This is a genomic window from Vibrio sinaloensis, assembly GCF_000808535.1.
Classification (GTDB): domain Bacteria; phylum Pseudomonadota; class Gammaproteobacteria; order Enterobacterales; family Vibrionaceae; genus Vibrio; species Vibrio sinaloensis_D.
The window spans coordinates 1-57,671 of record NZ_JWLV01000014.1 but is presented as its reverse complement, the minus strand read 5'-3'; the positions used below and the strand labels follow the sequence as shown (position 1 = coordinate 57,671).

The window sequence follows — 57,671 nt, the reverse complement described above, 5'->3', positions numbered from 1 at the left end:
ACACGTCAAGGGCAAGATCAAGTGACATATTTCTTTGCTTTATACGTAGGTAAATTCAAGACGGTAGCAGAACGCAGGTGCATTTTGCTTTTCATCACAATTTGCAATTAAACACATATTTTTTAAGCAAAATTCTAAAAAGCAACTAGGCTTAAATTAGAAAGGATTTTGCTTTTCTATGCGGGTTTATTGTCAATTTGACAGGTTCAAAGGGGAATTCATTATGAGTATTTTCGACCATTTCCAAGCACGCTATGAAGCTTCCAAGGATGAACAATTGTCCCTACAAGATTTTCTTAGCCTATGTAAAGATGACAAAAGCGCTTACGCTAACGCAGCAGAGCGACTGTTGATGGCGATTGGCGAACCAGAGATCATCGATACCGCCCAAGATCCTCAACTTAGTCGTATTTTCTCCAACCGCGTCATCTCACGCTACGACACATTCAAAGATTTCTATGGTATGGAAGAAGCGATCGAACAAATCGTCTCCTACCTAAAACATGCGGCGCAAGGCCTAGAAGAACGCAAACAAATTCTCTACCTATTGGGACCTGTGGGCGGTGGTAAATCGTCACTTGCCGAAAAACTCAAAGCCTTAATGCAACAAGTTCCTATTTATGTGCTTTCTGCAAATGGTGAACGCAGCCCCGTCAATGACCATCCATTCTGTCTGTTTGACGTAAACGAAGACGGCGAACTGTTGAAACAAGAGTACGGCATCGAAAAACGTTACCTACGCTCAATTATGTCACCTTGGGCAGCGAAACGTCTTCATGAATTCGGTGGTGACATCTCGAAATTCAAGGTGGTGAAAGTACGTCCTTCGATCCTTGACCAACTTGCAATAGCCAAGACAGAGCCCGGCGATGAAAACAACCAAGACATCTCTTCATTGGTAGGTAAAGTGGACATTCGCCAACTGGAACATTTCTCGCAAGATGACCCAGATGCCTACAGCTACTCAGGTGCGCTGTGTCGAGCTAACCAAGGTTTAATGGAGTTTGTCGAGATGTTTAAAGCGCCTATCAAGGTGCTACACCCTCTACTTACGGCGACGCAAGAAGGCAACTACAACGGTACAGAAGGTCTCTCTGCCCTACCGTTTGATGGCATGATTTTAGCGCACTCTAACGAATCCGAGTGGCAAACTTTCCGCAACAATAAGAATAACGAAGCCTTCCTAGACCGCGTTTACATCGTAAAAGTGCCTTACTGTCTGCGCGTTTCTGAAGAAGTAAAAATTTACCAGAAATTGCTCGATCACTCAGAACTGTCCAAAGCGCCGTGCTCCCCAAGCACGCTCGAGCTTCTGTCTCAATTCAGTATCTTGTCGCGCCTAAAAGAGCCTGAAAACTCATCCATCTTCTCGAAGATGCGTGTTTACGATGGCGAAACACTCAAAGACACCGACCCTAAAGCGAAAAGCTACCAAGAGTACCGAGACTTCGCTGGCGTTGATGAGGGTATGTCTGGTCTCTCTACCCGTTTCGCGTTTAAGATTCTTTCTCGCGTATTCAACTTCGACCAAACCGAAGTCGCTGCTAACCCTGTTCATCTTTTCTACGTCATCGAACAGCAAATTGAGCGTGAACAGTTCCCTCAAGAAACGGCTGAGAAATACCTAGAATTCTTGAAAGGTTACTTAGTGCCTCGCTATGTCGAATTCATCGGTAAAGAGATTCAAACGGCCTACTTAGAGTCATACTCTGAGTACGGACAAAACATCTTTGATCGTTACGTCACCTATGCAGATTTCTGGATTCAAGACCAAGAATACCGTGATCCAGAAACAGGCCAGCTATTTGATCGCTCTGCGTTGAACAATGAGTTAGAGAAAATCGAAAAAACCGCGGGAATCAGTAATCCTAAGGATTTCCGAAATGAAATCGTCAACTTTGTGCTCCGTGCTCGCGCTAACAACAACGGTCAAAACCCTGTTTGGACTAGCTACGAGAAACTGCGCACGGTTATCGAGAAGAAGATGTTCTCTAATACTGAAGAGCTATTGCCAGTGATTTCCTTTAACGCCAAAACTTCGTCTGAAGATCAAAAGAAACACGACGACTTTGTCGCTCGTATGATGGAGAAAGGGTATACCGAGAAACAAGTGCGTCTGTTGTCTGAGTGGTACTTGCGCGTACGTAAGTCTTCTTAAAACAACGATGCAGCCAAATCCTTCATCAATTGAAGGATGCCAATGACTTACCTGCCAGAGAACATCTGGCAGGCATTTGGATGCAAGATAGATTCGTTGAAGCTTATTGTTTCACGGTGCAGATAAGGGGTGACTCATGGCGCAATTTATTGACCGAAGACTGAACGGCAAGAATAAAAGTGCTGTAAACCGCCAGCGCTTTTTACGCCGACATAAAGAGCAGATTAAAGAATCTGTTGCAGACGCGGTGAATCGCCGCTCCATTACCAATACAGAGACCGGCGAAGACGTCTCTATTCCTCACAAAGACATCAAAGAACCCGTGTTTCATCAAGGTAAAGGCGGGTTAAAAGAACGCGTTCATCCCGGCAATGACCAATTCATTACCGGTGATAAAATAGAACGTCCAAAAGGAGGCGGTCAAGGAGGAGGTTCGGGCGAAGGTGAGGCCAGCCCCGATGGCGAGGGGCAAGATGAATTTGTATTTCAAATATCTAAGGATGAGTACCTAGATATTCTCTTTGAAGACCTCGAATTACCTAACCTAGAAAAAAATCAAATCGCGAAAATTACCGAATGGAAAACGCACCGTGCGGGCTACCAAACCGCAGGTGTTCCAGCCAATATTGCGATCGTAAAATCCCTTCAGCAATCCCTAGCGCGTCGAACCGCAATGACAGCTGGTAAGCGAAGAATGCTGAGAGAGTTAGAAGAAGAACTCGATAAAGTCAAAATGAGCGAACCCGCTCAACTTCTAGAAGAGCAACGTTTACAAGACGAAATCAAAGCGCTGCGACACAAAATCGATACGGTGCCCTTTATTGATACCTTCGATCTGCGCTTTAAGAATTATGAGCGAAGACCGATTCCATCTAGCCAAGCGGTCATGTTCTGCTTAATGGACGTATCGGGTTCAATGGACCAAGCAACAAAAGACATCGCAAAACGGTTTTACGTACTGCTTTATCTGTTCCTCACCCGAACCTACGAAAACGTCGAAGTGGTTTTCATTCGCCACCATACACAAGCGAAAGAAGTCGATGAACATGAGTTCTTTTATTCACAAGAGACAGGGGGAACCATTGTCTCCAGTGCACTTAAGTTGATGAACGAGATCGTCGCTGAACGCTTCCCTGTCGGCGAATGGAACATTTATGCTGCGCAAGCATCAGATGGTGATAACTGGGCGGACGATTCGCCTCGCTGTCGTGAACTGCTGACAAAAAAACTACTACCTAACTGTCAATACTACTCGTACATCGAAATTACTCGACGCTCGCATCAAACCTTGTGGCATGAGTATGAAAAACTCGCAGGAGACTTTCCGAATTTCGCGATGAAAAACATTCGTGCGGTTGAGGACATTTTCCCTGTATTCCGCGAGCTGTTCCAAAAAGAGACCGCTTAGGGGGCAATATGACTACCAAGACAAAAAAGCCAACAAAAAGCAAAGCGCTGCCTGACGGCCCAGATTGGACGTTTGAATTACTTGACCGCTACCACAAAGAGATAAAACGCGTTGCGGATCATTACAGGCTTGACGCATACCCTAACCAAATTGAAGTCATCACGTCTGAACAAATGATGGATGCGTACTCAAGTATTGGTATGCCAATCAACTACAACCATTGGTCATTTGGTAAGAAGTTCATTCAAACGGAGCAAGGCTACAAACATGGTCAGATGGGTCTTGCGTATGAGATCGTCATTAATTCCAATCCTTGTATTGCCTACCTGATGGAAGAAAACACCGTGACCATGCAAGCGCTTGTCATGGCGCACGCTTGCTACGGCCACAATTCATTCTTCAAAGGCAATTACCTTTTCCAAACTTGGACTGATGCCAGCTCAATTATTGATTACCTTCTGTTCGCCAAAAAATATATTGCTGAGTGTGAGCAAAAATATGGTGAGAAAGAGGTCGAAGAGTTACTCGATTCTTGCCATGCGCTGATGAATTTTGGTGTCGATCGGTACAAGCGACCTGAAAAGATCTCAATCGCAGAGGAGAAATCTCGACAAGAAGAACGCGAGGCGTATTTGCAATCTCAAGTGAATGATCTTTGGCGCACGGTACCAAAGTCGACGGTCGAGCAAGAAGATCAAAAGGTTCATTTCCCAAGTGAGCCTCAAGAGAACATTCTCTACTTTATCGAAAAACATGCGCCACTGCTTGAATCTTGGCAGCGCGAGATTGTGCGTATTGTGCGCAAGATAAGCCAATACTTCTATCCACAGAAACAAACTCAGGTGATGAACGAAGGTTGGGCGACGTTTTGGCACTACACCATCCTCAATCATCTCTATGACGAAGGATTAGTGACAGATAGGTTTATCTTAGAGTTTCTTCACAGCCATACCGGTGTGGTTGCTCAGCCTCCATACAATAGCCCGTACTTCAGTGGTATTAACCCTTATGCTTTGGGCTTCGCCATGTTTAGGGATATTCGACGAATTTGTGAAGAGCCAACCGATGAAGACAGAGAGTGGTTCCCTGAATTGGCTGGGACAGACTGGTTAGATGCTGTTCACTTTGCAATGCAAAACTTCAAAGATGAGAGCTTCATTAGTCAATATCTGTCTCCGAAGTTGATGCGAGATTTTAAGCTGTTTGCCATCGTCGATGATGATCGCAAGAACTATATCGAGGTCGCTGCGATTCATAACGACTCGGGCTACCGCGCGATCCGCGAGAAACTCGCCGCTCAGTACAACCTGAGCAATCTAGAGCCAAATATCCAAGTGTTTAACGTTGATGTGCGAGGCGACCGCTCCTTAACACTCCAATATGTACCACACGATCGCATTCCTCTAGATGAGAGCTACGATGAAGTGCTCAAACACCTGTATCGACTATGGGGCTTTGACATTATTTTGGAAGAGGTAAAAGAGACCGGGAGACGAGAAATTCTCAGCACTTGTCCTAAACGTAATGATTATGACGCGAAGATTTAATCAATCTCCATGACTAAAGGCCGGCGACGGCCTTTTTTATTGGCTGGAAAGTACACCTTCGATAAAGGCCGATTTTTTCTCTCGATAAGCGTTTGCTTCCAAGCCTTCACACTCGCGTTTTAAAGAATTGTATTCAGCTACCAACGAAGAATTTTCTCTCAATTTGTCTCGAAAGGTTAGAAAGCATTCAAACTCAGATCCTAACTCGACCACTTGTAAGGCAACGTCTTGCTCGTTTGTTGATTCCAACATGCAAAGTTGATGAGTACGGAGTGTGTCTCGTTTCTCCTCAAACCCAAGCTGTTTCAGAGCACTAACTGAACGCTCCAGTTGCTGTTTGTCCACACCAACAAAAATGTCCAGATCTCCTTTAGAGACCGCCTGTGGAATCGATGATGCTCCAACGTGCTCTACTCGCGCATCAGGTAGCAGAGTTTTGATTTTGGACCTGTAAGCTTGGTACATTGCTTCACAGTCACTTTGATACGCTTCAGGAGGTAAGAGCTTCATCATTTTATCTACCCTTGATAAGCAAAAAGCGCCTGATGAATATCAACAGACGCTTTCTTAATTCTGACTATTATCGACGAGCGATGAGTTCTCTCACCACTTGCAAGTCTTCTGGAGTGTCAACGCCAGCAGCCGGTGATTCCTTCGCAACTTCGACATGGATTTTTTCACCATACCAAAGAACACGCAGTTGCTCTAAGCACTCAATTTTTTCAAGCGCTGTCGGTTGCCAATTGATGTAGGTATTAATAAAACCGGCTCGGTATGCGTAGATTCCAATGTGACGCATGAGCGGCTGCTTAATCTCTTTATTTTCACCCGCAAAGCTATCTCGATCCCAAGGAATCGTGGCCCGACTAAAATACATGGCATAGCCATCTTTATCCGTCAGTACCTTTACTGCATTGGGGTTAAAGACTTCTGCCTCATCTTCAATTTCAACCGCCAGTGTTGCCATAGGCGCGCTACAGTTGGCCAAATTATCAGCCACCTGGCGAATAATGCTCGGCGGAATTAGAGGCTCATCACCTTGTACATTCACAACGATGTGATCATCAGGAATCGCCATCAGCTCAACAACTTCCGCTAAGCGTTCAGTGCCGGATTCGTGATTCGGCGATGTCATGCAAACTTGGCCGCCAAACCCTTGAACTGCACTCTCGACGCGCTTATCGTCCGTCGCAATAATAACGTTCTCAGCACCCGCTTGAATAGCCTGCTCATACACCCACTGGATCATTGGTTTCCCGCCGATATCTGCCAGTGGTTTACCTGGTAAGCGCGTCGATTGATAACGCGCAGGAATGACGACAGTAAACGACATTAACGCCCCTCATCCATACTCATTTGACGAGCCTCTGGCTCAAGTAACACAGGAATCCCTTCTTTAATAGGGTAAGCTAAGCGGTCCAGCTTACAGATCAACTCTTGCTTGTCCTTATCAAAAGTTAACTTACCTTTACATACTGGACATGCCACGATTTCAAGCAGACGGTGATCCATACGTTTCCTTAACCTCTTTTATTTTATTCAAAATGCGACTCTTGTCTGCGGAAGAGAAACAGGCGGTTACGGGTAAGTACCACCAATTATCTTTCGCATAGTGGGCGCATTTTACTGCATCTTTTTCTGTCATTATAAGATGTTCGCCTCGGTTGGCGAGAGCATCTAACTCTGACTGTTCAAAATCTTTATGATCCGCAAATCCTTGCGTGTAGACAAGTTTTGCATCAAGTTGCTTTAGCGTAGTAAAAAACCTAGGAGGGTGACCAATTCCCGCCATTGCAACCAGCTTGTCTAGCGCTGCGACTTGCTCACTTTGGCCGCTATTTAGGTTGACGGCATTCGCTGGTTCAAGCGTCATCGATATCTCACCATACTTGGCTTCACCGCCATTCGTGATGATAAAATCGACTTGCTTGAGGCGTTCGGTGCCTTCTCTTAGCGGCCCCAAGGGAATCAAAGATTCATTACCAAAACGGCGCTTCCCATCCACAACCACAATCTCTATATCGCGTTGCAGTGCATAATGTTGAAGCCCATCATCCGTGATAATGATATCGACCCCTAACGGCAACAGCGCTTTGACAGCATCACTTCGCACAGGTGAAACAGCAACCGGCGCTCCTGTCCGTTTGTGGATAAGCTTCGGCTCATCCCCACAGTGTCGTGTAGAAGTGGCATCATCAACAACCAAAGGATAATGGGGAGCTTTCGCCCCATATCCGCGTGAAACAACACCAGGCTGGAATCCCATAGCTTGCAGTTGCTCAACCAACCAAATAACCACCGGTGTTTTACCATTACCACCAGCGGTTATGTTGCCCACTACAACGACAGGAACAGGTGCACGATAACTTGGCTTTTGACCTGATTCAAACTTGGACCTTCTCGCACCGCTAATTGCAGAAAACAGCAAGCTCAATGGCCATAACAATGGCCAGAGTAAATACTTGATCGGGTGATTCTCAAACCAGATTTTTTCAATCACTGGTTAACCACCAAACTGAATTCTATGCAGTTGAGCGTACGCCCCATCCTTTTCGATAAGCGTCTGATGATCGCCACGCTCTACGATTTCGCCTTCATCAACCACTAGGATTTCATCCGCTTTCTCGATAGTTGACAATCGATGGGCAATAACAAGCACCGTCTTGTTCTTTTGCAACTCATCCAATGCTGATTGAATCGCTTTTTCAGACTCGGTATCCAAGGCCGAGGTTGCTTCGTCAAGAATCAGAACCGGAGCATCTCGCAGCAAGGCACGTGCAATTGCAATACGTTGACGTTGACCACCAGAAAGGCTTGCACCATTCTCGCCGACCATAGTATCCAAACCTTCATCGAGCTTCTCAATGAAGTCCATCGCATGCGCTAGTTTTGCTGCGTGCTCAATTTGCTCGCGGCTATACTCACCGTTTGTCGCATACGCGATGTTGTTGGCGATCGTATCGTTGAATAGGTGGACGTTTTGTGACACGAGTGCGAAATGGGAACGTAAGTTACTGAGTTTATAGTCACGAATGTCATGACCATCAAGCAAAATACTGCCAGAGTCATAGTCATAGAATCGAGTAAACAAGTTGGCGATGGTACTCTTACCCGAACCCGATCGCCCAACAAGTGCTACGGTCTTGCCCTGTGGAATCTTAAAGCTGACATGATTTAACGCGGGCTTCTCTTTACCGAGATATGTAAAGGTCACATCTTTAACTTCAACGTCGCCGCGAACTTTAGTGGCTTCGTACTGACCCTTGTCAACCTCGGTGTCCATATCCATCAAAGCAAACAGCGTCTGGCTCGCTGCCATACCGCGCTGAAACTGTGAAACCACATTGGTGATTGCTTTCAGAGGGCGCATCAAGCCGAACATCGCAGAGAAAATTACCGTGAATGTACCTGGTGTGAGCTGGTTACGGATCTCATCGAAACTTGCAAGGAAAAGTACAGCTACCAAGGCGAGAGATGCGATCATTTGCGTCACTGGGTTCGCGATCGCATGCGCAGTCACAAACTTCATTGACTGTTGTCGCATTTGGTTACTCACCTTATTGAAGCGCTCACGCTCAATTTCATGACCACCATAGCTCAACACAACCTTGTGACCTTTCAGCATCTGTTCTGCAGACGCTGCGACCTTACCCATCGCCGTTTGCATGTTCTTACTGATTCGACGATAACGCTTCGAAACAATACCAATCACCCAAGCCACGACCGGTGCAACAACGAGCAAAACTAGAGACAACTGCCAACTGTTCCAGAACATTAAAACCAATAGGCCGATGAGACTCGCTCCTTCACGGACAATACTCACTAACGCTTTACTGGTTGCTGCTGATACTTGCTCAGAATCATAGGTAATGCGTGATAACAAAGCCCCGGGGGTTTCTTTATCAAAGTAACTCACCGGCATGTGCATGAAATGATTGAATATCATTCGCCGCATCTGCATAACAACGTTGCCAGATACCCAGCTCAAACAGTAGGTTGAAACAAAACTAGTAACACCTCGTGCAAACATCACACCGAGAATGATAAGTGGCAGGATTTTAAGGAAATTAGACTCTGCGTTACCAAAACCTTCATCTAATAAAGGCTTTAGCAAAGAAACCATATAAGTATCAGCAACAGCATTCAACACTAATGCTATAACAGCAACAACGAGGCCCTTTTTGTATAAGCGAATATAAGTCCATAGGCGCTTAAAGGTATTCCACGTAGTTTCATCTTTATCGATTGACATAAAACGGCTTATTTTTCTTACAATAATCTTCCTATTCTACTCCCTTGCGTAGCATCTGCCTATACCAAGCTTGGCCTTTACTCTCCCTCAACTGGACGACATTACGTCCACTTGGATAAAAATCAATCACCACTTGACCAGAGTTTCCGGTATCTATCCAATCCGCACCTTGTTTTCGGTAGCGTTCCACCACTTCTTGATTGGGTAAATTCCAGCGTCCACGATACGAGGTGGAGGCGATTGCTAAATCAGGATTCGCAGCTTGAATAAATGAATCCGTTGACGATGTTTTACTGCCGTGATGAGGAACAATCACGATATTGGACGCGAGCGCGTCAGGTATTCTAATCAACATCCACTCAGCAATTCGCTCAATATCACCAGTAAGCAACACACTTTGTTTGGTCACTTTATGAGTCAGTTTGATAACACAAGAGTGCGGATTGTAGGCGCGTTCGACAATTTTGGGAGGCCAGAGCGCTTGTATCTCTACCTCGCCCCATTGCCACGTTTCTCCCACTATGCAGTCGAGACTATTACTCAATGGCTGACTTGCAATAACCCGTTCTGGATGCCAACGTTGGAGAATCTCCCCTATCCCACCGGCGTGGTCATTGTCAAAATGACTGAGCACAACAATGTCCAGCACCTCAACCCCTTTGGCTTCCATCAGTGGCGTAATCAACTGCTCAGCATAGTTTGACTGTTGCCATGCGGCGCCGGTGTCATAAAGTAGTGCTCGCTCTCCCTGCACGGCCAAAATCGCCAGCCCATGACCCACATCGAGAATGTTCAACTGCCAATCAGGCTTCGGACGCCAGGACACGGTGACTAAAACGAAAGTGAGCGCAACAAGTACGATCCCAAAACGAGTCAACCAAGGGAGCATAAAAATAAAACACGCCAACACTATTAGGATAGTGACCTCTTGGCTGGACAGGGAAAACCAGGTATCTCCCGCCCATGCGCTTGACGCCACGACGGCAGATAACGCCCAATCAACCATTCCCCAAATCGTAGCGTCAACGTAACCAAACAATGAGACCACTGCGGCGATGAACGTGGCAGGCATGACGACAAACGAAAACCATGGGACAAAGACCAAATTGTACCCAATTGCACTGATGCTTATCCCTCCAAATACCACCGCAACAGGAAGGCTCATGCATATCACAATGAAGGTCTGCATCAATACATTGTTCACAACACCGTAACGATAGGTCGAACGAATAGAGAGAAACAGTAGTATTGCAGCCACAGCATACATTGATAACCAAAGGCTTGGGTCCAGTGCCGACTGAGGCCACAGCGTTAATAAAAACGCCAAGACGATTAACCATCGGCTGAGTTTAGAAAGGTGTGTTCGAATTAAAACCTGACTGCACATCAACAAACACATGATCAAAGCTCTCACCGTTGGAATAGAGAATCCAGCAAGGTAGGCATAACCAAACGCAATCACCGCCCCTATAAAAATAGGCGCGTTGGTCATTTTCGGCGAAGCAACTAATAGTAGTCGACCAACGCCCCAACCAAATGAAAACATGATCCCTATATGTAGACCGGATATCGCAACCAGATGACTTAACCCACTGTGCTGCAGTTGTTGATTAACACTGTCAGGGATTTTATCGCGGGTGCCAAAGAGAAGAGCAAGGATTAGACCTTGATTGCTGGTAGAGAGTGTGTGAGTCGAGATCGTCTGAAACAGCCTTTCCCTCAATGAGCCTTTATCGATAACCCAAAAGCTAGAGCTGTTTTTTATCTTAGCGTGACCAAGGATGCCTTGAGCGTACGCGTAGCGCTCTTTATCAAAACCCGTTTCATTTAATTGCCCGGATATGGGCTGTATGGACACTTTACCACCAATAAACTGACCTAAACTTAATGCAATTGGCGACGTAACCCAAACCGTTGGCTGCTCATAGGCGAACAACTTTTCGCCATTAATTGATCTAACCACTGCTGTTCCGTGAAAGCCGTGACTTATTTGTTTAAAAAAGCTGTCAACCTGTGCATTTATGGTAATATCCGAACCTGCTTTAAAAAGCTCATCGGTATTATGGCGGACAAGATTTCCGTGTATCAGCACCACCAAGCAGGCAAGAGATAATCCGAATAAAAAGGAATATTTTCGATTGCACAGCGATAAGGCAATCAAGCCAATACACGGCAATACCCAATACCAGCTTGGCATCCTCGTCCAATACATGGCGGAGACGATAACCAAAGAGTACGAAGCAAGCGTCCAGTAATTTAAGTAGAGAGTCATAGTCCCCAATGCCAAGAAAGTTCATCAAACGCTTTATGCCAGACCACGAAGTCATTAAGCGTCAAAAAGCACTCAAAATCTTTGGCAACGTGCTGTACAACCCCAATCTTTGGTGCCTCAACCGTCGTTCAGCGGCAGGCGCGTTCGCAGTTGGACTATTTATGGCGTTTGTTCCGCTTCCTAGCCAAATGATCATGTCGGCTGGTCTCGCCATTGCGTGTGGTGTCAATCTGCCTTTGTCTGTCGCACTGGTTTGGGTCAGTAACCCAATTACCATGCCGGTTCTTTTTTACTTTGCTTACAAAGTCGGCGCTTGGGTGATGCATGTTCCACCTCAACCGTTCCATTTTGAATTGTCTTGGGAGTTTATTCTCCACCAAATGAACACCATTGGTCCCCCTTTTCTACTTGGGTGCCTAATTTGCGGTGTGGTCTCGGCGATAGTTGGATTTTTCGGTATTAAAGCACTTTGGCGATATTCCGTAGTACGAAGCTGGCAGAAGCGAAAAATAAGATTAGGTGGGCTGTTGAAGAAGTAAAGTGGCGAGCCAACACTTTACAGCGTCCCACAAAGCCAGATGTAACTGATAAAAATGATATGTATGAAAAAGGACCTTTACGGTCCTTTTTCATTAGAGAACAATTATTTCGAGCTTAGCACCGCAGCGGGGTTTAACTTGCTCGCTCGAGAGGCAGGATACCAAGTGGCTAGTAGGCTAAGAACGATAGCCGTCAGCGACACCAAGATCACATCGGCAAGATTGACCTGAGAAGGTAAAAAATCGACAAAGTAAATGTCTCCCGATAAGAACTGATGACCAATCAAGCCCTCTAATCCTTTTATCAACTCAGTCAAATTGAACGCGATCAATACGCCAATAACACTGCCGACAATACTGCCCAACACGCCGGAAAATACCCCCTGCCAGACAAAGATACGTTTCACTAAACCGTCTGTTGCACCCATAGTACGTAAAATCGCGATCTCTGAGGCACGATCTTTCACTGCCATCATTAATGTCGACACGATATTAAAACTTGCCACACCAATAACCAGCACCATCACTAGATACATAATGGTTCTGACCAGTTGAATATCTCGGTAAAGAAATCCATATTTTTGCTGCCAACTACGAAGGTAAACGTACTCATCTAGCGTGTTTCCTACTTCGCGTATAATTTGGGTTGCATCTAACACATCGGTCACTTTCAGCGCTACTCCCGACACCGCCGAACCCAATTTGGCATATAGCTGCGCATCTTCGAGGGGCACCAACGCCAAGCTATGGTCAATCTGGCCATTGAGCGTTAACAATCCAGCGACTTGAACTCGGACGCGCTTTGGGGCTTGCACTTTGGTCGTCGCACCGCTAGTTGGGATCATCAGAGTCAGAAAATCCCCGACATTCACGTTCAACAGGTCTGCGATACCCTTACCCAAAATGACTTGTTTCTTTCCGGGGGTAAACTGCTGCCATACGTCTGAATCAATGTAATGACTAAGATTAGACACCTTCGATTCCAGTGTAGGATCAACCCCGCGAACCTCTATCGCTTTAAGCTGTTGCCCTTTTTCCGCCAATGCGGTTAGCTTCACAAACGGCGCCGCCGCTTCCACTTTAGGGTGCAATTGGGACTGTTGAATCACCGATTTCCACTCTTGAATCGGCCCGCGAACCCCTTCAAATTCTCCGTGAGAAATCACCGATAAGACGCGATCTTTTAGCTCTCGCTCAAAGCCGTTCATCGCAGAGAGACCAATAATGATCACAGCGACCCCGACGGTGATACCGATGGTGGACGACAAGGAAATGAACGACACCATTTTGTTGCGCTGCTTGGCGCGGCTAAATCGGCCACCAATAAAAAGTGATAAAGAAGAGAACAAACTAAGCCTCCTCGACATTGAGCAATAGCCCATCTTGCATATGCAGTTGACGATCCATTTTGCTCGCCAGTTCCCCATCATGCGTCACGACTAAAAAGGCCGTCCCAGACTCTCGATTTAACTCTCGCATCAAATCATAGATAGACAGAGCGGTTTTATGATCCAAATTACCCGTCGGTTCATCGGCAAGAACAAGATCCGGACTGTTCACCAAGGCTCTCGCAATCGCAACACGCTGACGCTCACCGCCAGAAAGCTCGGCAGGTCGATGGTCAACTCGATGACTTAACCCCACTTTTTCCAGCAGTGCTTGCGCTTTAGCTTTTGCATCAGCGACTTTTTCGCCGCCAATCAGCAAAGGCATCGCCACATTTTCAAGGGCACTGAAATCGGCAAGCAGGTGGTGAAACTGATAGACAAAACCTAAGTGGCGGTTACGCAATTTTGCCTGTTTATTTGAACTCAAGTTCGCCAGATCTTGACCAAGAAAACTCACGCTGCCTTCTGTCGCATCATCAAGCGCGCCCAATATATGGAGTAACGTACTCTTACCCGATCCCGAAGAACCAATGATTGAAGCCAACTCACCTTTTTTAAGCTCGAAGCTCACGCCTTTTAATACCTGAGTATCCAACGCGCCTTCTCGGTACGTTTTACAAATGTTGTGACACTGAAGAAGGTTACTCATATCTCAAAGCCTCGGCCGGTTTAACAGAAGATGCACGGTAAGAAGGGAACAATGTCGCAAGCAGGCTGAGTGCAATCGCCAACACGACAACGATCGAAATTTGCAAAGGGTTGATTAACACAGGTAACTCGCCACCAACAGAGAAAAGCGCGATTCCTGCGCTCTCCAGTAGTGTGTTCAAATTAGAGGCAAGCAGCACACCTAGACCACCACCAAACAGCGCGCCAATCACGCCACTACTTGCACCTTGTACCATGAAGATGGTCAGCACTTGGTTGTCCGACATGCCTTGAGTTTTGAGTATCGCCACCTCAGATTGCTTCTCCATCACGACCATTATCAGCGCCGAGATAATGTTGAACGCGGCAACGCCAACAATAAGCCCCAGCATCAAACCCATCATATTTTTTTCCATTCTCACGGCTTGGAAAAGTTCACCGCGCTGATCTCGCCAATCTTGCCATTGCCAACCCTCTGGCAATGGTTGATCACTTAACTGCGCCACCACAAAAGGGTCATTGAAGAACAAACGCCAGCCAGTCATAGTGTCGTTTTTCATTCGATTGAGTTTCGCGGCGTCATCGATGTGAGTTAGCATCAATAGCCCATCGACATCAGAGCCCGTGTTGTATATGCCCGCAATCGTAAAAATACGTTGGCTAGGCATTCGTCCAAGTGGGGTAAACTGACTAGCACTGGTGACCATCAAGCGTACCTTGTCTCCGACGGAGACGTCCATTGACCGCGCTAAGGTGTGGCCAATGAAAAGCTGATATTGGCCTGCTTCCATCGCAGCAAGTCGGCCTGCAATCATATGGTCTTCTATCGGGTCATGATCGCTCGGTTTAATGCCAATCAAAAGCCCAGCACTAAGCTGCGAAGCGCTTTGGATAACCGCTTCAGATTGCACGATCGGCTCTGGATGTGCCGCTGTAGAAAGCTCAGAGACAAATTCTGGGGCAACACTTTGGCGATGAGTCTTGCCATCAACTTCTGATACGATGGCTTGCGGCAATACGCCAAGGATGCGACTCTTGAGCTGAGCTTCAAACCCATTCATAACAGAAAGAACCGTCACCAACGACATCACGCCGATCGTGATGCCCGCCGTAGACATATAAGAAACAAATCGACTGAATCTATCGCCGGAGCGCCCTCTTAGGTAACGCAAGCCGATAAAGGCTGAAACCGGATGAAACATAAAATAAACCAATAATGTTTGATAGCGGGTAATGTACCGATTTATCGCTCTGGGTTGTAGCCCTTAATTGCTAATAAGTCGTCAAAATATGTGATAAACAATGACATACCTTGATTACTTGCGTGGTATGACGATAATCAAGGTGTTAGTTAAAGGAAACTCAGAATGCCTGATCAAGAATATTTCACCGTTCATCATCGAATGACGGTTAACGTAGAGCCGTTAGCACAAGGGCAATCCCTGCCTACTTATGAACAATTTGAGAGTGAAATTCCCGCGCCTTTTTTGGTCGCCAGCGAGTTCAGTCAACTTGATTTACTCAACGACAGCGCCCGTTCTGAGCTAAACAACAGTGACTTTAAACACGTCATCGAACTTCTCGATACCCAAAATTCAAAGCTAAACTTGCTTCTCACGTTTATGCTCTCCCAGCAAGACAACGAAACTTACCGCCACCAAACTGTCTCCTTTGGCGCGAGCTTATTTCGTTATCTCACTCCCACGCCACTGAGCGTCGATCAGACCGTGAGAGCCAAACTGTTTTTGGATCATCCTGCCGCAGCGATTTACAGTTATGGCCATGTTGTAGAGTGCGAAGCGCAAGATGAGCAGTTTTTAGTCACCATTAAATATGACCGCTTACGTGATATAGACGAAGATCTATTAATCAAAGCCGCACTCTATCAGCAGCAAAAAATGCTGCGTCAGCGTTCACTGAATCGAGACAAATAAACACACCACTATGTCTGATAGCACTCTTTTCCATCTGGCTAACGCAACCGGAGCCGGAGATAAAAAACACGTCGGTAATCTACAAGGCGCTAGCCTAGCGCTCGCGATAGCAGAGCTTGCCGAGCAGCATAATAGCCATACTTTATTGGCGGTACCTGACCCTCAAACCGCGCTCAAGTTGCTCCAAGAAATCGAGCAGTTTACCGACCAAGGCGTCGCTCTTTTCCCAGATTGGGAGACCTTGCCGTACGACAACTTTTCACCGCATCAAGAAATCATTTCCGATCGCATCGCGCGTTTGTACCAACTGCCAACACTGAGCAGCGGTATCACCATCGTACCCGTGAGCACGCTGCTGCAAAGACAGTCTCCGCGTGACTATTTGATGCAACATACCTTGATGGTGAAAGTCGGTGATTTGTTCTCACTTGAGAAGTTGCGCATGCAGTTAGAGAAATCTGGCTATCGAAACGTTGATCAGGTCTTCGGCCCAGGTGAATACGCAAGTCGAGGATCTATTCTCGATCTCTTCCCTATGGGTTCCAATGACCCATTTCGAATTGACTTCTTCGATGATGAAATTGATACGATTCGTACCTTTGATCCTGAAAATCAACGCTCCATCGATGATGTCCAAGAGATTAGACTGCTTCCCGCTCATGAATTTCCAACCACAGAAAGCGCGATTGAAGATTTTAGAATCCGTTGGCGTCAACGCTTTGAAGCAAGACGCGAACCTGAATCCGTCTATATGCAAGTTTCAAAAGGAACATGGCCAGCCGGTATCGAATATTGGCAGCCGCTCTTTTTTGAACAAACAGAGACGCTCTTTGACTACATTGCGGATGACAGTCAGATCATTACCGTTGGGGATATTGAGTCTGCGATTGAAACCTTCCTCGCCGATGTTGATTACCGCTATGACCAAAGAAAAGTGGACCCGCTTCGTCCACTCTTGCCTCCAGACGAGTTGTGGTTAAAGAAAGACGAGCTGTTTAGCCATATTAAGCAGCTTCCGCACCTCTTGCTCTCCAGCGATGCAATCGTTGAGAAACAGGGTCGAGTCAACCCAAGCGTTCAACCCTTGCCTGATTTAGCCGTCCAGCACCAAAACAAGGAACCGATGGCTGCGCTGCGCCAGTTCAGTGAAAACTACACGGGTAAGATTGTCTTTTCTGTGGAATCAGAGGGGCGCCGAGAAGCGTTACTTGAACTGCTGCAACGCATAAAACTTCGCCCTGTCGAGTACCCTAACTTTAAAAGTGCTTTTATCGGCAAAGATAAGTTTTCGCTGGTACTTGGTGCCGCTGAACATGGTTTCCTCTATGGAGACAGCCAAGTTGCGCTGATTTGTGAAAGTGATTTGCTCGGCGATCGTGTAATACAACGTCGCCGCAAAGACCGTAAGACCACCAACAGTGACGCTGTCATTCGTAACCTGGCAGAGCTCAAGCCAGGTCAACCTGTCGTTCACATTGATCACGGTATTGGCCGCTACATTGGTCTGCAAACTCTCGAAGCAGGCGGCATGACTACCGAGTACGTGACGCTTGAATACCAAAACGACGCGAAGCTGTATGTTCCAGTCGCCTCGCTCAACCTGATTAGCCGCTATTCTGGTGGCGCCGAAGAGAGCGCGCCACTTCATAAACTGGGCGGTGAAGCCTGGGCTAAAGCAAGGCGTAAAGCCGCAGAAAAAGTCCGAGATGTAGCCGCTGAACTTTTGGATGTGTACGCCAAGCGCGAACTCAAGCCCGGTTACAAGTTTGAGCTTGATCGTGGCCAGTACGCAACCTTCAAAGCAGGATTCCCCTTTGAAGAGACCGATGACCAGAAGATGGCCATTAACGCCGTTATGTCGGATATGTGCCAAGCCAAAGCCATGGACCGATTGGTGTGCGGTGATGTCGGGTTTGGTAAAACGGAAGTGGCGATGCGTGCTGCGTTTCTTGCTACCGACAACGGCAAACAAGTCGCAGTACTTGTTCCAACAACACTGCTCGCTCAGCAACACTTTGAGAACTTCCGTGATCGCTTCGCTAACCTTCCAATCCGTGTTGAAGTTCTCTCGCGCTTTAAAACCGCGAAAGAGCAAAAGCAAGTCCTCCAAGACATTGAGGAAGGCAAGGTTGACTTGGTGGTCGGTACTCACAAGCTATTGTCTAATGACATCAAGTTCAAAGATCTCGGCCTGCTGATCGTTGATGAGGAGCACCGCTTTGGGGTACGGCAGAAAGAAAAAATGAAAGCCATGCGTGCTGATGTCGACATTCTGACCCTAACGGCGACACCGATTCCGCGAACACTCAACATGGCAATGAGTGGAATGCGTGATCTATCTATAATCGCAACGCCACCAGCCCGACGTCTGGCGATCAAAACCTTCGTTCGACAAAGTGATGATGCCGTTATTCGCGAAGCGGTCTTACGTGAAATTATGCGCGGTGGCCAAGTTTACTTCCTACACAATCAGGTAGAAACTATCGAGAAAGTGGCCGCAGATTTGGAGAAGTTGATCCCCGAAGCGCGAGTAACGGTCGCCCATGGTCAAATGCGAGAGCGCGAACTCGAACGCATTATGAATGATTTCTACCACCAACGTTTTAACTTGTTGGTATGTACCACAATCATTGAGACGGGTATCGATGTGCCAACGGCCAATACCATCATCATGGATCGCGCTGACAACTTAGGTCTGGCACAACTTCATCAGCTACGTGGTCGTGTGGGTCGTTCACATCATCAAGCCTACGCATACTTGCTTACTCCACATCCGAAAGCGATGACAAAAGATGCAATTAAGCGTCTTGACGCTATTGCCTCTCTGGAAGATCTTGGCGCAGGCTTTACATTGGCAACTCACGACTTAGAAATTCGTGGGGCTGGTGAGTTATTAGGTGATGAGCAAAGCGGGCAAATTCAGTCCATCGGCTTCACGCTCTACATGGAGATGCTTGAGCAAGCAGTCGAAGCACTCAAAGAAGGGAAAGAGCCATCACTCGATGATCTCTTAAGAGAGCAGACAGAAGTTGAAATGCGCTTACCCGCACTGCTTCCTGATGACTACATACCGGACATCAATACTCGTCTATCGATGTACAAACAAATCGCGAGTGTTGAAAGTAAACAAGAGCTCGATGACCTCAAGGTTGAGTTAATTGATCGCTTCGGTTTGCTTCCTGATGCTGCCAAAAACTTACTCTCTGTTGCTGAACTGAAGCTTATCGCTGCTGATCTCAAAGTGAAGAAGATTGAAGCACACGACAAAGGCGGTTATATCGAGTTCTATCCGGACGCTGACATTAACCCGATGTATCTGGTTAAACTATTGCAGTCCCAGCCACAAAAATTTGCCATGGAAGGACCCACTAAGTTTAAGTTTACGGTACCATTGGTCGATAGACGCAAAAGAATCCAATTTATTGGCGATATGTTGGATGAGTTCCAACAGAACCTTTTACCAAAAGCCTAGCGATAAGGCTGATTAATTTTCCACGGTGATTGCACCGAATTATGGAGTTGTAATGAAAAAGCTGATTCCACTGTTACTCTTCTTTGTTGCTCTGCCTTCTTGGGCGCAGCGACAATTTGACATCGAAGTGGTTGTTTTTAAACGTTCTGTGAATCCAGAGCAAACGGCAGAATCTTGGCCTAATAGCCAACCTGCCATTTCGTTAGACGGAACAGGCACGTTTGCTGACTCAAGTTACCGAGCGCGTAAAGGCGTGCAAATGCTGCCTTACTCGTCGTATAAACTGAATAACGAAGTAACGAAGCTTAAAAAGCATGCGGGCTTTGAAGTGTTGCTACACAAGGCTTGGCGTCAAGGTGACAGAGGCCGACTGTCAGCGCCGACCTTCCATATTCAAGCGGGTAAAGACTATTCCAATATTTTCGATGCCGAAGGCAACAGAATTGGTTCGAAACAAGCAAAAGAAGTGATAGATGGCGTAACGGAAACGAGCATTCCAAAACCGCTTTACGAGCTTGATGGCAAACTGCAAATTTACGTTGAACATTATTTGTATGCCGATGTTGAGCTAGACTTAAAGTCGCCGAGCGTACGTGAAGTTGTGCTGCAAGACCCGATTGATATTGAGCCAAGTACCACAGAAGTGACGGCTCAAGGCGAGCAAGCAACAACCAATAGCACTGTTGAAGCGGGCTTTATGGAGCAGGTTTCGCCGACGATCGAGAAACAGGAGTTCCTAAAGAGCTACCGTTTCGACCAAAAACGACGTATGCGTAGTACCGAGACCCATTACCTTGATCACCCACTGATGGGCGTAATCATTCAGGTTCGCAGAGTTAATCAATAGCCTAAAGTGTCTCTAAGTACCGAACAACAAAACAGCCCGCTTGGGCTGTTTTGCTATCATTGAGAAGTGAAATGACGCCAGATTACTGCATTATTACACCGCGTCTCGAGTTAAAACTCATTCCTCAGGAAGATGCTGACGCACTGCGACGCTGCGTGACTGAATCCCCAAGTTTGCACCAGTGGATAGACTGGTGTGAAGCCAGCTTTTCTGCTGAGCAAACAGAAAAATTCCTGCTCGCAACGCGCCTAAACTGGGTAAAGTCCGAAGCATACGGGTTTGGTGTCTACCGCCGAAGCGATCAATGCTTGATGGGCATGGTCGCAATCAATGAGCTGTACCATACCTTCAACATGGTGAGTTTGGGCTATTGGCTAGGAGACCGCTTTCAACATAATGGGTACGCTCAGGAAGCGCTTGAAGGGCTCATCACATTTTGCTTTGAGCAGCTGAAAGTGACGCGAGTTGAAATCGTCTGTGACCCTGACAATGTACCGAGCCAGCGACTTGCTTTACGCTGTGGCGCCACATTTGAAGCCAGAGCACGGAATCGCTATCTCTATTCAGGTAAGCCTCGAGATGGATTGGTATATTCCATCACTCCATAAAAAAAGAGCGCTGGTTAAGCGCTCTTGTACGAAAAATACTGAATTAATGAAGCTTCAAGTTCGGTCGAAGAACTCGGTTGATACGCCCCATTAGGATGATAAGACCAGTCTTAAACATGCCATGCAGCGCCATTTGGTGTAAACGATATAGCGAGATATACACGACACGCGCGATACGACCTTCTACCATCATTGAACCTTTGGTTAGGTTCCCCATCAGGCTACCAACAGTAGAGAATCGGCTCAGTGAAACCAATGACCCTTTATCTTTATAGATGTAGGCTTTGAGATCGCGACCATTCAGTTTAGCGACGATGTTTGAAAACGCACAACTTGCCATCTGGTGCGCAGCTTGAGCACGTGGAGGCACAAATGAACCATCCGCTTGCGTGCACTGAGCCAAGTCACCGATGACAAAAATATCGTCATCGCGAGTAGTTTGTAGAGTCTCTTTCACCACTAACTGGTTAATGCGGTTTGTCTCAAGACCTGCGATGTCCTTGATGAAATCTGGCGCTTTAATACCAGCAGCCCAAACCATGATCTGTGCTGGGATTTTTTCACCATCTTTGGTTGTTAAGCCATCTTTATCGGCTTGAGTGACCATCGTTGCGGTGCGGACATTGACGCCCAGTTTCGTTAGCTCTTGGTGAGCTGCACTGGAAATACGCGGTGGCAAAGCCGGAAGAATACGCTCACCCGCTTCAACTAAGTTGACGTTTAGCTTGCTTGAATCAAGGTCGCCAAAGCCGTATGTACGAAGCTCTTTGACCGCATTGTGCAGTTCAGCAGACAGCTCAACACCAGTCGCACCCGCACCGACGATTGCGATATCGACAGTGCCGTTACCATTTTTCGCGTGCAATTTAAGGAACTCATTGTTCATTTCAGTGCGGAAACGATGCGCTTGTTCTGGACTATCAAGGAAAATACAGTTGTCACGAACACCTGGCGTGTTGAAGTCGTTGGAAGTAGAACCAATCGCCATAACAAGAATGTCGTATTCAAGCTCACGACTTGGCATCAACAATTCGCCATTGTCGTCTTTCAACTCGTGAAGCTTAATCACTTTACGGTCGCGATCGATATCTTCCAAACTGCCCATCTGGAAGTCAAAGTGGTGGTTTTTAGCATGCGCGCGATAGCTGAGGGCATCAACCCCTTCATCAAGCGAGCCAGTTGCAACTTCGTGCAATAAAGGCTTCCAAAGGTGACTTGCTTTACGATCCACTAAGGTGACTTTAGCGCGCCCTTTGCGGCCCAATGTGCGACCCAGCTTGGTTGCAAGCTCTAAACCGCCTGCACCGCCGCCTACAACGATAATTCGTGTCACAGCTACATTCCTCTAAAAAGTTAAATAATATGTATCAGCATGATGACTCATACTGATTAAATTCTGTTCTTTTTGGGCCAATCGCTGAGTTGACTCAGTCTTACATTCTACAGGCCCGTAGAGGCTTCGTTTTTATACGACACGCTAATTGGATAAAGGAGTCGAATGACTCAACACGGCTGGATAACATGCGCCGCAAATATTGGGTAAGTTTCTGACTTACTCTCAATTTTTTTTGATATTTATCAAATAATTTGTAATTCAGACATTATAAGGGCCAAAATTCGCTTCGCAACTAAAGATTGCGTTTATACCACCTGAATTTGTAAGGAATAGAATCAATTGAACAAGAAAAAAGCGGTAAGGTTTCCCTCACCGCTCTATTGAAACGACTTAGCTTTATCTATCAGTTTGCTTCTTTAAACGCTTTCATGGTTTGTAGATGCTGAGAGATTTTTTTAAACTTATGCGTCTGAGTTTCATCCCAGATGATGTCGTAGTAGTCTTCTAACTCTGATGCCGTTTTTGAGTTGTCGTGCACTTCATCCTCTTTAGAGAGCACCACCAAACAACGAGCCTTGTTCTTCATTCGAAACTTCTCAACACACTTGGTTGCGATGTCTTCGTACTCTTCTGGGCGATCGATACGCCCTTGCATATTGATTTCAGGATGCAGGTTCGGGTTGAAAATCACTTGTTTAATCCCGCACAAAAAACCGACCCTTTCTGACCAATAACCGCCAAGGCCTACACCACAGATAATGGGGTTTGGATCCTCAGACTGCTCGATCACTTTGTGAACTTCTTTTAATAGATGTTGCATATCATGCTTTGGGTGCAACGTGCTGTAGTTAATAAAGCGCACGTCGTCATCAATAAATTGCAACTGCAATACTTTTTCATGATTGCCTGGGCTTGTTGAGTCAAAGCCGTGTAAATAAATAATCATAGAACTCCCCCGCTCCTTGTCGATTCAATCTACCATGAAAACTAGGGTTTAAAAGAACGTAAACATAGATTAGTCAACGCGGACCACCAAACAGTGATCTTAGCTGCAAAATGAGTCGAGTATTTTTTCAGCTTGGGTTAAATATTGTTCATCACCCCACAACTGGTAAGCCAGCAAATACCAAAGCATGGCCATCATCGTCGCTCTCGGTTTCCAAGCCATCACCCCTTCAACCCAATCGTCCACGCCCTCGATCTGGCGTAGCTGACAATATCGATAAACGGTTTCCAAAGGCTTCTCGTCCATGACATCAATACTAAGAGTTAGATCAAGCCTTGGGTCCGCGATTGCCGCATACTCCCAGTCGATCACCTTGTGGCCATCTTGAGTGTGAACCATATTGTAGCCAGCAAGATCAAAGTGACACAGAGTAGTCCCGATATCAGCCAAACTCGGAGCGTTTCGCCATTGTTGGTAAACTTGCTGATACGACGCCAGTTTTAAGTCATCACGAAGCAACATCCAGTAATGGTCGACTCGTGCAGTAAAATTAAACGGAGCAACAGGAATTCGGTTTGTATCCAAACTATGGATTTTAACCATGGTCTTAAGCAATGAATCAATGCTGAGCTGGTCAGTGAGAGATTCACCTTCAATCCAGTCAACCAGCAGTCCTTGATCATTAATGTGAATCGCTTTTGGCGCTATGTGAGCGTCTTGGATCGCATTAAGGATTTGATACTCTTGGAAGCGAGAGATAGAAAACGCTTTGGTGATAGGAGTGTTGGGACGCCAGACATACGCCTCGTTGCGAGAAATAACGATCTTCCAACAGCGGTTTGTTAGACCTCCGGTCAGCGTCTGCGCGTATTCCGGAGGTAATTCAAAGAAGTGATCTAGACTCAGCAGTGACGAATCTAACTGACACGCTTCATGCCACGACATCCTTGCCATAAATCACCTCATTGTTTATTAGAACCCAATAAGGCTCTTTGATTCTTGTTTGCGAATTTCAGTCTCGTCTGCCCATTCGATCAGGCCAGTTTCAAGATCCATCAAACGCATCGTCATCTTGTAGTAAACGTCTTTGTCACTACCAGCATTTTTCGCGATGCTAGATAGGTTTCCGTACAACATGTACTGAGCACCCACCATTTTACCAAACTGAATTGCTGTGCTTTGGTTTACAAGCTCATCATTGTTTTGGAAATTAAGTTGATCACGAACTGACTCAACACGGTCCATATCGACAAAACGGAACTTACCTGAGTTCAACATCTTAGTGCTGATGCTGTCTGTGATTGATTCTGTATCAATATGCTCGCTGGTTTTGTTTTTGATACGCTCAACGAATACGATTGGGCGTGCGTCACGGGTAATCGCTGCCACAGAGCCAGACATCATCATACTATCGACCATTTCACCGGCAATTTTTTGCAAGTCCGTCGAACCAAAATCAATGGTTGTGGTTTCAACAGCTTGTGCATCACCGTAAGTAACTTTGTTTGAACAGCCGCCTAAGATGACAGCTAAGCCAAGCAGTGCGATAACACTTTTTTTCATTCTTGGTTCCTTAAATTTCCTTGAAATTTATTGTTTATAACTATGACTAATAGCGTCGGCTATTAGTTCGATTTAGTTGTTATTTTCACGAATCTGCACTCGGAACTGAGTACCATTCGGGTTGAGTGAAACTTCTGATATAGCGATTGATTCGGTGCCACGTACAATCGCTTGTCGCCAAGGGCCCAGTTTAGTGTTGACCTCTAAACCTTGATCGTCATACCAATAGAAACGATATTGGATTGCTTGATCACCTTGATATTGACTTACCAATCGAACAACGCCTCGTGCACGGCCATCAACTTGTGTGGTGGCAATGTCTTCAATTTTGAGTCGACCAGCCAATACGTTGTCACCAAACAGGACGGTCTGAGATGCCCCATCGATACGCAAACCAGCGGTATTACTCGCACATCCAGCCATTGTAAGTGCAGCTATTGCTGCTATTAACCATTTTTTCATCGGATATTTCCTAACTGTTTATGCCAAATTGTAGCATTGCCACTTTGGCGAGAAACCCAAACCAAAGCCGTACGACCGGCACCTACCTCGAAATCATACGACTTCCCATCAACCACTATCTTCTGAGCGCCTGGTGTAACCACTGCGCTGCTGGTTTTTATTTCCCCAGGAAGTGTTTGCCAACTGCGTGTGTCTGCTTGCTCGGTTAGCGTATTCCAAACATTGAGCAGTAAGTTCGCAGCGTTGTCTTCTTTTCTCGCAGCCTCACGGCGAAGCTGATCTTTCGCCCATACTCGAAGTGCCTGACGGATCACAATCGCTGGCATGCGCTCAGACAAGTCATGTTGTGCCATCAGGTTAACATCGGTCAGTAAATCACTTTTGAGCACATTTTGATTTAGCTGCATTGGGCTGTAGCTTTGTCTTGCCACACTCGGATAGTGAGGTAAAGCCACGCTGTACCAAACCCCATTGCCGCGGCTATCAAACAAAGGTAAAGACTGACGCCATTCACGCATCGCTTCAACAATGCCCTGCTCTTCTATCACAATCACGCGTGCACTCTTTTGATCTAACAGCTTCGCCTTACCGTAGCGCTTCTCTAGCTTAGACAAATCAGATCGCATCCCCAAACGCTTCGCGACGCGTTTCGTACCGTCAATTACCTGTGCGTTATCAGGCATTACTGCAAGAGCACGACGATAGTCTACATACGCGCTGTTTAGGTCATTGTCAGCTTCATACAGTAGTGCTGACAAATAGAACAGATAACCGTTTTGCACCGCTTGAAGCGTCTCGCCTGCATCTGGGTAGTTGGATAAGACGCTGCCCAAATTAGGAGTAAGACCTTGTGATTTTAGATCTTTTTGTGCCGATTCAAGTTCTTTTGCACGTTCTCTTCTGGCTTGTTCTTGAACCTGATTGGCTCTGCGCATTTCCACCAGCGCACCTTCCAACTGATTTTCTTTTAAATAGTTGAGGCCCAGATACAAATGAAGAAAGCCCAATTCATAATCAGCGGGTTGATAGGAGGTCAAGTTGTCGTTGGCAGCCAGCGCACTCACACTCGTTGCCGTATCTGAAACAGATATGGTGGCGCTATCTTGCTGAATACGCACCGCCGAGTCACTTTTCTCAAGTGCTGACTTACTTTGTGGGTATTGCTCGTTGAGTAGATAAACCCGACCTTTTTCAAAGTTATCCAATATCTCACCCGCGATGTAGTCTGGGAGCGCCTCTTCGGCTTGTTGATATTGTCCAGCTTTGACAGCTTGGTAGACCTGCTGATTTTGCGCGCTGTAATGGCTAAATAGATTTCCAGCGGAAAGATTGGCGCAGGCAGAAAGAGTGATTGAGCAAGCTACAACGAATGCGAGTTGAACGTATTGACGCACCTCGTACTCCAGTCATTTATTGATAATACTTGATGGCAATGAGACGGTGAGCAAACGAAAAAGTTCCGCTGCTGCACCATCACAGAAAGTAGTGAACGCTTAGCTCATTAACATCGGGCCAAGAGGGCGACCGCCTACAAGGTGCATGTGGATATGATACACCTCCTGACCACCATGAGAGTTACAGTTAACAATCAAACGATAGCCATCTTCCGCTATACCTTCTTGTTTAGCGAGATTTCGTGCAACCACGAACATTCTGCCCATTAAGGCTTCATCTTCATCGGCCACATCATTAACGGTAGGGATCAGTTTATTAGGGATGATCAAAATGTGACTTGGAGCACGAGGGTTGATATCACGGAAAGCAGTCACGAGGTCGTCTTGATAAACAACATCTGCAGGAATTTCCTTGCGGATGATCTTACTAAAAATGGTTTCTTCTGCCATGAAGCACTCCATCACATGCATTTGAGAATAATTGTATTTGTCGAGTATGCGCCAAGCCACTATAAATCACAATAAAAAACATTGTTCATTAAAAATAAATCACTCGTTCTTCTTCGGCAACGAGTTAATTTTGTATTGTGCGTCATAAAATGCGCGTCTCAGTATCAATAAAATAACACTCTTTTTGTTAGATTTTTAAGACAACTATAAATTAGGGAGAGGTCCATGAAAGGCTCTGTCATTAGACGTATGTATGCGGGCTTTGCATTGATCATTATTACTTTCGTCATTACGACTGTGATGACGATGCGAGGAATGCAACAAATTCATACCAACTTCGAGAGTGTATCCAACACTTCACTTCCACTTGTTTCTCAAGCCAACAACACCAGCGTGTCATTGCTTTCTGCGGACAAACTTTTTAAGGACTTTTTAACTACGCAAAGCTTCGAGCGCATGGCAGAAATCTCATCGCAATTTGATGAGGCGAAAACCAACTACAACAACACGCTTCTCGCGCTTGAACAAGCCAGTCAAACAAAGCCGGAGCTTGAAGAACGCATTGTGCAACTCAAAGAAATGGAAACTCGTTACTTCAACGAAGCTGAAGAAGCGATGACAAATTACCGTTCTATGTTCGAAGCGCAAGCGCAAGTCCAGAAATCAACCCGTCAATTTCAACGTCTACATTCTGAGCTGAGTGTCGGTATGAAGGAGTACGTTGACGAGCAGAGTAGTATTTCGGTTAAAGTGATGGCGAAAAGCTACTTCATTAAGCTCAAAGATGCGGAGGTGATTACCTCAGACGCTCTCGCCAGTAGCGACACTGAGTTGGTTGCCAAAGCCGTAGCCAAGAACAAAAAAGCGGTGACTCACCTCAACTACGCTTATCGTGGATTGACCACTCAAATGCCAGAAATCAAAAAGGTATTTGATGAGTCTGTGCAGCAATTCACGATGGATGTCGGTAAGAAAGGTGGCGTACTGGATCAACACGCTTCTTACTTGGTGGCGAAAGATGCGCTCTATGACAACATTGCGAATTTGACCCAAGAAGTCGATGCAACCATGGCTGTGTTGGACTCTTTCAGCCAAGCGGCTCAAGATGGCTTACGTGCCTCGCTACTTGAAGCGGGCGAGGTCTATGAGCAAGGTGTGATTCGCTCTATCTCCATTGGCGCGATAGTTATCATTCTCGCGATTGGCGTTGGCTACCATATCGCTCATAGCGTACGTGAACCACTTACCCGCATTTTAAAAACGCTTGAGCACCTCACCAATGGTGACATGACGCAAAGAATCGAGATTCGTTACAACAACGAGTTCAGCCGTGTCAGTGGTCACATCAACACATTAGCAGACAGTTTGCACAACATTCTGGTGAAACTGAATGATGCCTCAGACAACTTAACAGAGACAGCGAATACCAACCAGTTAACGTCCTCTCAAGCGCAAAGCCAACTGAGCCAGCAGCGTGAGCAAACCGCCACCGTCGCAACTGCCATGACAGAAATGTCCCACTCGGTTCAAGAAGTCGCTCAAAGCGCTCAAAGTTCGCAGCAGATGGTAGAGAAGGTTGAGCAAGCTTCTGAGTCTGGCCGTCAGATTATGAGCAGCAACATTACCACCATTAACCAACTGGAAACGCGCTTAACCAAATCTGTAGACGCGGTGAAAGAGCTACAAAGCATGAGTAGTCAGATTGGTTCAATTCTTGACGTAATCCGAAACATTGCTGAACAAACAAACCTCTTGGCTTTGAACGCCGCGATTGAAGCCGCTCGTGCAGGGGAACAAGGTCGTGGCTTTGCGGTGGTTGCGGACGAAGTTCGCGTGCTTGCCCAACGAACAACGGAGTCAACGTCGGAAATTGAAAACATGATCAGTAATCTGCAATCAAGCTCCAGCTCGGCAAACAGTGTTATCCAGAGCTGTATGGACGACATGGAGCAATCTGTCGAACAAGCATCCAACGCAAACAGTGCGATGGAAGAGATTCAAGCGTTGATTCTTGAGATCAGTCAAATGAGCGGTCAAATCTCTCAAGCGGCCGCTGAGCAAAGCGAAACCTCAACGGACATTGCTCGTAACATTGAAGAGATTAACCTCATAGCGGAACAGAGCTATCAAGCTATGGCACAAATCGCGCGCACCAGTACAGACTTAACGGAACTGGCAAGTCAGCAAGGCGATTTGGTGCATCAATTCAAGCTGTAACTTCAACTATCTACCCCCTTGGGCGACTAATTTTGTTAGTCGCCCTTGTTTTTTATACCCAGTGTCATCATATGGTTAATAGGCTTGCTTCTTCTCTTTACTCCTTTTCGCAAGCCACACATGAGGAATATATATGGCAGTTCATGTTGGCATTATCGACCAAGACCCTATTCGATTGGTCACTCCTTTGCTCGACAATCGCACCATCAGCAACCACATCGTTTTTATTGGTGTAAAAGCTCAGGAAGACATGTATTTACGTTTGCACAACGTACTCGCGAAACGAGACATCACCTCTGAATTTTTTGAAATTCCTAATGTTGCCAACCCTTCACAGATAAAAAAAGCCATCACGGTTCTTGCCGAAGATCTCAAAGCTCGTTCCCAAGAAGTGAAGCTCAATGCAAGCTGTGGGTTGCGTCACAGATTGTTATCGGTTTACGAAATATTCCGCACCTATCACTGGCCAATTTTCGTCGTGGAACCAAACAGTGATCGCCTTTGTTGGCTTTACCCAGACGGCAAAGAAGACACCCAAGTTCAGGACCGCATCACAATTGATGACTACTTAACTATTTTTGGTGCGCGAGGCGAATTCAGTGAACATCAACTTCCTCCTCAGTTAGACCAAAAACTGTATGAATTGGGTGAGCGATGGGCAAGCAATGCACTTGAGTTAGGGCCAGGTCTCGCGACGCTTAACTACCTCGCAACCACCTGCCGGAAAGAACAACAGTTGGATGTGGCGCTTTCTGAGAAGCAACAAGGATACCGAGAGCTCAACATGTTGCTGACCGATCTGGTCGAAGCAGACATTGCCACGTATGAAAACGGTGTACTCACTTTTGCCAACGAAGACGCACGTCGTTTCTCTAACGGTGAGTGGCTAGAAACCTTAGTCCACAGTACTGTGCGTCAAATACAACAAGACATGCCAACCATTCAAGACCATTCGCTAAACGTACAGGTTTACCGTCAGTTAGGTGAACGTGAAGTTCGTAATGAGCTCGACATCGCATCGGTTGTGAATAATAAGCTGCATATCATTGAGTGCAAAACCAAAGGTATGCGCGACGATGGCGATGATACTTTGTACAAGCTTGAATCGCTACGTGACTTGCTCGGCGGCCTGCAAGCTCGAGCTATGCTGGTGAGTTTCCGCCCACTTCGTCACAACGACATCACGCGCGCGGAAGACTTAGGCCTTGCCTTGATTGGTCCAGATGAGCTGAAAGACCTGAAAGCGCATTTAACCCAGTGGTTCCGTGAAGCGGGCGGCAATGAAGATGAGTGTGCGGACTGCTAATGCGTTCTATAAAAAAACGCCCGTAAAGGGCGTTTTTTTGTTTGTTCTTCTTTTGGCTTAGCTATCATCTTCAGTGAAGTTAGTCGGCAGAGTAAGCTTCATCTGATTCCAGATTTGAGCACTTTCCAAACCGTAGTTTCGAACGACGACAAGAATTCGATCACGATCACCAGACTCACACACATCCAGAAGGTCACGATAAAAGTTAAGCGCTAAACTTCTCGCTTGCGGGCTAGAAAAGTAGTAGCTGCCCACTCGATCATACAGCTTCTTCAAGCCATTAAAAATCAGACCGTATATCTGGTTGCCAGAATGGAATGCAAGACGTTGGAACAGCATGTAATCGTAAAAGTTGAACGTTTTTGCAATCAGTGTTGCTTGACGCTTCGCTTCATCTTTTTCACCATCATCTTTAATGTGCTGTTGAATCTTTTCAGCGTAAGGCGATGACTGCATAAATGCATCCCAAGAATCCGCTGCAAGCAGAGACTCACAAGATTCTATAACGGTAGTGATTGTTTTTTCAGCATTTTCTTTGTTCGCTTTAAACGCGTAACGCATGAAAATAGGGCTGATATTTGTACGTGCTGCAAGCAAATCTTCAACGATCGATGTTGCATTGTCAGCATCTAATGTCATTAGCGTATCTAAGATGTGTAAACCAGACGTTTCCATAAACTGATTTACGCGAGTTGGCTTACCGTGTTGAATTGTTAACCAACCATCGCGTGCGAGTCGCTGGAGCACTTCACGAAGCGTTGTACGAGTAACGCCAATCAATTCAGAGAGTTCACGTTCCGCAGGTAAAATGGAACCAGGAGGGAAACGCCCTTTCCAAATACTCTCAATAATGTATTTCTCTGCGAATCCTGCTGGGCTTTTAGCCTTTATGACCATCTATGTGTTATCCAGTTGTATTCTTATGGGTCTAATGGGAACTCATCATACCACTAGTTTTTGCATATCGGAAACCGAGTACAAGTAAACTGCACTCAAAACACACATAGAGCATTAACTCTAATTTATCTGAGGGTATTTTGAATATTCTCAAAACGCGCAATCGATATAATTTCCAAGTTTAATAAAATTGTAACATTGCGGAGAACCCGTCATTACTGCCTTCAGAAATAGAAACTTAGTTTGTAAAATTGCAAAAATAACCCTTCATTTTCATTCAATATAATCACATATTTTGTCTTATTCTCCCATTTAATCGCTCCGCTGCCACTTAGGATTGTTTTTAACAACTCTTGTGTTATGTTTACGCCACTTTGATCGCGTTTTTAAACAAAAGTCTCCTAATATAAAAGTCAATAAACAGTTATTGATTGACTAAATAATCTTGAGGAGTACAGTGGCGCCCAAAGTATGGAGTGCTTGTCTTTCTCAGGGAGTGACTTGGCAAGATCACATCTCGATATGTGTTGATGTTGTTTTTCTAAGTCACTGTTGGATCGAGTGTTTCCCGATAAACAGATATGGCTATTCTTAGGCAAGGAATCAAGCCGGTGTTACAGGGAGACGCCGATTTATGGATACAAGCACGAGTAGTGTCTATTCATAACAACATTTAAGAGTATTGCGATCATGCCGATGTCACTCGGAAACGCATTTATCAAGAACTTTCTTGGTAAAGCACCAGATTGGTACAAAGTTGCCATCATTTCTTTCCTTATTATCAATCCTATCGTTTTTTTCTTTGTCGACCCATTTGTTGCAGGCTGGTTGCTCGTCGCGGAGTTCATCTTCACACTAGCCATGGCACTGAAATGCTACCCTCTTCAGCCTGGTGGTTTGCTGGCAATCGAAGCCATTGCAATAGGTATGACAAGTGCTGAGCAAGTTAAGCATGAGCTAGTCGCGAATATCGAAGTATTGTTGCTGTTGGTATTCATGGTTGCCGGCATCTACTTCATGAAGCAGCTGCTGCTCTTCATCTTCACCAAAATATTGCTAGGCATAAAATCGAAATCAATGCTGTCTGTCGCCTTCTGTTTCGCGGCAGCATTCTTGTCTGCATTCCTAGATGCACTGACGGTGATTGCGGTTGTTATTAGTGTTGCTGTGGGTTTCTATGCTATTTACCACAAAGTCGCGTCAGGTCAGGGTCCTCATGCGTCACACGACCACACACAAGACGATCACCTTTCAGAGCTAACGCGTGATGACTTAGAAAACTACCGCGCATTTCTTCGCTCTCTTCTTATGCATGCAGGTGTAGGTACAGCGCTAGGCGGCGTAATGACCATGGTTGGTGAGCCTCAAAACTTAATTATTGCCGATCAAGCTGGTTGGAACTTCGGTGAGTTCATTATCCGAATGCTTCCAGTGACAGCGCCTGTCTTCGTCTGCGGCCTAACTACTTGTGTGCTAGTAGAGAAACTCAAGGTATTTGGCTACGGTGCGCGCCTACCTGACAACGTTCGTCAGATTTTGGTCGATTTTGATACGGAAGAGCGTAAAACACGAACAAACCAAGACGTCGCGAAACTGTGGGTTCAAGGTTTAATCGCTGTATGGTTGATCGTTGGTCTTGCTCTTCACCTTGCTGCCGTCGGTTTGATTGGTCTGTCAGTTATTATCTTGGCGACTGCATTTACCGGAGTAATTGAAGAACATTCGATGGGTAAAGCGTTTGAAGAAGCACTTCCATTTACAGCGCTGCTTGCCGTGTTCTTTGCCGTGGTTGCCGTAATCATTGATCAGGAGCTGTTCAAACCTGTTATCGACGCGGTACTTCATGTCGAAGACAAAGGGACTCAGTTAGCTCTGTTCTATGTCGCCAATGGCTTGCTTTCTATGGTGTCTGACAACGTGTTCGTTGGCACGGTCTACATCAACGAAGTGAAAACAGCGCTTGTTGAAGGTGTTATCACTCGCGATCAGTTCGACTTACTTGCTGTTGCTATCAACACAGGTACTAACTTGCCATCTGTCGCAACACCGAATGGTCAAGCTGCATTTCTGTTCCTACTAACGTCTGCGCTTGCGCCATTGATTCGTCTGTCTTACGGCCGCATGGTAATTATGGCTCTGCCATACACCATCGTTCTTGCACTGGTTGGCTTAGCGGGCATTGTATTTTTTGTTGAGCCTATGACGGCTTGGTTTTACGATGCGGGTTGGATCATGCATCACACTGGCGATGTCACTCACGCTGTTTCTGGCGGGCATTAATTGCAGTTATTAAAAAGTTTTTGTTGCTACTGAAACTTTTACACGATAAAAAGCTCTGATTAGTCAGAGCTTTTTTATTCTATCAGGGTATCCCGTTGAACATTCTTTCTACGATTAAAACGTTTTCTCAAGGCAGACTGTCTTGGTTACTTCTTCTGCTGTTTGTCATTTTCTTCGAAGCGTGCGCACTGTTCTTCCAACATGTCATGATGCTTTCCCCTTGCGTAATGTGCATCTACGAACGTGTCGCGATGTTAGGCGTCGGCGGCGCGGCGCTTATTGGTATTATCGCTCCAAATAACCCTGTTATTCGTTGGCTCGGTCTCGCTGCGTGGGGAGCAAGTGCGTACAAAGGCTTGGCGCTTTCACTGCAGCACGTCGATTACCAATTCAATCCATCACCTTTCGCTACCTGTGATTTATTTGTCACTTTCCCAGATTGGGCACCACTAAACCAATGGGCACCTTGGATGTTTGAAGCCTATGGCGACTGTAGCAAGATTGTTTGGCAGTTCCTGACACTATCAATGCCACAATGGTTAGTTGTCATTTTCGCTGGTAATCTTGTCGCGCTAAGCGTTATCGTTATTGCCCAATTTGCCAAAAGTAAAAACTAACCAATTAAGTAAATAACAAAGGGTTGACGGGAGATCGTCAGCCCTTTTTTTGTCAGTATTGGCATATTGACTACCCCTCGAGAATTAACAAGCCAGCACGCCAATTGTGGATACAAAAAGGGTTAGCTAGACGCTAACCCTTAATGCATTGACTCACCTGTGTTTAGTTCATATCCCGCCCAGGTGCTGGAGCTAAGACTTCTCGGTTACCATTATGCCCAGGCGCACTCACGATACCTTGAGCTTCAAGCTGCTCGACAATCCGTGCAGCTCGGTTATAACCAATTTTGAATCGACGCTGAACGCCAGAGACCGAACCACGCCTAGATTGAACAACGTGCTCAACAACTTGATCGAATAGTGGGTCCATCTCTTCTTCGCCTTCTGGTTTTTCCCCAGGAAGCAGCCCCTCCGGTCCTTGGTCGCCATTGGTGATCTCTTCGATATAGTTAGGCTTACCACGAGCCTTCCAGTTATTCACCACCGCATGGACGTCGTCATCGGATGCAAATGCACCATGAACACGCACTGTATGACTTGAACCTGGAGGCAAGTAGAGCATGTCACCCATTCCAAGCAATGACTCAGCACCACCTTGGTCTAGGATAGTACGCGAATCCGTTTTGGTTGATACAGTAAACGCCACCCGCGTTGGGATGTTTGCTTTGATAAGACCAGTAATGACATCTACAGAAGGTCGCTGTGTTGCTAAGATAAGGTGAATACCCGCAGCACGGGCTTTTTGAGCAAGTCGAGCAATTAACTCTTCTACTTTCTTACCTACCACCATCATCAGGTCGGCAAACTCGTCGACAATCACCACGATATACGGCAGCTTTTCAAGCAATGGCGCGGTCTCGTCCATGCTGTCACCTGGCTGCCAAAGTGGATCATGAATTGGGTGCCCCGCCTCTGCCGCCATTTTCAACTTATCATTAAAGCCTTTGATGTTACGTACGCCAAGCGCTGACATCAGTTTGTAGCGACGCTCCATTTCCCCCACACACCAGCGCAGTGCATTCGATGCGTCTTTCATATCCGTTACAACTTCGGACAACAAATGTGGAATGCCTTCATACACAGAAAGCTCCAGCATTTTCGGGTCAATCATGATAAAACGCACATCTTCTGGCGTCGCTTTGTAGAGCATACTCAGAATCATCACGTTAACACCGACCGATTTACCTGAGCCCGTAGTACCAGCAACCAACACGTGAGGCATTTTAGATAAGTCAGCAACTACCGCTTCACCTGCAATGTCTTGACCTAGTACAACTGTCGTTGGAGATTTGGCTTCGATAAACTGCTGGCTACCAACAACATCTGAGAAGAATACGGTCTGACGACTCATATTCGGTAGTTCAAGTCCAACGTAAGGTTTACCCGGTATCACCTCAACCACGCGCACAGCCATGGCAGACAACGAGCGTGCTAAATCCATAGACAGACCTGAGATACGGCTCACTTTGACACCCGGTGCCAAATCGAGCTCAAAGCGCGTAATGACAGGCCCAGGGAAAATATCCACCACTTCTGCTTTTATTTTGTAGTCGGCTAACTTAGCTTCCACGAGGCGGGCGATCTCTTCGAGTGCCGCTCGGTCTATGAAGTTTTCACGTTTTTCTGGATGATATAGTAATTCCAGCGTCGGCATAGGCTCTGCCGGTTTAGGCAAGTTAGGTTCATGCTGTACCAAAAACGGATTTTGCTGAGCCGCCACTTTTGCCTGAGCATCAGCGACAATATCTTGGAACGCTGCGACATCCTGATCGCCAGCGTCCTCCTCTTCAACAGCAACATCGTGAAGCTCGTCTACCGTAGGCTCGATTGTGTGTTGCGGCTCATCGTCAGCCACGTCAAAACTTGAGATCACTGGCTCCTGATGCGTTGGTTCAGGCTCTACATGTTGCGTAATCTGTTCTAAGTCATTGTGGTCTATCACTGGCTGAGTAATCTCACGTTCCTCTACCACTTGTTCGACTTCGTTCCAAGGCATAGGGTTATCAATACTTTGATTGCTTGGCGTAGGCTGAGTTGAGTGTTGCTCATAAACGTCAGAACTGTAGTGCTCTGCCCCTTTCGCAAAGTCATCATCCATTTGTGCGGCAGCTTCAAGCTCTTCGATCGTCGCACCTAGCTGACGAGTGCGCTCTGTTGTCGGTTCTTGAACAGAAGAGATCGTTGGCGACGTGACAACCTTAGGTGTAATAGTATCAATCGGGTCACTGACTCGCCCTTGTGGCACAGCCTCCGGTTCAGGGTCTGAAAAGGTTGGCTCTTGGCGGGTTTCAGGCATGTGAATATTAAAGCGGCGCTCATTAGTTACTGTTTCATCTTCAGCTTCTAACGTGTCCTTCGCCGTCAGAACAGGTTCTTCTTCCTGTTCAGCATCATGTACTGGCTCTGCCATCTCAGGGACAGAAAGTTGAGGCTCGAGCACTTCCTCTCTCTCACCTCGCACACGATTAAGCAACGCGGTCAATGCAGATATCGTGGTTTCGCCTAACCAATCGACAATGCTCAACCACGAAATGCCCGTCAACAAGGTAAACCCCGCTCCCCATAGAAACAGCAACACCAAGGTTGTCCCAAGTAGACTCAGTGTCGGTAAAGCCAAGCTGGTCAGTACGTCACCAATGACACCACCAGAAGAGAAGTACCAAATATCGTCAAAGTTGATGTCCGCCAGTCCACAGCTGGTGAGAATTATAATGGTCAAGCCCAATAGGCGCGTACCCCATAGCATTAGGTCTATCGGGTCATTTTCATCACGCTTTCGTAACATGATCCACGCTGCGACAGTAACGATAAATGGGATTGGATAAGCGAGTGAACCAAAAGTAAAAAACAAAGTGTCAGCAAACCAAGCTCCGACCAAGCCTCCGGCATTATCCACCTGCCCTCCCCAAGCGGTTTGAGACCAAGAAGGGTCTGCGGGGCTAAATGTTAACAATGCGACTGATAGCAATATAGAAAGCAGTACAATCACAATCAGACTGCACTCTTTAAGACGCTGAGGACCATTCAAGCGAGTCGACTGAGGTTCCTCACCCGTTTTGATTATCGTTTCGACTTTATTTTTGTTCTCTTTGAACATAACCAACTTATCTATTGAAGCGACCGCTCACAGCTGTTGAACGGTAAGAAAAAAATAGCCCGAGCAGCAACGCTACTCGGACTATCGATTTAACCATATCAGGGCTTAAAACCCAATTCCCTAAAGTCAGAATATCGAAAGGTATTTTCCTGACTAACGAGTTTTGATGACAAGTTGATTGGTTTGCTTCACTTCTTCCATAACCACGTAGGTACGCGTGTCATTGACACCCGGAAGACGAAGTAACGTATCACCTAGCAGCTTGCGATAAGCGCTCATGTCTGACACGCGTGTTTTCAACAAGTAGTCAAAATCACCAGAGACCAGATGACATTCTTGGATATCATCGAGTTTTTGAACAGCGGTATTAAACTGCTCAAAGACGTCAGGTGCACCACGATTTAACGTAATTTCAACAAACACTAATAGAGAGGCATCAAGATATTGCGGATTTAGCAACGCTGTATAGCCCGTAATATACCCCTGACGCTCTAATCTGCGCACACGCTCCAAACAGGGTGTCGGGGAAAGACCAACACGCTTAGAGAGCTCTACATTCGAAATACGACCGTCTTTTTGCAACTCATTAAGAATGTTGCGGTCAATACGGTCTAGATCCTTGGACGGCTTTTTATTGTTGTCTGCCATTTTTTATTCCACCTTATTACTTCCTTGCAAAAAAATATACTACAACTTTTTAATATTCAGTATCAAATTTTATCAAAATACACCTATACTAGATATTAATTCGATACAATTACCCTACATATAGTTAATCTAACTAACATACTAAATACAACCAATATAAAATGAGGAGTCAGGATGATTATTGGCGTACCTAAGGAAATCAAAAACCACGAATACCGTGTAGGCATGATCCCAGCAAGCGTTCGCGAGCTAGTGTCTCAAGGTCACCAAGTTTTTGTTGAAACCAATGCCGGTTCAGGTATCGGTTTTTCAGACGATGATTACATCGCTGTAGGCGCATCCATTCTTCCTACTGCTGCTGACGTTTTCGCGAAAGCAGAAATGATTGTAAAGGTTAAAGAACCTCAAGCTGTCGAGCGCGCAATGCTTCGAGAAGGGCAAATTTTATTTACGTATTTGCACCTAGCACCAGATTTTCCACAAACTGAAGAGCTAATCAAGAGCAAAGCTGTCTGCATAGCATATGAGACTGTAACAGATAATATGGGTCGCTTGCCACTACTTGCGCCAATGTCTGAGGTTGCAGGCCGCATGTCTATTCAAGCAGGTGCACAAACTCTAGAGAAATCTCACGGTGGTCGCGGTCTTCTACTAGGTGGCGTACCAGGCGTTGAACCAGCGAAAGTTGTTGTTGTCGGCGGCGGTGTTGTTGGTGCTAACGCGGCACGTATGGCGGTGGGTCTACGAGCAGACGTAACCATCCTTGACCGTAACGTTGATACTCTTCGTCGTCTAGACGAGGAATTCCAAGGCCGAGCAAAAGTGGTTTACTCTACAGAAGACGCGATCGAGAAGCATGTTCTAGAAGCAGACCTAGTGGTTGGTGCCGTACTCATCCCTGGTGCAGCAGCTCCTAAGCTAGTAACAAAAGAGCACATCGCTAAGATGAAACCAGGTGCGGCTGTGGTTGACGTAGCAATCGACCAAGGTGGTTGTTTCGAAACATCACACGCGACAACACACGCAGATCCTACGTACATTGTTGACGATGTCGTTCACTACTGTGTTGCAAACATGCCAGGCGCTGTTGCTCGTACTTCAACATTCGCACTGAACAATGCAACATTGCCTTACATTGTTAAGCTTGCGAACAAGGGCTACCGCGAAGCACTTCTTGCAGACAAAGGCTTCCTAGAAGGCCTAAACGTTATCCACGGTAAGGTAACGTGTAAAGAAGTCGCGGAGAGCTTCGATCTTGAATACGTAGACCCAGCAGAAGCTATTGCAATGTTCAACTAATGTTGAATAGCATCAGATAACAAAACGCTCGCTTCGGTGAGCGTTTTTTGTTTGGGGATGTTGGGGAAACCGTGTCAGACCAAGCAAGGCGCTGGCTTTGGGATTAACACCCTGCTCTACGGTTTGACAAAGGTAAGACAATGGAGATTGACAAGTCGTAAGCGATTCAAACTTAATACGATTTAAAACCAGCGTTCTAATGCGCTTTTATCAAGCTGACTGAATGCGCGATTGAGGATGTGTGCCAACTCTTTGTAGCGAGGTCGCGCTTTCATAGGCTCTAGGGCAAAACCACTTTCAACGATTTTCTGATGAATTTCTCGGTACCAACCTGCCAAACTCGGTGGCAATTGGGTATTGGCACGATTACCAAGCCACCACATGCCTTGAACAGGCATACTGATTGCGAACAATGCCACAATGACAGCTTGGGGCATCGCGTCATAGTTGTTGAATGCCATTTGCGTTAAAACACTGATGGCAGCGATGGCTGGCATGACTTTCACACCGAATCGAGTCGCCTTGATAATGCGTTGTTCAGGAAAGAGCATATTGAGCTCTTTTCGCATTGGCCAAGTATCCATGTATTTTTGCCCATCGCGTAGGCTGTGGACTAATCCAGCTTTATTACTCATACGACTCTCTCACTTCATTGTTGGGACCAAACTAAAATTAAGTTGAAAGATTCAACTATTGGCGCAAAAAATTGATGAAAGTTAATATTCTTTCAAATTTTTTTGTTATCATTGCGCATTATCGTTATCCTTTGCGGACCCACAATCTCATTGTTGCTGTTATTTACAATTTAAGCAACTCTTGGGGCCTTTCTGCAGCGGATGCAAAGGTGGTGATTTGGACCATCACTGTCTTTTATACGGAATTCGAAGTTTTTTTGACCAAGATTAGTACGCAGCTTTTCGCGCTTCGTCTATTCTTGTGATTAATTTTTATCCTAACTGATTATTACAGGTAGTCACTCATGTCAAAGCTAGTTTTAGTTTTAAACTGCGGTAGTTCTTCTCTTAAATTTGCTGTTGTTGATGCAGAAAACGGTGATGAGCATCTAACAGGTCTTGCAGAATGTCTGCACCTTCCAGAAGCTCGCATCAAGTGGAAACTTGATGGTAAGCACGAAGCTCAACTAGGTAACGGTGCAGCTCACGAAGAAGCACTAGCGTTTATGGTAGAAACTATTCTTGCTTCTAAGCCAGAACTTTCTGAAAACTTGGCTGCGATCGGTCACCGCGTTGTACACGGCGGCGAGAAGTTCACTCAGTCTGCACTAATCACTGACGACGTGCTAAAAGGCATCGAAGACTGTGCAACTCTAGCACCTCTTCACAACCCTGCTCACATCATCGGCATCAAAGCGGCTCAAAAATCATTCCCAGCACTGAAAAACGTTGCTGTGTTTGATACTGCTTTCCACCAAACAATGCCTGAAGAGTCTTACCTATACGCTCTTCCATACAACCTATACAAAGAGCACGGTATCCGTCGTTACGGCATGCACGGTACTTCTCACCTATTCATCACTCGCGAAGTGGCTAACATCCTTGGCAAGCCAGTTGAAGAAGTTAACATCATCAACTGTCACCTAGGTAACGGTGCGTCTGTATGTGCAGTTAAAAACGGTAAATCTGTAGATACTTCAATGGGTCTGACTCCTCTAGAAGGTCTAGTAATGGGTACGCGTTGTGGCGACATCGACCCTGCGATCATCTTCCACCTACACGATACGCTTGGTTACTCAGTTGAGAAAATCAACAACATGCTAACGAAAGAGTCAGGTCTTGCTGGTCTAACTGAAGTAACTTCTGACTGTCGTTTCGTTGAAGACAACTACGGCGAAAAAGAAGAAGCGACTCGCGCGATGGATGTATTCTGTCACCGTCTAGCGAAATACGTTGCTGGTTACACTGCATCTCTAGAAGGCCGTCTGGACGCTATCGTATTCACTGGTGGTATCGGTGAAAACTCTGGCCCAATCCGTGAAATGGTTCTTAACCGTCTTGGTATCTTCGGTATCGAAGTGGATGGCGAAGCTAACCTTAAAGCTCGTTTCGGTGGTGAAGGTACTATCACAACTGAAAACAGCCGTATCCCAGCAATGGTTATCTCTACTAACGAAGAGCTAGTTATCGCTGAAGACACTGCGCGTCTAGCAGGTCTTTAATTGACTTAACCGGCTGACCCAATGTCAGCCGGTTTTCTTACTAAGGGGCTCAGCTCCTATTCTTTGCTCTGCTTGGAATATGAGTTGAGCTTTTATCCCCAATAGCTATAGGTACTCTACGAATGTCTCGTACTATTATGCTTATCCCTGCAAGTGCTGGTGTTGGTCTTACTAGCGTAAGCATGGGTGTTCTTCGCGCAATGGAGCGCAAAGGCGTTAAAGTTTCTTTTTACAAGCCAATCTGTCAGCCACGCTCTGGCGGCGATCAACCAGATCTAACTTCAACTATCGTTGGCACAAACAGCGATGTGAAGATCGGTCAACCTCTTGCGATGTCTGTTGCTGAAAGTCTAATCGGTAACGACAATATGGATGAGCTGCTGGAAACAGTGGTTGAGCGTTACAACCAAATCAACAAAGATGCAGACGTAACGCTAATCGAAGGTCTTGTACCAACGCGTAAACACCCATTCGCTAACCAAGTAAACGCTGAAATCGCAGCAACACTTGGTGCAGAGATTGTTCTAGTTGCGACTCCAGGTACTGATAACCCGGCGCAGCTAAAAGAGCGTATCGAAGTAGCGTGTTCTAACTTCGGCGGCACTAAGAACAAAAACATTTCTGGCGTGATCATCAACAAGCTAAACGCGCCTGTTGACGAAGCTGGCCGTACTCGCCCTGACCTGTCTGAAATCTTTGACGATGCAGACAGCGCGAAGCAGAACGAAATGAAAGTGATGGAGATCTTTAACACATCTCCAATCCGTGTTTTGGGGTGCGTGCCATGGAGCATTGACCTAATCGCGACTCGTGCTATCGATATGGCGAAACACCTAAAGGCGGATATCATCAACGCGGGTGACATCGAATCTCGTCGTATTAAGAGCATTACTTTCTGTGCGCGTTCTCTGCCAAACATGATTGAGCACTTCAAACCAGGCTCACTTCTTGTCACTTCAGCAGACCGCCCTGATGTTATTGTTGCAGCAGCGCTAGCAGCAATGAACGGTGTAGAAATCGGCGCCGTTCTACTTACTGGTGGTTACGACATCCCAGAAGAGATCGTTGGCCTATGTAAGCCTGCGTTTGATTCAGGTCTACCAATCTTCAAAGCACAAGGTAACACTTGGCAGACGTCTCTAAACCTACAGAGCTTCTCTATCGAAGTTCCTGCAGACGATAAAGAGCGTATTGAGTTCATCAACGAGCACGTTGCTGGCAACATCGATGGCAACTGGATCGAGTCAATGACTGAGGGGACTCAGAAGTCTCGTCGTCTAAGCCCACCAGCATTCCGTTACCAACTAACAGAGTTTGCTCGTAAAGCTGGTAAGCGTATCGTTCTACCTGAAGGGGATGAGCCACGTACAGTGAAAGCGGCAGCTATCTGTGCTGAGCGCGGCATTGCAGAGTGTGTGCTTCTAGGTAACCCAGAAGAGATCAAACGTGTTGCAGCGCAGCAAGGTGTTGAGCTAGGTGCTGGCGTAACGATCATCAACTCTGATGAAGTACGTGAAAACTACGTAGCGCGTCTCGTTGAGCTACGTGGTCACAAAGGTATGACTGAAGTGGTTGCGCGCGAGAAGCTACAAGACTCTGTATTCCTAGGCACTATGATGCTTGAGAACGACGAAGTTGATGGCCTAGTTTCTGGTGCGGTTCACACGACTGCAAATACTATCGTTCCTCCGTTCCAAATCATCAAGACTGCACCTGATGCGTCTATCGTATCTTCTGTATTCTTCATGCTGCTACCAGACCAAGTACTGGTTTACGGTGACTGTGCGATCAACCCAGATCCAACAGCAGAGCAGCTTGCTGAAATCGCTATCCAATCTGCAGATTCTGCTGCCGCATTCGGTATCGAACCACGCGTTGCGATGATCTCATACTCGACTGGTGAGTCTGGTAAGGGTGCAGACGTAGATAAAGTACGCGAAGCAACTAAGTTGGCTAAAGAGAAACGCCCTGATCTCATTATCGACGGCCCTCTACAGTACGACGCTGCTATCATGGAAAACGTTGCAGCTTCTAAAGCGCCTAACTCTCCAGTAGCAGGTAAAGCGACCGTATTCGTATTCCCAGACCTAAACACGGGTAACACGACTTACAAAGCGGTACAACGTTCAGCGGATCTAGTCTCTATCGGTCCAATGCTTCAAGGTATGCGCAAGCCTGTAAACGACCTGTCTCGCGGCGCTCTAGTTGACGACATCGTATACACTGTAGCTCTGACGGCAATCCAAGCTGACCAAGCGGCTCAAGCTCAAGAAAAAGTGGTTAACTAAACACTTTTTTGAATGACAAAGCCCACGCAATTGCGTGGGCTTTTTAATATCTAAAGCCCGAATTTAACTATCACGTCCATGAGCAGACTCTAAGTCCAGGTCTGGCCCTTTCGGTACAACTTGTGTCGGATTAATTCCAGTATGGCTAAAGTAGTAGTGACGCTTGATATGATAAAAATCCGTCGTCTCCTTGATGCCCTTAACTTGATACAGCTCTTTCATATAGCCGTTCAAATGCGCATAGTCGGCAATACGCTTTTTATTGCACTTAAAGTGGCCAACATAGACTGCATCAAATCGAATCAAAGTCGTAAACAGTCGCCAATCCGCTTCCGTGATCACATCTCCAGCCAAGTAACGATTTTTTGCTAGATGGGCATCCACTTTGTCTAGCGCGTCAAATAGTGCCTCAAATGCCTCTTCATACGCCTCTTGAGTCGTTGCAAAGCCACAACGGTACACACCGTTATTGATATTCGGATAGATGAAATCATTCCACTTATCGATCGTATGACGAAGGGCTTGAGGATAGTAATCATCGCGATTGCCTGTTAAGTCATTAAACGCAGAGTTAAACATACGGATAATTTCAGAAGATTCATTGCTTACAATGGTATTGGTTTTCTTGTCCCACAATACAGGAACCGTAACGCGACCAGTATAGTCAGGCTTCGATTGTGTATAAATTTGATGCATACGGGTGTGACCAAACAAAGGCTCTGGTAGCCCCATTTGCCACCCTTCGCTCATCATATCAGGGCAAACAACGGTTACATCAATATGCTCAGTTAGACCTTTAAGCTCGCGAAAAATAAGCGTTCTGTGCGCCCAAGGACAAGCGAGTGAAACGTACAAATGGTAGCGTCCGCTTTCTGGTTGAAATTCGGCGTCTGCACGGTTTTCTACCCAATGTCTAAAACCCGCATCTTCACGAATAAACTTACCGTTGCTCGATTTCGTGTCATACCAAACGTCATGCCAAACACCTTCAACTAACTTACCCATATCGAGCTCCTTTAATCCGATTGATTTCACCCAGTATAAAAAAAGCCAACTCTCTAGAGACTAGAAGGAGTTGGCTTAGTTGTTCGAATTATTCGAATGATCAGAAATCAAAAAAAGCGCGACTCCCGAAAGATGCCGCGCTTGAGCCCGTCACAGGCTGAATTACTTACACGCTAACGTGGAGACACGATACCGCGTGAACGTCACTACCTTCGATCGTCGGCTTAGTTTGTGCACATGCTTCTGTTGCTTGAGGGCAACGAGTACGGAATACACAGCCTGACGGCGGGTTGATAGGCGAAGGAAGGTCGCCTTCTAGCATCTCGATATGCTTATTACGCTCGAGTTTTGGATCTGGAATTGGAACCGCTGACATTAGTGCACGCGTGTATGGGTGCTTAGGGTCAGCAAACAGCGCTTCAGCTTCACCCAACTCTACCGCGTTGCCCAAGTACATCACCAGAACACGGTCAGAGATATGTTTCACTACTGACAAATCGTGGGCAATGAAGACTAGCGATAGACCCAGTTCTTTTTGCAGCTCTTTCAGTAGGTTCACTACCTGAGCTTGAATCGACACGTCAAGTGCAGAGACTGGTTCGTCACAAATGATCATCTTAGGTTTAAGGATCAGTGCACGTGCAATACCGATACGCTGACACTGACCGCCTGAGAACTCATGTGGGTAACGGTTGATTACGTTTGGAAGCAGACCAACTTTTGCCATCATCTCTTTTACACGAGCTTTGACTTCGTCTTTAGAAAGCTCTGGGTAGAAGGTTTCTAGAGGCTCAGCAATGATATCACCCACTGTCATACGCGGATTCAATGATGCAAGTGGATCCTGGAAAATCATCTGGATCTCTTTACGCGTTTCACGGCGCTGGACTTCTTTCATCTTGGTTAGGTCTTGACCCAACCACAGTACATCACCGTCAGTCGCTTCAACAAGACCAATGATCGCGCGAGCAAACGTCGATTTACCACAACCAGATTCACCTACAACCCCTAAAGTTTCACCTTCATAGAGACGCACGTTAACGCCGTCAACGGCTTTTAGGTTTGAAGGCTTTGTCCAAGGCCATGCCGATTTTGCTGCAATGCTAAAGTGAACTTTAAGATCTTTAACGTCTAGGATTAGGTTCTTATCAATACTCATTTTTTCCAAGCCTCCCACTCTGAAAAACATGCACGCTGACGACCGTCACCAAATGGCGTCAAGATTGGTGCTTCCTGCTTACAACGATCCATTACTCGGTGACAGCGCTCTTGGTATGGGCAGCCTGTTGGTAAACGAAGTAAGTTAGGCGGGTTACCTGGAATTGTCGGAAGAATCTCACCTTCCGTATCTAAACGAGGGATCGCTTTTAGCAGCCCTTCTGCATAAGGGTGGCTTGGGTTGTAGAATATTTCATCAACCGTACCGTACTCCATCGTACGGCCTGCGTACATCACAAGTACTTTGTCACATGAGCCAGCCACTACCCCTAGATCGTGGGTAATCATAATGATAGCTGTATTGAACTCACTCTTAAGCTCGTTCAATAGCTCCATGATCTGTGCCTGTACTGTTACATCCAATGCTGTTGTTGGTTCATCAGCAATAAGCAGTTTAGGACGACATAGCAGTGCCATAGCGATCATCACACGCTGACGCATACCGCCTGAAAACTCGTGTGGGTACATAGTAATACGCTTACGAGCTTCTGGGATTTTTACTGCTTCAAGCATACGAACAGATTCTTCGAACGCTTCAGCTTTACCCATGCCTTTGTGCAGCATTAGAACTTCCATTAACTGGTCACTCACCTTCATGTAAGGGTTGAGCGACGTCATTGGGTCTTGGAAGATCATTGCGATCTGTTCAGCACGTACTTTGTTTAATGCACTTTCTGGAAGGTTAAGAATTTCGTTACCTTCAAACTTTGCACTACCAGAGATAATACCGTTCTTAGCCAGTAGTCCCATGATAGCGAAAACAGTTTGTGACTTACCTGAACCAGATTCACCTACGATACCTAATGTTTCGCCCTGGTTCAGAGAAAAGTTTAAATCGTTTACTGCGGTTACGATACCATCTTGCGTGGTAAATTCGACTCGCAGATCTTTGACATCTAATAAGCTCATCATTGCTTCCTTAATCTTTTTTATAGATTTTGTAATTTATTGCTTTTTAATTATCTGTCTTTTGGATCCAGCGCATCGCGCAGGCCGTCACCAACATAGTTGAAGCAGAATAGAGTCACAACCATGAACGCTGCTGGGAATGCCAGCTGCCAGATTGCTACTTCCATTGTTTGCGAACCTTCTTGAAGAAGTGCGCCCCAACTTGTCATTGGTTCCTGAACACCAAGACCAAGGAATGATAGGAATGACTCAGTAAGAATCATGCTAGGAATTAGAAGTGTTGAGTACACCGCTACGATACCTAGTACGTTTGGTACGATATGGCGAGTGATGATTTTCCACTTGCTCACACCACAAACGTGTGCCGCTTCAATAAACTCTTTACTACGTAGACTCAACGTTTGGCCACGTACGATACGCGCCATGTCTAGCCATGCAATCGCACCGATTGCAACGAAGATAAGAACAATGTTACGGCCGAAGAATGTTACTAGAACAATAACTAGGAACATGAATGGCACAGCGTAAAGGATCTCTAGGATACGCATCATGACGCGGTCTGTCTTACCGCCGATGAAGCCTGAGGCTGCGCCGTAAAGCGTACCAATTAGTACTGCTACGAAGGCACCCATTACACCTACCATCAGCGAGATACGACCACCAATAAGAGTACGAACGTAAAGGTCACGGCCTAAGCTATCAGTACCAAACCAGTGCTCAGCATTTGGTCCAACGTGCATCGCGTACCAGTCTGTATCATCAAATGTATACGGAGCAATCATTGGCAAAAAGATAACGGCTAGCGTCATCAACGTCAGTAGAAACAGACTCACCATTGCCGCTTTGTTGCGCATAAAGCGTATGCGGGCGTCTTGCCATAAACTACGGCCTTCAATTTCCAGATTTTCTGCAAATTTTTCGACCGCTTCTAAATTCTCTTTTTTCGTTAACATAACCAAACTTCCCTGTTAGTAGCGAATTTTCGGGTCAATCATTGCTAGTAAAATATCAACGATCGCGTTGAATAGAATAAATAGGAAACCAATTAAGATGGTTACACCCATTACTAGCGAGTAGTCACGGTTAAAGGCAGCGTTAACAAACAGCTTACCGATACCCGGAAGTCCGAAGATCGTTTCAATGACAACCGAACCTGTGATGATGCCTACAAATGCAGGGCCCATGTAAGAAACTACAGGTAGAAGTGCTGGTTTAAGCGCGTGTTTAACAACGATGTAACGGTAGCTTAATCCTTTCGCACGAGCGGTACGGATAAAGTTACTGTTTAGCGTTTCGATCATCGAACCACGCGTAATACGTGCAAATGTTGCAACGTAGAGGAGTGACATACCGATTACAGGTAAGACAAGATATTTGGCACTACCGTCATGCCAACCACCAGCCGGGAACAAATTCCAGTGCAGTGAGAATAGATAGATTAGTGCTGGTGCGAGTACAAACGACGGCATAACAACACCTATCATCGCGGTAGACATAATGGTGTAGTCGACCCACGTGTTGTGCTTCAAGGCCGCTATCGTACCTACAGTCACCCCCATAAGCACAGTAAAGATAAAGGCGATAAAGCCCACTTTAGCTGAAACTGGTAGTGCAACAGAGATTAGCTCGTTTACCGAGTAATCAAGGTACTTAAATGAAGGACCAAAGTCCCCTTGAACCACATTGAATAGATAGGTTGTGTACTGTTCAAAAACAGGCTTATCAAGGCCATATTTAGCTTCGATATTAGCCATTACTTCAGGTGGTAACGGTTTTTCGCTTGAAAAAGGGTTACCAGGCGCAAAGCGCATGAGAAAGAAAGATACGGTGATCAATACCAACATTGTTGGGATCGCCTCAAATATCCTTTTTGCGATGAATTTAAGCATAAACTCACTCTTTCAGTCTGTGACATTTAAATTAAAGAAATCCTCAATCCAACGAATTTAGATTGAAGAGAGGCGCTGCATGCGATTTCTCACATGCAGAGCCTAGTTTTTATAGTTCTATCTGCTCAGATTATTGAGCTTTGATGTAAAGATCTTTTGAGTAGATCTTCTCTTCCGCGTTCGCTGATGGGAAACCACCAACGTGTGGGTTTAGTAGACGAGAACGTACGTACTGGTAGATAGGTGCGATTGGCATATCTTTAGCCATTAGCTTCTCAGCTTCTAGGTAAAGTGCTGTACGCTCTTCTTCTGAAGTCGAGTTTAGAGCTTTGTCGATTAGCGCATCGTAATCTTTATTGCCCCAGTGCTGACCGCCAGTTGTGTTCTTGCTTACCATTAGCGTTAGGAATGAAGACGCTTCGTTGTAGTCACCACACCAACCTGCGCGTGATACTTCGAAGTCACCTTGATCTTTCGTAGATAGGTAAGTTTTCCACTCTTGGTTTTCTAGAGTAACGTCTAGACCTAGAGTCTTCTTCCACATTGAACCAAGTGCTACCGCAATCTTCTTGTGGTTTTCGTTAGTGTTGTATAGAAGAGTAAACTTAAGTGGGTTGTCTTTGCCGTAGCCTGCTTCAGCTAGTAGACGAGCCGCTTCCGCGTTACGATCTTTTTGAGACATTTGACCGTATGCTGGTAGCTCTGGATTGAAGTTCGCTGTGATTTCCGGAGTTAGGAAGTAAGCTGGCTTTTGACCTTGAGCAAGAATTGCATCAGTTACGATATTGCGGTCGATAGCGTAAGAGATCGCTTTACGAACACGTACGTCATCAAACGGCTTCTTCTTCGTGTTGAATGAGTAGTAGTAAGTACATAGGCTACCTTCAACAGATACAGATTCTGGATGCTCTTTCTTCAGGCGCTTGAAGTGCTCTGTTGGAAGAGTAGAAGTGAAATCAATTTCACCTGAAAGGAAACGGTTCATTTCTGCAACCGCATTCTCGATTGGTAGGAATGTAACCTTGTTTAGAACTGTATCAGCGTTATCCCAGTACTGTTCATTACGCTTAAGTTCTAGGCGCTCGTTCACAACCCATTTGTTTACAACAAACGCGCCGTTACCAACGAAGTTCTCAGGTTTAGTCCACTGATCGCCGAACTTCTCTACTGTCGCTTTATGAACTGGTTTCATTGTTGTATGGCCAGTCATCATTACGAAGTATGGTACTGCTGTTTCTAGCTCAACCACTAGCGTGTGGTCGTCTACAGCTTTAACACCTAGTTCAGCTTTATCTTTCTTGCCTGCAACGATGTCTTTAGCATTCTTCATCTTGGTGTATTCCATGTACCAAGAGTAAGGAGAAGCTGTCGCTGGGTCTACTGCGCGTTGGAAAGAGTAAACGAAATCGCCTGCTGTTACAGGGTCGCCGTTAGACCATTTAGCGTCTTTGCGAAGTTTGAAAGTGAAAGTTTTGTTATCTGCTGTTTCCCAAGACTCAGCGACACCTGGGATAGTGTTGCCTTCTGCATCTTGATTCACCAAGCCTTCAAGGATATCACGAATAACGTGTGATTCTGGAACACCTTGAGATTTGTGAGGGTCGATTGTCGCAACTTCAGTACCGTTACCACGTACCAATTCTTGCTTATCTGCTAGTTTTACGCCAGCTGGAACATCAGCTGCAAGAGTTGCGGTAGAGGTTGCTGCCACTGCTAGACCAGCACCTAAAAGAAGGGCTTGAGTGATTTTGTTCTTATACATGCTTAAAACTCCAAGTTTTTCATTTGCATCCATGACTTCTTTGCAAGTTCACTAGAACGGACAGTGATTTAGATTTATTTAGCGCAAAAAATAAGCACAAAAATCTAAAACCTCACAAAGATTGCGGCACACATTATCAATCATTGAAGTAATTTGCCATAAAAATGTAGCAAAAAATCGTATAATTCTCCGATTACTTCAACAATTCGGCAAAAAACACCATCAAAATAAATAAAATCAGAATATTTGATTGAGATATTTCTAAGACCCAGATTGACGTGCCAATTTATCTATAAAGACACTAGCTCGTAGCATCTTGTGCTAGATATTGTGCGGAAAAATTAACATTAAGTATGTAAAGCAGATAACAATTAACTACATTCCTCTCGTCTGATCAGACGAAATGTGAGGAGAATCACTGTTGGAGCGGTAAAACTAGAGGTTCCAGTGGATTTCACTTCAAGAAACATTAACAAAATCAATGATGTCAGTGATTTATCGTTATTTTCTTGGATTATTCAGGGAAGTATAGGTACTTGAGGGATTTTCTGTAGAGCAGATGGTGATGCTTGCAAGATAAGACTTCATGACGCGGAACAACTATCAACGAGTTAGAGTAATGTTTGCAACATTAGTTCGCATAACATTGCATCGAAAGCTTGCATATTACACATCTACTAAAGTTCAACATAGTAAAATTACCACGCCCCAGTCAATCTCCTTGCAAGACGGAGTGGACACACAATGGACATGTCTATGTAACAAACTTTTGGACACAGCATTGGATAAATAAGTATGCAAAAGGCAAGGGTCCAAACCTTGCCTTCTATGATCTTAGACACTGCATTAAGCGACATATTGTTTTCAAAGTTAACTAGGCTTAGATATCCAAGAGCACTGTGCTTTCTTGTTCGATTGTAATCAACTTCGATATATTCAAAAAGTGATAGGCGTATCCCTTCTCGTGTCACTATCAGCTAGTATTGGTTTGTTTCTACTTTCATTGAATTAAAAAGCTTTCGACACAGGCGTTATTTCAGCAATATCCCTTCCGACTCATACTTTGTTCTAGACTATGGGATGAGATTAAGTCTCTGTAATCTTTTGAACGTAAACGTCCTATGAGCTCACGGACGTAGTAATTAATGTGAAGTCCCATGGAAGAAGTGAGTCGACATCTGGTTCAGACTTAGTCAACTACTGCATCGATTTTACCATTTAGTCGTATAGTATAAGATCATTCGCCCTGGCGGTTTTATTGCACGGTCAGCAAGATTGTTATCGATAGATAAGTGGCCATCATCTAGGTAACGGATGAATTTAGGCCATTGACTAGCAACATACTTGATGGCTTTACCTAGTGGGCTCGACTCAAGTATAGACGAGGTGGTCAGCTAGTGATAGAGTTCATCGAATATTGGCTTCAATAGGTAGTGTCGCTCTGCATAGGGTTCATCAACTTCTAAGGAAATAAAGCGGTTGTCGCTATCTTTTCTTACTGAGATTTAAGGTTCTCTATAAACACCTTATTAAAATCATCAGAAGCAAGTGCTAAATCATCAAGAACAATAACATTTGATTCTAAATTCTTCTTGACAATCCACTTCCCCTTATCAGACTTATAGAAATCAATAAGTTGCCTAAGTTCATCATCACTATAAACTGACAAACCTTTCATATATGCATTCATATACCTCTTTTTACCATACTGAAAAACTGAACCATAATTCGATTCAACATACTCCTCTGTCAATTTAGGATACCGTTTGAAGAGCTGCTTTTTGTATTCCACAAAGTAGTGCTCCACTGTTTGTTCAAAGCCCAGAATTTGAGAAATCTCATTTTCCATCTTGCTTCTCTCCTCTGCTTGCAGAGGTAGAGAAGCCAATAGCAGCCAAAAACATAAAAGACTAACTTTCATTTACCATCCTTAATATGTGTAAGACAAATTTAAATCGCCACCTGCTGAAGCAGAGAGCTTCATACCGAGTAGCTCTCGCATAGTTACTGTTACAACTCTAAGCTCCGTCATCACAGGTTCTAGTATGATAACCCCTAAATGTAGAAACACATACTAGGATTATGGTTTTCCCAACCATGACTAGTTGACCAAACAACGGGCTACAACCGTGTGATAGGTACTGTGGAAAGAGGTGTAACTTCACATTTACCCATTACACCTCACACTATCCATAGGTAAGTTCGCAGTTTGTACATCAAGTAATAATTGTAACTATTGAGTATACATTACTGATTTCCCAACCCTTCACACTGCATAGATATAATTATCATTTACAAACGCCAACCTGCACTAACTTGGACGTAATATTAATTGCAGTACAGCTTGTTTTTATGTACGGGTTAGGGATTGCTCCAGCAACTTCCGATACTCTATCAATATCTTTCGCTACTTTGCACACTTCCTCATCAGCCTTATCCTCAGCATCTCGGAGTGCTTGATCTAACTCAGGAGGAAAAAATGCTTCAGGTGGTAGCACAGGAACCGGAGAGCTCGGTACCCCAATCCTTCCATCAGGATCGATATACCCCAGAGGATCTCCGTTTACATAAGCATAAAGATTAATACCTCCACGCTCTTGCAATGGATCACGGGTAAGCCATCGTCTTAAGTTTGGCACATAAAAACGGTAGCCAAAATAAACTAGACCGCTAGTAAAATCACTTCGCTTAGTTGAATAGCCAAAGGGTTGGTGTTCATGCTGGCTACCACTTGAAACCCCATAAGGCGTATACAGGTAGTTTTCAACCTCTTCTCCCAACTGATTAATTACTTTCTGGACTGTGCCAAGGTGGTTATAAATATAGTAATAACTGCCATGTTCAGCTTTTGTCATCAATAACCCACCGATACCTCCTAGCTTATCCATACGCCAAGCATACTGCTGTTCAACCTGACCACTTCCATTGTGTTGTTCAAGCTCAAGCAACCCTAACCGAACAAATTGCTTATCTTTAACCAATTTACCATTTTCATAACGCTGATAACCTTTCAACATATGGTCAAAGCCATAAATAAAACGTTCAGAATAACTCATGCCATTTTTATTAAAGTCAAGCTTAACTAATCGGCTCTCACCGTCATATTCAGCAGTAAAAGGAACATTATTGGCTAATAATCCTTTAACTAAGTTTCCACTGGCATCATAGGCAAACTTTGATTCATCGCCATTCCAACTAGTTATCTGGTTCAGCGCATTATAGCTGGCAGTCAACCCTTCAATATTGCTGTCCCAGCTCGATGTACCTAACTGCTCACTGAGCTGTCCTGCAGCATCAAATCGATACTGATAGCTTGCTAACGCTTCGTTACCCTTGCGATATACAATTTCGGATAAATCAGCCTTGCTATCGTATTGAGTAAGCCCGATTAAATCATTTGGGTATTGAGTTGTTATTTTCGACGAAGTCGAATCGTCATCATAACTGTAGCTAAATTGCTGCCCAAACGCTTCTACTTGAGTTAAGCGGCCTAAATCATCATAGCTATACTGAGTATTTAACTTTCCATCAACGGCTATCGTTCTAAGTTCATTAAGCTCCGTGTACGTAAGCTCAATCTTGTCATTTCCTAAGGGGCCATCTTTATACTTCAAAAAACCATTAGTGTAATAACCGAAGGTTGTCTTTCCTGTACCATCGGTCACTGCGCTTAATCGCCCAAAAATATCATATTCATAGTCCACACTTGCAGTGCTATCGCTATAGCGAATGCTAGATAGTTGCCCATTATTGTTATAGCTATATGATTTTTTAATGCCTCGCGCGTCAGTAAACTGAGTAATGCGACCTTTTGAGTAGTCATATTGTAACTTGCTACCGTCAGCATAAACTTTCTCTTTTAAAGTACCTGAAGGGTTATATACAAAGCGGGTTTTGTTATTATTCCGGTCAGTAATAGCAGTAACACGCCCGGATTTAGAGCGTTCTAATGTAACTGTTCCTTTAAGCGGGTCTATCACTCTTGTCAGCCATTTGGCATTATCATACTCATAATCATATGTGTGGCCACCCGGCAGCGTTTCAGACTCCAACATCCGTGGGCAGGTCCCAAATTGTTTATCTGTTGAACGCCCAGCCGGCGTTGTTACCTTCACAAGTGTATCTAACTTATTGTATTGATAGTGTGTAGTGTATCGATTCAAGCCCTGTTGACTAATTACCCGTCCAATTTCATCATAAATGTAACTGGATACCGTCTTAGAGTTAACTCGAATTTCTTTAGTAAGACCGCTAGCATTTCTCACAAAGTCTGTCTCAATACCTCTAGCGTCGATACTGCGAATCATATTGCCAGATTCATCATACTCAAAATACGTCGTACGCCCCTCTATATCTCTATATGAAGTAACTTGACTATTCGTATTATAAGTCATCAGGATTGTTCCAAGCGGACTGCGAACTTCTATAAGATCAACACCGTTATCCGCATAGATATAAACAGTTTCATTACCTAATTTATCCTTATACTTTGCTACCAGTCCTTTTGAATTCCACTCATATTGCTCAACTAGACCACGTTCATCGGTAATGGTCTTTAGCTTATTATTGGAGTAATAAGTAAACTTGTTGTACGAACCATCTGGGTTCGTCACTTGAGAAAACTTTCCTTGACGTCCATTTGGCGTTACGTATTTATATATCGTTTTTGCAACAGAATTACTGTAGTTACTGCTCTCAGATGTATACTCTCGGTAATTATCCGCATTTACATACCACCCTGTATTATGAAAACCATCAAAATAATACTCCTCTTTGTCACCGTTAGGATTAGTAACAGTAATACGATAGTTCTCCCACATCGGAGATCCAGGCGGATTGTAGGCGTTTGAGCCATTACGAATACCATCGGCGGGTTCAATGTAGAATGACGTTGTTCCTTTCGCATCCGTAATAGAGGTTAAAAAACGATCTTCATCATACGTCAGTGTACTTGTATAACCCTCCATATCCGTTAACGAGGTTAGGTTTCGTTTGTCGTCATAGACAAATTTTGCCTCTCGACCAAATGGATCTCTAACAGTATAGATAAGCCCTATAGCGTTGTATTCAAGTGTCGTTTGACGCCCCATTGCGTCTTCTATGTGGGTCATCCTTGCCGAATTGTCATAATGAAATATCAGCTTCTGTCCAAATGGATCTATCTGCTCTAATAGAAAGTTTTGGAGAGCCTTTGTACCTTCTGGAACTCCGTAGACTTTTTGAGAACCATCAGCAAAAGTCAGTAAATAACGACCCTCTTTTTCCGTTAACGTCGTGCGAAAGTAGTTATCTGATTGATAGACACCAGCTGAATCTTTAACAAACACATCTTCGCGACCATCAGGACTAAATATCGTAACCGCTTTACCCGGATCAACAACTAGGTAAGTAGCATAGTTAAACATCCACTTAACCCCAAAAGGCTCATTCTGAGCCAAAACGCCTTGCGTGTTATAGGCCAGCTTAATATTCACATTAGGTCCAATAGCACTCTCATACCAAAGTGGGGTATCTTCAACATACAAGTTCATGTTGATCATATTAACCGACCAAACTGGAGCACCTTTCGATGTAGAACAATCATCTTTTGGCTCTTTAGGGTCATCCGGATCTTTACCTGGCTTTCCTGGCTCTCCCGGTGGCCTTTGAATACCGCAGCACCCCCCGTAAGTGTTCTCCATCTCATCTTGGTCAAGTAATCTACCAATGAATTTACTACCATCATCAGACAATAAGATCACGTTCCCAGCCCATTCTTTTGCTAACTGATCTGCTGTGAATGTAAAACGACGATTCATTTGCGAATCAAAGATATTAAATTGACCGCTTGTGTGGCTTTCTAGTACCCAATAATGTCCCTTACCCCCTGTAGCCTCCCTATCAATCTGCAAAATGGCGGGAGTCGTAATCTCAGCGAGTTCTTCTACTGTTGCTTTGACGGCAAGCGCTTGGTAGCCATACTGCTCTGCTAAGGCAATCATATCAGCAATACTAAAGCCGTCGTCACTAGGAGCATAACCTAAGACCTCTTCAGCAGCTTCAAATCGATTGTCTTGCTTTAACAAATAACTCAGGGCTCGAGTACCACAGTCTAGTAGACTACCGGCACTCTCATCTAACAGAGATAGCTTTCTCAGCCAAGTTGAAGCATAAGTTCTTAAGCGCCAATCAGGGGAGTCCTCTTTTACCTCTTTGAATAGTCTTTTTGCTTCATCTGGGTTGTTTTCCATGAGACGTAACACTGCTAAACGACTTTTTGCTTTTGCAGTCATCATCTGCGCACCAACATATTCCGATGACGCATTTTGCGCGATGACTTCTTGGAAAAGCTGGTTTGCCTGTGAATACTGACCTGTGAAGCGAGCATTACATGCCATATGTAAAGTGGCTTCAGACGCCCAAGCACTGCTAGGAAATTGTTTTCGAAATACATCAAATGCCTTTGCTGCATCACTATAATGATGACTATTCCAATTTTGAATAGCTTGACCAAAAGCCATTCGTTCATCACTGTCATCATCTCCTAACAGGTCAAATAGACTAAAACTGTCTGGATCAACTTTATCTTCTACCGGAAAAGTAGGGCTTAGCACTCCTCCCAATTGTCCAGATGCAGACAACTGTGTATGAGAGGGGGGCGAGCTTAAGTCCATAGCGACCAAGCTTGGTTGAACTTCACTGACTCTAACTTCTTGCTTTTCGCTACCGCACCCAGAAAGAATGCTACCTAAAAGCCCAATCGCTATAATATTTTTCTTCATATTGGTTACTTAGCTCAATCTAATTTGAATTTTGAGTATTCACGATAGTAGTAAGGTCTGTCAGGTAAGCATCAAACT

43 protein-coding genes and 2 pseudogenes are annotated in these 57,671 nt (G+C 45.3%); 15 read left to right on the top strand and 30 right to left on the bottom strand.

Annotated elements, in window-relative coordinates; translation table 11 throughout:
• Positions 1–223 precede the first annotated feature (223 nt).
• The 3 genes from RJ47_RS10960 (at position 224) to RJ47_RS10950 (ending at position 5,113) form a co-directional block, all read left to right on the top strand.
• The gene (locus RJ47_RS10960) at positions 224–2,158 is read left to right on the top strand and encodes a PrkA family serine protein kinase (RefSeq protein ID WP_005474957.1); all 1,935 of its coding nucleotides are present in this window, start codon (positions 224–226) and stop codon (positions 2,156–2,158) included.
• 136 nt (positions 2,159–2,294) lie between these two features.
• Complete coding sequence (locus RJ47_RS10955; RefSeq protein ID WP_038134213.1) at positions 2,295–3,566, top strand: YeaH/YhbH family protein; 1,272 nt, start codon at positions 2,295–2,297, stop codon at positions 3,564–3,566.
• A gap of 8 nt (positions 3,567–3,574) precedes the next feature.
• Positions 3,575–5,113, top strand: coding sequence for a SpoVR family protein (locus tag RJ47_RS10950; protein ID WP_039483790.1), 1,539 nt, complete (start codon positions 3,575–3,577; stop codon positions 5,111–5,113).
• Between the two features lie 36 nt (positions 5,114–5,149).
• Here RJ47_RS10950 and RJ47_RS10945 read toward each other — a convergent pair whose 3' ends face one another.
• The 6 genes from RJ47_RS10945 to RJ47_RS10920 form a co-directional block, all read right to left on the bottom strand.
• Positions 5,150–5,623 carry a GrpB family protein gene (locus RJ47_RS10945; RefSeq protein WP_039483809.1) on the bottom strand — a complete coding sequence of 158 codons (474 nt, stop codon included), beginning with the start codon at positions 5,621–5,623 and terminating at the stop codon, positions 5,150–5,152.
• Between the two features lie 70 nt (positions 5,624–5,693).
• Positions 5,694–6,446 carry a 3-deoxy-manno-octulosonate cytidylyltransferase gene (gene kdsB / locus RJ47_RS10940; RefSeq protein WP_039483788.1) on the bottom strand — a complete coding sequence of 251 codons (753 nt, stop codon included), beginning with the start codon at positions 6,444–6,446 and terminating at the stop codon, positions 5,694–5,696.
• Entirely contained in the window at positions 6,446–6,625 is a 180-nt protein-coding gene (locus tag RJ47_RS10935; protein WP_005474972.1) for a Trm112 family protein, read from the bottom strand. Before RJ47_RS10935 ends, kdsB begins: the two co-directional genes overlap by 1 nt.
• Positions 6,606–7,613 (bottom strand): tetraacyldisaccharide 4'-kinase, encoded by a 1,008-nt coding sequence (lpxK, locus tag RJ47_RS10930; RefSeq protein WP_039483785.1) that lies wholly within the window; start codon positions 7,611–7,613, stop codon positions 6,606–6,608. Before lpxK ends, RJ47_RS10935 begins: the two co-directional genes overlap by 20 nt.
• 3 nt (positions 7,614–7,616) lie before the next feature.
• Complete coding sequence (msbA, locus tag RJ47_RS10925) at positions 7,617–9,365, bottom strand: lipid A ABC transporter ATP-binding protein/permease MsbA (protein ID WP_039483782.1); 1,749 nt, start codon at positions 9,363–9,365, stop codon at positions 7,617–7,619.
• Between the two features lie 31 nt (positions 9,366–9,396).
• Positions 9,397–11,526: a DNA internalization-related competence protein ComEC/Rec2 gene (locus RJ47_RS10920; RefSeq protein ID WP_331415727.1), complete on the bottom strand. Its 2,130-nt coding sequence runs from the start codon at positions 11,524–11,526 to the stop codon at positions 9,397–9,399.
• Positions 11,527–11,645: 119 nt separating this feature from the next.
• Between RJ47_RS10920 and RJ47_RS10915 the strand changes: the two genes are divergently transcribed.
• Complete coding sequence (locus tag RJ47_RS10915; RefSeq protein WP_005474996.1) at positions 11,646–12,176, top strand: DUF2062 domain-containing protein; 531 nt, start codon at positions 11,646–11,648, stop codon at positions 12,174–12,176.
• Between the two features lie 104 nt (positions 12,177–12,280).
• On the opposite strand, the gene lolE is transcribed toward RJ47_RS10915, so the two are convergent.
• From lolE to lolC, 3 genes are read right to left on the bottom strand one after another with little or no spacing between them, the layout of a single operon-like run.
• Positions 12,281–13,525, bottom strand: a complete 1,245-nt coding sequence (gene lolE / locus RJ47_RS10910) for a lipoprotein-releasing ABC transporter permease subunit LolE (RefSeq protein ID WP_038192538.1) — start codon at positions 13,523–13,525, stop codon at positions 12,281–12,283.
• Position 13,526: 1 nt separating this feature from the next.
• A complete protein-coding gene (lolD, locus tag RJ47_RS10905; protein ID WP_005474933.1) occupies positions 13,527–14,213 on the bottom strand; it encodes a lipoprotein-releasing ABC transporter ATP-binding protein LolD in 687 nt (228 codons plus the stop codon).
• Positions 14,206–15,414: a lipoprotein-releasing ABC transporter permease subunit LolC gene (gene lolC / locus RJ47_RS10900; protein ID WP_072036323.1), complete on the bottom strand. Its 1,209-nt coding sequence runs from the start codon at positions 15,412–15,414 to the stop codon at positions 14,206–14,208. Before lolC ends, lolD begins: the two co-directional genes overlap by 8 nt.
• Before the next feature lie 165 nt (positions 15,415–15,579).
• Here lolC and RJ47_RS10895 point away from each other — a divergent pair, with 165 nt between their 5' ends.
• The 4 genes from RJ47_RS10895 (at position 15,580) to RJ47_RS10880 (ending at position 21,073) form a co-directional block, all read left to right on the top strand.
• Positions 15,580–16,146, top strand: coding sequence for a hypothetical protein (locus tag RJ47_RS10895; protein ID WP_005474998.1), 567 nt, complete (start codon positions 15,580–15,582; stop codon positions 16,144–16,146).
• Between the two features lie 10 nt (positions 16,147–16,156).
• Positions 16,157–19,618, top strand: a complete 3,462-nt coding sequence (mfd, locus tag RJ47_RS10890; RefSeq protein ID WP_039483780.1) for a transcription-repair coupling factor — start codon at positions 16,157–16,159, stop codon at positions 19,616–19,618.
• 52 nt (positions 19,619–19,670) lie between these two features.
• Positions 19,671–20,465, top strand: a complete 795-nt coding sequence (locus tag RJ47_RS10885) for a peptidoglycan binding protein CsiV (protein ID WP_038213714.1) — start codon at positions 19,671–19,673, stop codon at positions 20,463–20,465.
• 71 nt (positions 20,466–20,536) lie between these two features.
• Entirely contained in the window at positions 20,537–21,073 is a 537-nt protein-coding gene (locus RJ47_RS10880; RefSeq protein WP_038134197.1) for a GNAT family N-acetyltransferase, read from the top strand.
• Between the two features lie 43 nt (positions 21,074–21,116).
• Here the strand turns inward: RJ47_RS10880 and RJ47_RS10875 are convergent, their stop codons facing one another.
• From RJ47_RS10875 to hinT, 7 genes are all read right to left on the bottom strand, one after another.
• Positions 21,117–22,406: an NAD(P)/FAD-dependent oxidoreductase gene (locus RJ47_RS10875; RefSeq protein ID WP_005475002.1), complete on the bottom strand. Its 1,290-nt coding sequence runs from the start codon at positions 22,404–22,406 to the stop codon at positions 21,117–21,119.
• A 406-nt stretch (positions 22,407–22,812) separates the two neighbouring features.
• The gene (gene ycfP / locus RJ47_RS10870; protein ID WP_038134196.1) at positions 22,813–23,355 is read right to left on the bottom strand and encodes an alpha/beta hydrolase YcfP; all 543 of its coding nucleotides are present in this window, start codon (positions 23,353–23,355) and stop codon (positions 22,813–22,815) included.
• A gap of 99 nt (positions 23,356–23,454) precedes the next feature.
• Positions 23,455–24,309 (bottom strand): phosphotransferase, encoded by an 855-nt coding sequence (locus RJ47_RS10865; protein WP_038192549.1) that lies wholly within the window; start codon positions 24,307–24,309, stop codon positions 23,455–23,457.
• Between the two features lie 18 nt (positions 24,310–24,327).
• A complete protein-coding gene (lpoB, locus tag RJ47_RS10860; protein ID WP_005474953.1) occupies positions 24,328–24,918 on the bottom strand; it encodes a penicillin-binding protein activator LpoB in 591 nt (196 codons plus the stop codon).
• Between the two features lie 72 nt (positions 24,919–24,990).
• Positions 24,991–25,380: a YcfL family protein gene (locus tag RJ47_RS10855; RefSeq protein WP_038134192.1), complete on the bottom strand. Its 390-nt coding sequence runs from the start codon at positions 25,378–25,380 to the stop codon at positions 24,991–24,993.
• Positions 25,377–26,774 (bottom strand): COG3014 family protein, encoded by a 1,398-nt coding sequence (locus RJ47_RS10850; protein ID WP_052237938.1) that lies wholly within the window; start codon positions 26,772–26,774, stop codon positions 25,377–25,379. Before RJ47_RS10850 ends, RJ47_RS10855 begins: the two co-directional genes overlap by 4 nt.
• 99 nt (positions 26,775–26,873) lie before the next feature.
• Positions 26,874–27,224, bottom strand: coding sequence for a purine nucleoside phosphoramidase (hinT, locus tag RJ47_RS10845; RefSeq protein ID WP_005474935.1), 351 nt, complete (start codon positions 27,222–27,224; stop codon positions 26,874–26,876).
• 225 nt (positions 27,225–27,449) lie between these two features.
• Here hinT and RJ47_RS10840 point away from each other — a divergent pair, with 225 nt between their 5' ends.
• Both RJ47_RS10840 and RJ47_RS10835 read left to right on the top strand, forming a co-directional pair.
• Positions 27,450–29,441 (top strand): methyl-accepting chemotaxis protein, encoded by a 1,992-nt coding sequence (locus tag RJ47_RS10840; protein ID WP_039483775.1) that lies wholly within the window; start codon positions 27,450–27,452, stop codon positions 29,439–29,441.
• A 133-nt stretch (positions 29,442–29,574) separates the two neighbouring features.
• Positions 29,575–30,747: a DUF1887 family protein gene (locus RJ47_RS10835; protein ID WP_039483774.1), complete on the top strand. Its 1,173-nt coding sequence runs from the start codon at positions 29,575–29,577 to the stop codon at positions 30,745–30,747.
• Between the two features lie 57 nt (positions 30,748–30,804).
• Here the strand turns inward: RJ47_RS10835 and fadR are convergent, their stop codons facing one another.
• Positions 30,805–31,644, bottom strand: coding sequence for a fatty acid metabolism transcriptional regulator FadR (gene fadR / locus RJ47_RS10830; protein WP_038134184.1), 840 nt, complete (start codon positions 31,642–31,644; stop codon positions 30,805–30,807).
• 690 nt (positions 31,645–32,334) lie between these two features.
• On the opposite strand from fadR, the gene nhaB reads away from it, so the two are divergent.
• Positions 32,335–33,924 carry a Na(+)/H(+) antiporter NhaB gene (gene nhaB, locus RJ47_RS10825; RefSeq protein WP_039483772.1) on the top strand — a complete coding sequence of 530 codons (1,590 nt, stop codon included), beginning with the start codon at positions 32,335–32,337 and terminating at the stop codon, positions 33,922–33,924.
• Between the two features lie 95 nt (positions 33,925–34,019).
• Positions 34,020–34,541, top strand: a complete 522-nt coding sequence (dsbB, locus tag RJ47_RS10820; protein ID WP_039483770.1) for a disulfide bond formation protein DsbB — start codon at positions 34,020–34,022, stop codon at positions 34,539–34,541.
• Between the two features lie 163 nt (positions 34,542–34,704).
• Here the strand turns inward: dsbB and RJ47_RS10815 are convergent, their stop codons facing one another.
• Positions 34,705–37,638 (bottom strand): DNA translocase FtsK, encoded by a 2,934-nt coding sequence (locus RJ47_RS10815; protein WP_039483768.1) that lies wholly within the window; start codon positions 37,636–37,638, stop codon positions 34,705–34,707.
• A 153-nt stretch (positions 37,639–37,791) separates the two neighbouring features.
• Positions 37,792–38,286 carry a leucine-responsive transcriptional regulator Lrp gene (gene lrp / locus RJ47_RS10810; protein WP_004414493.1) on the bottom strand — a complete coding sequence of 165 codons (495 nt, stop codon included), beginning with the start codon at positions 38,284–38,286 and terminating at the stop codon, positions 37,792–37,794.
• A 174-nt stretch (positions 38,287–38,460) separates the two neighbouring features.
• Here lrp and ald point away from each other — a divergent pair, with 174 nt between their 5' ends.
• On the top strand, positions 38,461–39,585 hold the full coding sequence (gene ald, locus RJ47_RS10805; RefSeq protein ID WP_038134180.1) for an alanine dehydrogenase: 1,125 nt from the start codon (positions 38,461–38,463) through the stop codon (positions 39,583–39,585).
• A gap of 182 nt (positions 39,586–39,767) precedes the next feature.
• On the opposite strand, the gene yfbV is transcribed toward ald, so the two are convergent.
• Positions 39,768–40,220, bottom strand: a complete 453-nt coding sequence (gene yfbV / locus RJ47_RS10800; RefSeq protein WP_039483766.1) for a terminus macrodomain insulation protein YfbV — start codon at positions 40,218–40,220, stop codon at positions 39,768–39,770.
• Between the two features lie 344 nt (positions 40,221–40,564).
• On the opposite strand from yfbV, the gene RJ47_RS10790 reads away from it, so the two are divergent.
• Positions 40,565–41,761, top strand: a complete 1,197-nt coding sequence (locus tag RJ47_RS10790) for an acetate kinase (protein WP_039479758.1) — start codon at positions 40,565–40,567, stop codon at positions 41,759–41,761.
• 122 nt (positions 41,762–41,883) lie between these two features.
• On the top strand, positions 41,884–44,049 hold the full coding sequence (gene pta, locus RJ47_RS10785) for a phosphate acetyltransferase (RefSeq protein ID WP_038134178.1): 2,166 nt from the start codon (positions 41,884–41,886) through the stop codon (positions 44,047–44,049).
• 63 nt (positions 44,050–44,112) lie between these two features.
• On the opposite strand, the gene RJ47_RS10780 is transcribed toward pta, so the two are convergent.
• The 10 genes and pseudogenes from RJ47_RS10780 to RJ47_RS10745 form a co-directional block, all read right to left on the bottom strand.
• Positions 44,113–45,054 (bottom strand): glutathione S-transferase family protein, encoded by a 942-nt coding sequence (locus RJ47_RS10780; protein ID WP_039483762.1) that lies wholly within the window; start codon positions 45,052–45,054, stop codon positions 44,113–44,115.
• 166 nt (positions 45,055–45,220) lie between these two features.
• On the bottom strand, positions 45,221–46,213 hold the full coding sequence (gene oppF, locus RJ47_RS10775) for a murein tripeptide/oligopeptide ABC transporter ATP binding protein OppF (protein WP_005472982.1): 993 nt from the start codon (positions 46,211–46,213) through the stop codon (positions 45,221–45,223).
• Positions 46,210–47,181: an ABC transporter ATP-binding protein gene (locus RJ47_RS10770; RefSeq protein ID WP_038134175.1), complete on the bottom strand. Its 972-nt coding sequence runs from the start codon at positions 47,179–47,181 to the stop codon at positions 46,210–46,212. The genes oppF and RJ47_RS10770 overlap by 4 nt, the downstream gene beginning before the upstream one ends.
• Positions 47,182–47,231: 50 nt before the next feature.
• Positions 47,232–48,134 carry an oligopeptide ABC transporter permease OppC gene (oppC, locus tag RJ47_RS10765; protein ID WP_039483760.1) on the bottom strand — a complete coding sequence of 301 codons (903 nt, stop codon included), beginning with the start codon at positions 48,132–48,134 and terminating at the stop codon, positions 47,232–47,234.
• 15 nt (positions 48,135–48,149) lie between these two features.
• Entirely contained in the window at positions 48,150–49,070 is a 921-nt protein-coding gene (oppB, locus tag RJ47_RS10760) for an oligopeptide ABC transporter permease OppB (protein WP_005472942.1), read from the bottom strand.
• A gap of 130 nt (positions 49,071–49,200) precedes the next feature.
• Positions 49,201–50,832: an ABC transporter substrate-binding protein gene (locus RJ47_RS10755; RefSeq protein WP_038134697.1), complete on the bottom strand. Its 1,632-nt coding sequence runs from the start codon at positions 50,830–50,832 to the stop codon at positions 49,201–49,203.
• 863 nt (positions 50,833–51,695) lie between these two features.
• Positions 51,696–51,940, bottom strand: a pseudogene (locus tag RJ47_RS20845) (integrase core domain-containing protein); the annotation flags it as partial.
• 11 nt (positions 51,941–51,951) lie between these two features.
• Positions 51,952–52,199 (bottom strand): annotated as a pseudogene (locus tag RJ47_RS20840) (IS66 family transposase); the annotation flags it as partial.
• 128 nt (positions 52,200–52,327) lie between these two features.
• The gene (locus RJ47_RS10750) at positions 52,328–52,753 is read right to left on the bottom strand and encodes a DUF2059 domain-containing protein (RefSeq protein WP_039483757.1); all 426 of its coding nucleotides are present in this window, start codon (positions 52,751–52,753) and stop codon (positions 52,328–52,330) included.
• A gap of 367 nt (positions 52,754–53,120) precedes the next feature.
• On the bottom strand, positions 53,121–57,593 hold the full coding sequence (locus tag RJ47_RS10745; RefSeq protein WP_052237937.1) for an RHS repeat-associated core domain-containing protein: 4,473 nt from the start codon (positions 57,591–57,593) through the stop codon (positions 53,121–53,123).
• Positions 57,594–57,671 lie beyond the last annotated feature (78 nt).

Coding starts and splice junctions, on each gene's coding strand:
- oppF (WP_005472982.1), bottom strand. CDS start 46,213: ATGAGTATTGATAAGAACCTAATCCTAGACGTTAAAGATCTTAAAGTT.
- lolD (WP_005474933.1), bottom strand. CDS start 14,213: ATGAGTAACCTTCTTCAGTGTCACAACATTTGTAAAACGTACCGAGAA.
- ycfP (WP_038134196.1), bottom strand. CDS start 23,355: ATGATTATTTATTTACACGGCTTTGACTCAACAAGCCCAGGCAATCAT.
- RJ47_RS10880 (WP_038134197.1), top strand. CDS start 20,537: ATGACGCCAGATTACTGCATTATTACACCGCGTCTCGAGTTAAAACTC.
- RJ47_RS10755 (WP_038134697.1), bottom strand. CDS start 50,832: ATGTATAAGAACAAAATCACTCAAGCCCTTCTTTTAGGTGCTGGTCTA.
- nhaB (WP_039483772.1), top strand. CDS start 32,335: ATGCCGATGTCACTCGGAAACGCATTTATCAAGAACTTTCTTGGTAAA.
- oppC (WP_039483760.1), bottom strand. CDS start 48,134: ATGTTAACGAAAAAAGAGAATTTAGAAGCGGTCGAAAAATTTGCAGAA.
- RJ47_RS10840 (WP_039483775.1), top strand. CDS start 27,450: ATGAAAGGCTCTGTCATTAGACGTATGTATGCGGGCTTTGCATTGATC.
- pta (WP_038134178.1), top strand. CDS start 41,884: ATGTCTCGTACTATTATGCTTATCCCTGCAAGTGCTGGTGTTGGTCTT.
- RJ47_RS10885 (WP_038213714.1), top strand. CDS start 19,671: ATGAAAAAGCTGATTCCACTGTTACTCTTCTTTGTTGCTCTGCCTTCT.
- yfbV (WP_039483766.1), bottom strand. CDS start 40,220: ATGAGTAATAAAGCTGGATTAGTCCACAGCCTACGCGATGGGCAAAAA.
- fadR (WP_038134184.1), bottom strand. CDS start 31,644: ATGGTCATAAAGGCTAAAAGCCCAGCAGGATTCGCAGAGAAATACATT.
- RJ47_RS10950 (WP_039483790.1), top strand. CDS start 3,575: ATGACTACCAAGACAAAAAAGCCAACAAAAAGCAAAGCGCTGCCTGAC.
- RJ47_RS10815 (WP_039483768.1), bottom strand. CDS start 37,638: ATGTTCAAAGAGAACAAAAATAAAGTCGAAACGATAATCAAAACGGGT.
- RJ47_RS10945 (WP_039483809.1), bottom strand. CDS start 5,623: ATGAAGCTCTTACCTCCTGAAGCGTATCAAAGTGACTGTGAAGCAATG.
- RJ47_RS10895 (WP_005474998.1), top strand. CDS start 15,580: ATGCCTGATCAAGAATATTTCACCGTTCATCATCGAATGACGGTTAAC.
- lrp (WP_004414493.1), bottom strand. CDS start 38,286: ATGGCAGACAACAATAAAAAGCCGTCCAAGGATCTAGACCGTATTGAC.
- RJ47_RS10780 (WP_039483762.1), bottom strand. CDS start 45,054: ATGGGTAAGTTAGTTGAAGGTGTTTGGCATGACGTTTGGTATGACACG.
- lolC (WP_072036323.1), bottom strand. CDS start 15,414: ATGTTTCATCCGGTTTCAGCCTTTATCGGCTTGCGTTACCTAAGAGGG.
- RJ47_RS10790 (WP_039479758.1), top strand. CDS start 40,565: ATGTCAAAGCTAGTTTTAGTTTTAAACTGCGGTAGTTCTTCTCTTAAA.
- RJ47_RS10935 (WP_005474972.1), bottom strand. CDS start 6,625: ATGGATCACCGTCTGCTTGAAATCGTGGCATGTCCAGTATGTAAAGGT.
- oppB (WP_005472942.1), bottom strand. CDS start 49,070: ATGCTTAAATTCATCGCAAAAAGGATATTTGAGGCGATCCCAACAATG.
- RJ47_RS10750 (WP_039483757.1), bottom strand. CDS start 52,753: ATGAAAGTTAGTCTTTTATGTTTTTGGCTGCTATTGGCTTCTCTACCT.
- RJ47_RS10835 (WP_039483774.1), top strand. CDS start 29,575: ATGGCAGTTCATGTTGGCATTATCGACCAAGACCCTATTCGATTGGTC.
- msbA (WP_039483782.1), bottom strand. CDS start 9,365: ATGTCAATCGATAAAGATGAAACTACGTGGAATACCTTTAAGCGCCTA.
- RJ47_RS10955 (WP_038134213.1), top strand. CDS start 2,295: ATGGCGCAATTTATTGACCGAAGACTGAACGGCAAGAATAAAAGTGCT.
- RJ47_RS10865 (WP_038192549.1), bottom strand. CDS start 24,309: ATGGCAAGGATGTCGTGGCATGAAGCGTGTCAGTTAGATTCGTCACTG.
- mfd (WP_039483780.1), top strand. CDS start 16,157: ATGTCTGATAGCACTCTTTTCCATCTGGCTAACGCAACCGGAGCCGGA.
- RJ47_RS10960 (WP_005474957.1), top strand. CDS start 224: ATGAGTATTTTCGACCATTTCCAAGCACGCTATGAAGCTTCCAAGGAT.
- ald (WP_038134180.1), top strand. CDS start 38,461: ATGATTATTGGCGTACCTAAGGAAATCAAAAACCACGAATACCGTGTA.
- RJ47_RS10745 (WP_052237937.1), bottom strand. CDS start 57,593: ATGAAGAAAAATATTATAGCGATTGGGCTTTTAGGTAGCATTCTTTCT.
- RJ47_RS10855 (WP_038134192.1), bottom strand. CDS start 25,380: ATGAAAAAATGGTTAATAGCAGCAATAGCTGCACTTACAATGGCTGGA.
- RJ47_RS10915 (WP_005474996.1), top strand. CDS start 11,646: ATGCCAAGAAAGTTCATCAAACGCTTTATGCCAGACCACGAAGTCATT.
- lpoB (WP_005474953.1), bottom strand. CDS start 24,918: ATGAAAAAAAGTGTTATCGCACTGCTTGGCTTAGCTGTCATCTTAGGC.
- RJ47_RS10770 (WP_038134175.1), bottom strand. CDS start 47,181: ATGAGCTTATTAGATGTCAAAGATCTGCGAGTCGAATTTACCACGCAA.
- hinT (WP_005474935.1), bottom strand. CDS start 27,224: ATGGCAGAAGAAACCATTTTTAGTAAGATCATCCGCAAGGAAATTCCT.
- kdsB (WP_039483788.1), bottom strand. CDS start 6,446: ATGTCGTTTACTGTCGTCATTCCTGCGCGTTATCAATCGACGCGCTTA.